Origin of the sequence: Pseudomonas sp. IT-P44, from assembly GCF_949768225.1 — a bacterium.
Classification (GTDB): domain Bacteria; phylum Pseudomonadota; class Gammaproteobacteria; order Pseudomonadales; family Pseudomonadaceae; genus Aquipseudomonas; species Aquipseudomonas migulae.
On record NZ_CATKQM010000013.1, the window covers coordinates 1 to 56,488 of the forward strand.

At 60.3% G+C, this 56,488-nt stretch carries 54 protein-coding genes (1 of these 54 cut by a window edge); 24 read left to right on the forward strand and 30 right to left on the reverse strand.

Annotated elements, in window-relative coordinates; all coding sequences use genetic code 11:
- Positions 1-85: 85 nt before the first annotated feature.
- The 7 genes from ACM6IO_RS06980 to zur form a co-directional block, all read right to left on the reverse strand.
- Positions 86-856 carry a MetQ/NlpA family ABC transporter substrate-binding protein gene (locus tag ACM6IO_RS06980; RefSeq protein ID WP_008027681.1) on the reverse strand — a complete coding sequence of 257 codons (771 nt, stop codon included), beginning with the start codon at positions 854-856 and terminating at the stop codon, positions 86-88.
- A 74-nt stretch (positions 857-930) separates the two neighbouring features.
- Positions 931-1,605: a methionine ABC transporter permease gene (locus tag ACM6IO_RS06985; RefSeq protein WP_008027679.1), complete on the reverse strand. Its 675-nt coding sequence runs from the start codon at positions 1,603-1,605 to the stop codon at positions 931-933.
- Positions 1,605-2,612, reverse strand: coding sequence for a methionine ABC transporter ATP-binding protein (locus ACM6IO_RS06990; RefSeq protein ID WP_008027677.1), 1,008 nt, complete (start codon positions 2,610-2,612; stop codon positions 1,605-1,607). Before ACM6IO_RS06990 ends, ACM6IO_RS06985 begins: the two co-directional genes overlap by 1 nt.
- A gap of 210 nt (positions 2,613-2,822) precedes the next feature.
- Positions 2,823-3,539 carry a PA5502 family lipoprotein gene (locus tag ACM6IO_RS06995; protein ID WP_008027675.1) on the reverse strand — a complete coding sequence of 239 codons (717 nt, stop codon included), beginning with the start codon at positions 3,537-3,539 and terminating at the stop codon, positions 2,823-2,825.
- Positions 3,540-3,576: 37 nt separating this feature from the next.
- Positions 3,577-4,365: a zinc ABC transporter permease subunit ZnuB gene (gene znuB / locus ACM6IO_RS07000; RefSeq protein ID WP_008027673.1), complete on the reverse strand. Its 789-nt coding sequence runs from the start codon at positions 4,363-4,365 to the stop codon at positions 3,577-3,579.
- A complete protein-coding gene (gene znuC, locus ACM6IO_RS07005; protein ID WP_008027671.1) occupies positions 4,358-5,143 on the reverse strand; it encodes a zinc ABC transporter ATP-binding protein ZnuC in 786 nt (261 codons plus the stop codon). The genes znuB and znuC overlap by 8 nt, the downstream gene beginning before the upstream one ends.
- Positions 5,143-5,625, reverse strand: a complete 483-nt coding sequence (zur, locus tag ACM6IO_RS07010) for a zinc uptake transcriptional repressor Zur (protein WP_008027669.1) — start codon at positions 5,623-5,625, stop codon at positions 5,143-5,145. Before zur ends, znuC begins: the two co-directional genes overlap by 1 nt.
- A gap of 66 nt (positions 5,626-5,691) precedes the next feature.
- Here zur and ACM6IO_RS07015 point away from each other — a divergent pair, with 66 nt between their 5' ends.
- Entirely contained in the window at positions 5,692-6,612 is a 921-nt protein-coding gene (locus ACM6IO_RS07015; RefSeq protein ID WP_008044699.1) for a zinc ABC transporter substrate-binding protein ZnuA, read from the forward strand.
- Between the two features lie 111 nt (positions 6,613-6,723).
- On the opposite strand, the gene ACM6IO_RS07020 is transcribed toward ACM6IO_RS07015, so the two are convergent.
- Together ACM6IO_RS07020 and ACM6IO_RS07025 are read right to left on the reverse strand one after the other, a co-directional pair.
- Positions 6,724-7,674 (reverse strand): homoserine kinase, encoded by a 951-nt coding sequence (locus ACM6IO_RS07020; RefSeq protein WP_192228118.1) that lies wholly within the window; start codon positions 7,672-7,674, stop codon positions 6,724-6,726.
- 58 nt (positions 7,675-7,732) lie between these two features.
- Positions 7,733-8,020: a DUF2782 domain-containing protein gene (locus ACM6IO_RS07025; RefSeq protein ID WP_008027663.1), complete on the reverse strand. Its 288-nt coding sequence runs from the start codon at positions 8,018-8,020 to the stop codon at positions 7,733-7,735.
- 74 nt (positions 8,021-8,094) lie between these two features.
- Between ACM6IO_RS07025 and polA the strand changes: the two genes are divergently transcribed.
- A complete protein-coding gene (polA, locus tag ACM6IO_RS07030) occupies positions 8,095-10,866 on the forward strand; it encodes a DNA polymerase I (protein WP_223553902.1) in 2,772 nt (923 codons plus the stop codon).
- A 368-nt stretch (positions 10,867-11,234) separates the two neighbouring features.
- Here the strand turns inward: polA and yihA are convergent, their stop codons facing one another.
- Entirely contained in the window at positions 11,235-11,879 is a 645-nt protein-coding gene (yihA, locus tag ACM6IO_RS07035; RefSeq protein ID WP_008044703.1) for a ribosome biogenesis GTP-binding protein YihA/YsxC, read from the reverse strand.
- A gap of 191 nt (positions 11,880-12,070) precedes the next feature.
- Here yihA and ACM6IO_RS07040 point away from each other — a divergent pair, with 191 nt between their 5' ends.
- The 7 genes from ACM6IO_RS07040 to ACM6IO_RS07070 all read left to right on the forward strand — a co-directional run bounded on the left by ACM6IO_RS07040 (position 12,071) and on the right by ACM6IO_RS07070 (position 19,406).
- On the forward strand, positions 12,071-12,361 hold the full coding sequence (locus ACM6IO_RS07040; protein WP_008027657.1) for a c-type cytochrome: 291 nt from the start codon (positions 12,071-12,073) through the stop codon (positions 12,359-12,361).
- Between the two features lie 46 nt (positions 12,362-12,407).
- Positions 12,408-13,037, forward strand: coding sequence for a c-type cytochrome (locus ACM6IO_RS07045; protein ID WP_008044706.1), 630 nt, complete (start codon positions 12,408-12,410; stop codon positions 13,035-13,037).
- A 199-nt stretch (positions 13,038-13,236) separates the two neighbouring features.
- A complete protein-coding gene (dsbA, locus tag ACM6IO_RS07050) occupies positions 13,237-13,878 on the forward strand; it encodes a thiol:disulfide interchange protein DsbA (RefSeq protein WP_008044707.1) in 642 nt (213 codons plus the stop codon).
- 14 nt (positions 13,879-13,892) lie between these two features.
- Positions 13,893-14,771: an endonuclease/exonuclease/phosphatase family protein gene (locus ACM6IO_RS07055; RefSeq protein ID WP_008027651.1), complete on the forward strand. Its 879-nt coding sequence runs from the start codon at positions 13,893-13,895 to the stop codon at positions 14,769-14,771.
- Positions 14,768-16,831 (forward strand): diguanylate cyclase, encoded by a 2,064-nt coding sequence (locus tag ACM6IO_RS07060; protein WP_414911217.1) that lies wholly within the window; start codon positions 14,768-14,770, stop codon positions 16,829-16,831. Before ACM6IO_RS07055 ends, ACM6IO_RS07060 begins: the two co-directional genes overlap by 4 nt.
- A 102-nt stretch (positions 16,832-16,933) precedes the next feature.
- A complete protein-coding gene (locus ACM6IO_RS07065) occupies positions 16,934-17,716 on the forward strand; it encodes an N-acetylmuramoyl-L-alanine amidase (RefSeq protein WP_223480231.1) in 783 nt (260 codons plus the stop codon).
- A 76-nt stretch (positions 17,717-17,792) separates the two neighbouring features.
- Positions 17,793-19,406: an EAL domain-containing protein gene (locus tag ACM6IO_RS07070; RefSeq protein ID WP_414911218.1), complete on the forward strand. Its 1,614-nt coding sequence runs from the start codon at positions 17,793-17,795 to the stop codon at positions 19,404-19,406.
- A gap of 7 nt (positions 19,407-19,413) precedes the next feature.
- On the opposite strand, the gene ACM6IO_RS07075 is transcribed toward ACM6IO_RS07070, so the two are convergent.
- Positions 19,414-21,204, reverse strand: a complete 1,791-nt coding sequence (locus tag ACM6IO_RS07075) for an ATP-binding protein (RefSeq protein ID WP_192228123.1) — start codon at positions 21,202-21,204, stop codon at positions 19,414-19,416.
- 10 nt (positions 21,205-21,214) lie between these two features.
- Positions 21,215-22,561: a sigma-54-dependent response regulator transcription factor AlgB gene (algB, locus tag ACM6IO_RS07080; protein ID WP_008044712.1), complete on the reverse strand. Its 1,347-nt coding sequence runs from the start codon at positions 22,559-22,561 to the stop codon at positions 21,215-21,217.
- Between the two features lie 437 nt (positions 22,562-22,998).
- On the opposite strand from algB, the gene ACM6IO_RS07085 reads away from it, so the two are divergent.
- The 4 genes from ACM6IO_RS07085 (at position 22,999) to ACM6IO_RS07100 (ending at position 27,113) form a co-directional block, all read left to right on the forward strand.
- Positions 22,999-23,286 carry a hypothetical protein gene (locus tag ACM6IO_RS07085; RefSeq protein WP_008044713.1) on the forward strand — a complete coding sequence of 96 codons (288 nt, stop codon included), beginning with the start codon at positions 22,999-23,001 and terminating at the stop codon, positions 23,284-23,286.
- Positions 23,287-23,367: 81 nt separating this feature from the next.
- Positions 23,368-23,532, forward strand: a complete 165-nt coding sequence (locus tag ACM6IO_RS07090; RefSeq protein ID WP_003177151.1) for a DUF1328 domain-containing protein — start codon at positions 23,368-23,370, stop codon at positions 23,530-23,532.
- 833 nt (positions 23,533-24,365) lie between these two features.
- Complete coding sequence (gltP, locus tag ACM6IO_RS07095) at positions 24,366-25,697, forward strand: glutamate/aspartate:proton symporter GltP (RefSeq protein ID WP_008044718.1); 1,332 nt, start codon at positions 24,366-24,368, stop codon at positions 25,695-25,697.
- A gap of 186 nt (positions 25,698-25,883) precedes the next feature.
- Positions 25,884-27,113: a nucleoside recognition domain-containing protein gene (locus ACM6IO_RS07100; protein ID WP_008027633.1), complete on the forward strand. Its 1,230-nt coding sequence runs from the start codon at positions 25,884-25,886 to the stop codon at positions 27,111-27,113.
- 118 nt (positions 27,114-27,231) lie between these two features.
- Here the strand turns inward: ACM6IO_RS07100 and ACM6IO_RS07105 are convergent, their stop codons facing one another.
- The 9 genes from ACM6IO_RS07105 to ACM6IO_RS07145 form a co-directional block, all read right to left on the reverse strand.
- Positions 27,232-27,858 carry an ABC-type transport auxiliary lipoprotein family protein gene (locus ACM6IO_RS07105; RefSeq protein WP_008027631.1) on the reverse strand — a complete coding sequence of 209 codons (627 nt, stop codon included), beginning with the start codon at positions 27,856-27,858 and terminating at the stop codon, positions 27,232-27,234.
- The gene (locus ACM6IO_RS07110; RefSeq protein ID WP_192228125.1) at positions 27,855-28,793 is read right to left on the reverse strand and encodes an MlaD family protein; all 939 of its coding nucleotides are present in this window, start codon (positions 28,791-28,793) and stop codon (positions 27,855-27,857) included. Before ACM6IO_RS07110 ends, ACM6IO_RS07105 begins: the two co-directional genes overlap by 4 nt.
- Before the next feature lies 1 nt (position 28,794).
- Positions 28,795-29,598: an ABC transporter ATP-binding protein gene (locus ACM6IO_RS07115; RefSeq protein ID WP_008044731.1), complete on the reverse strand. Its 804-nt coding sequence runs from the start codon at positions 29,596-29,598 to the stop codon at positions 28,795-28,797.
- On the reverse strand, positions 29,595-30,743 hold the full coding sequence (locus ACM6IO_RS07120; protein WP_032828683.1) for an ABC transporter permease: 1,149 nt from the start codon (positions 30,741-30,743) through the stop codon (positions 29,595-29,597). The genes ACM6IO_RS07115 and ACM6IO_RS07120 overlap by 4 nt, the downstream gene beginning before the upstream one ends.
- A 54-nt stretch (positions 30,744-30,797) precedes the next feature.
- Positions 30,798-31,826 (reverse strand): DUF5924 family protein, encoded by a 1,029-nt coding sequence (locus tag ACM6IO_RS07125; protein WP_192228126.1) that lies wholly within the window; start codon positions 31,824-31,826, stop codon positions 30,798-30,800.
- Between the two features lie 207 nt (positions 31,827-32,033).
- Complete coding sequence (locus ACM6IO_RS07130; RefSeq protein WP_414911219.1) at positions 32,034-33,410, reverse strand: M16 family metallopeptidase; 1,377 nt, start codon at positions 33,408-33,410, stop codon at positions 32,034-32,036.
- Positions 33,411-33,591: 181 nt separating this feature from the next.
- Positions 33,592-35,250 (reverse strand): Na/Pi cotransporter family protein, encoded by a 1,659-nt coding sequence (locus ACM6IO_RS07135; RefSeq protein WP_008044735.1) that lies wholly within the window; start codon positions 35,248-35,250, stop codon positions 33,592-33,594.
- A 312-nt stretch (positions 35,251-35,562) separates the two neighbouring features.
- Complete coding sequence (locus ACM6IO_RS07140) at positions 35,563-36,330, reverse strand: TerC family protein (protein WP_192228129.1); 768 nt, start codon at positions 36,328-36,330, stop codon at positions 35,563-35,565.
- Positions 36,331-36,415: 85 nt separating this feature from the next.
- Positions 36,416-37,723, reverse strand: coding sequence for a CitMHS family transporter (locus ACM6IO_RS07145; RefSeq protein ID WP_008027613.1), 1,308 nt, complete (start codon positions 37,721-37,723; stop codon positions 36,416-36,418).
- Between the two features lie 408 nt (positions 37,724-38,131).
- On the opposite strand from ACM6IO_RS07145, the gene ACM6IO_RS07150 reads away from it, so the two are divergent.
- Positions 38,132-38,533 (forward strand): GFA family protein, encoded by a 402-nt coding sequence (locus ACM6IO_RS07150; protein WP_192228130.1) that lies wholly within the window; start codon positions 38,132-38,134, stop codon positions 38,531-38,533.
- On the opposite strand, the gene ACM6IO_RS07155 is transcribed toward ACM6IO_RS07150, so the two are convergent.
- Positions 38,534-38,860, reverse strand: a complete 327-nt coding sequence (locus ACM6IO_RS07155; RefSeq protein ID WP_192228131.1) for a DOPA 4,5-dioxygenase family protein — start codon at positions 38,858-38,860, stop codon at positions 38,534-38,536.
- An 81-nt stretch (positions 38,861-38,941) separates the two neighbouring features.
- On the opposite strand from ACM6IO_RS07155, the gene ACM6IO_RS07160 reads away from it, so the two are divergent.
- The gene (locus ACM6IO_RS07160; protein WP_008044034.1) at positions 38,942-39,604 is read left to right on the forward strand and encodes an NAD(P)-dependent oxidoreductase; all 663 of its coding nucleotides are present in this window, start codon (positions 38,942-38,944) and stop codon (positions 39,602-39,604) included.
- A gap of 37 nt (positions 39,605-39,641) precedes the next feature.
- On the opposite strand, the gene ACM6IO_RS07165 is transcribed toward ACM6IO_RS07160, so the two are convergent.
- On the reverse strand, positions 39,642-40,592 hold the full coding sequence (locus ACM6IO_RS07165; protein WP_008027604.1) for a choline sulfate utilization transcriptional regulator: 951 nt from the start codon (positions 40,590-40,592) through the stop codon (positions 39,642-39,644).
- Between the two features lie 114 nt (positions 40,593-40,706).
- Here ACM6IO_RS07165 and betC point away from each other — a divergent pair, with 114 nt between their 5' ends.
- From betC to ACM6IO_RS07180, 3 genes are all read left to right on the forward strand, one after another.
- Complete coding sequence (gene betC, locus ACM6IO_RS07170; RefSeq protein ID WP_414911220.1) at positions 40,707-42,221, forward strand: choline-sulfatase; 1,515 nt, start codon at positions 40,707-40,709, stop codon at positions 42,219-42,221.
- A gap of 16 nt (positions 42,222-42,237) precedes the next feature.
- Positions 42,238-43,158 (forward strand): choline ABC transporter substrate-binding protein, encoded by a 921-nt coding sequence (gene choX, locus ACM6IO_RS07175; protein ID WP_207285006.1) that lies wholly within the window; start codon positions 42,238-42,240, stop codon positions 43,156-43,158.
- 158 nt (positions 43,159-43,316) lie between these two features.
- Positions 43,317-44,885, forward strand: a complete 1,569-nt coding sequence (locus tag ACM6IO_RS07180; RefSeq protein ID WP_414911221.1) for a SulP family inorganic anion transporter — start codon at positions 43,317-43,319, stop codon at positions 44,883-44,885.
- 133 nt (positions 44,886-45,018) lie between these two features.
- Here ACM6IO_RS07180 and aroE read toward each other — a convergent pair whose 3' ends face one another.
- Positions 45,019-45,840: a shikimate dehydrogenase gene (gene aroE, locus ACM6IO_RS07185; protein WP_223450113.1), complete on the reverse strand. Its 822-nt coding sequence runs from the start codon at positions 45,838-45,840 to the stop codon at positions 45,019-45,021.
- A gap of 9 nt (positions 45,841-45,849) precedes the next feature.
- Positions 45,850-46,764 (reverse strand): oxygen-dependent coproporphyrinogen oxidase, encoded by a 915-nt coding sequence (hemF, locus tag ACM6IO_RS07190; protein ID WP_414911222.1) that lies wholly within the window; start codon positions 46,762-46,764, stop codon positions 45,850-45,852.
- Positions 46,765-46,944: 180 nt separating this feature from the next.
- Between hemF and ACM6IO_RS07195 the strand changes: the two genes are divergently transcribed.
- Positions 46,945-47,922, forward strand: a complete 978-nt coding sequence (locus ACM6IO_RS07195) for an NADPH:quinone reductase (protein ID WP_414911223.1) — start codon at positions 46,945-46,947, stop codon at positions 47,920-47,922.
- 103 nt (positions 47,923-48,025) lie between these two features.
- Here the strand turns inward: ACM6IO_RS07195 and ACM6IO_RS07200 are convergent, their stop codons facing one another.
- From ACM6IO_RS07200 to ACM6IO_RS07210, 3 genes are all read right to left on the reverse strand, one after another.
- Positions 48,026-48,583 (reverse strand): L-threonylcarbamoyladenylate synthase, encoded by a 558-nt coding sequence (locus ACM6IO_RS07200; RefSeq protein ID WP_192228136.1) that lies wholly within the window; start codon positions 48,581-48,583, stop codon positions 48,026-48,028.
- A 54-nt stretch (positions 48,584-48,637) separates the two neighbouring features.
- Positions 48,638-49,738 (reverse strand): DNA-processing protein DprA, encoded by a 1,101-nt coding sequence (gene dprA, locus ACM6IO_RS07205; protein WP_008027588.1) that lies wholly within the window; start codon positions 49,736-49,738, stop codon positions 48,638-48,640.
- 80 nt (positions 49,739-49,818) lie between these two features.
- Positions 49,819-50,844: a LysM peptidoglycan-binding domain-containing protein gene (locus ACM6IO_RS07210; protein ID WP_414911224.1), complete on the reverse strand. Its 1,026-nt coding sequence runs from the start codon at positions 50,842-50,844 to the stop codon at positions 49,819-49,821.
- Positions 50,845-51,015: 171 nt separating this feature from the next.
- Between ACM6IO_RS07210 and def the strand changes: the two genes are divergently transcribed.
- The 5 genes from def (at position 51,016) to ACM6IO_RS07235 (ending at position 55,687) form a co-directional block, all read left to right on the forward strand.
- The gene (gene def, locus ACM6IO_RS07215) at positions 51,016-51,522 is read left to right on the forward strand and encodes a peptide deformylase (RefSeq protein WP_008027583.1); all 507 of its coding nucleotides are present in this window, start codon (positions 51,016-51,018) and stop codon (positions 51,520-51,522) included.
- A gap of 71 nt (positions 51,523-51,593) precedes the next feature.
- Positions 51,594-52,553, forward strand: coding sequence for a methionyl-tRNA formyltransferase (fmt, locus tag ACM6IO_RS07220; RefSeq protein ID WP_414911225.1), 960 nt, complete (start codon positions 51,594-51,596; stop codon positions 52,551-52,553).
- Positions 52,550-53,860 (forward strand): 16S rRNA (cytosine(967)-C(5))-methyltransferase RsmB, encoded by a 1,311-nt coding sequence (gene rsmB / locus ACM6IO_RS07225; protein WP_414911226.1) that lies wholly within the window; start codon positions 52,550-52,552, stop codon positions 53,858-53,860. Before fmt ends, rsmB begins: the two co-directional genes overlap by 4 nt.
- A 22-nt stretch (positions 53,861-53,882) precedes the next feature.
- The gene (trkA, locus tag ACM6IO_RS07230) at positions 53,883-55,256 is read left to right on the forward strand and encodes a Trk system potassium transporter TrkA (RefSeq protein ID WP_008027578.1); all 1,374 of its coding nucleotides are present in this window, start codon (positions 53,883-53,885) and stop codon (positions 55,254-55,256) included.
- Between the two features lie 116 nt (positions 55,257-55,372).
- Entirely contained in the window at positions 55,373-55,687 is a 315-nt protein-coding gene (locus ACM6IO_RS07235) for a tetratricopeptide repeat protein (RefSeq protein ID WP_414911227.1), read from the forward strand.
- Here the strand turns inward: ACM6IO_RS07235 and ACM6IO_RS07240 are convergent, their stop codons facing one another.
- Both ACM6IO_RS07240 and ACM6IO_RS07245 read right to left on the reverse strand, forming a co-directional pair.
- Positions 55,688-55,927 (reverse strand): PilZ domain-containing protein, encoded by a 240-nt coding sequence (locus ACM6IO_RS07240; RefSeq protein ID WP_008027574.1) that lies wholly within the window; start codon positions 55,925-55,927, stop codon positions 55,688-55,690.
- A gap of 168 nt (positions 55,928-56,095) precedes the next feature.
- Positions 56,096-56,488 carry the 3' portion of a lysophospholipid acyltransferase gene (locus tag ACM6IO_RS07245; RefSeq protein WP_192228140.1) on the reverse strand. 495 nt of this gene lie beyond the right edge of the window, so only the last 393 of its 888 coding nucleotides appear in the window; its start codon lies off the right edge, out of view; its stop codon occupies positions 56,096-56,098.

Sequence of the window (56,488 nt, forward strand, 5' to 3'; positions counted from 1 at the left end):
AGCCTGGCTCCTACAGGGGGCGTGTGTTTCGGGCAAAAAAAATGGGGCGCATTGAATGCGCCCCATTTTTCGTTACAGCGTCAGATCAGAACGCCGGCACCACAGCGCCTTTGTACTTCTCGAGAATGAAGGCTTTCACTTCCGGGCTGTGCAGCGCGGCAACCAGTTTCTTCATGTCTTCGCTGTCCTTGTCGTCCGGGCGGGCAACGAGGATGTTCACGTACGGCGAGTCGCTGCCTTCAATGACCAGAGCATCCTTGGCCGGATCGAGCTTGGCTTCCAGCGCGTAGTTGGTGTTGATCAGCGCCAGGTCGACCTGGGTCAGCACGCGCGGGATGGTCGCGGCTTCCAGTTCGCGGAATTTCAGGTCCTTGGCGTTCTCGGTGATGTCCTTGACGGTCGACAGGATGTTATTCGAATCCTTCAACTTGATCAGGCCAGCCTTGGCCAGCAGCAGCAAAGCGCGGCCGCCGTTGGTGGCATCGTTCGGGATCACCACGGTGGCGCCGCCCGGCAGCTCGGTCAGTGCCTTGTACTTGCTGGAATAAGCACCCAGCGGTTCCAGGTGCACACCGGCTACGGAAACCAGATTAGTGCCCTTGGCCTTGTTGAACTCATCGAGGTATGGCTGGTGCTGGAAGAAGTTGGCGTCCAGACGCTTTTCCGCCACTTGCACGTTCGGCTGAATGTAATCGGTGAAGACTTTGACCTTCAGGTCCACGCCTTCTTTGGCCAGGGCCGGTTTCACGAATTCGAGGATTTCTGCGTGCGGGACCGGGGTGGCCGCAACGGTCAGGGTGTCGGCGTGGGCAGAAAAGGCTGCAACGGCAGCGAACGCGACGAGTAGTTTTTTCATTCAGCTAACTCCTTGTGAATATCCGCTTGCGGCGCCTGTTTGCGGCGCCCGCCAGCGAAGGGCCTGCTCATAAATTATTTGCGCGAGAAGTGTACGACCAACTTGTCGCCAACCGTTTGCAGCACTTGAACCAACACCAGCAGCAACACCACCGTGACGACCATCACGTCAGTCTGGAAACGCTGGTATCCGAAACGGATCGCCAAGTCACCCAGACCACCGGCGCCCACCACACCGGCCATCGCCGTGTAGGACACCAGTGTAATAGCTGTCACCGTAATCGCCGCGAAGATGCCCGGGCGGGCTTCCGGCAGCAAGGCGTTGGTGATGATCTGACGTGTCGTCGCGCCCATGGCCTGGGTCGCTTCGATGATGCCGCGATCCACTTCACGCAAGGCGGTTTCCACCAGACGCGCGAAGAACGGCGTGGCACCGACCACCAGCGGCGGAATCGCACCGGCGACACCCAGCGAAGTGCCGGTGATCAACACGGTGAACGGGATCATCACAATCAGCAAAATGATGAAGGGCAATGAACGCAGGATGTTCACCACCAGCGACAACATCGCGTATACGCCTTTGGCTTCCAGCAACTGACGCGGGCTGCAGAGAAACAACAGCACGCCCAGCGGCAGGCCCAGCAAAACGGTGAACAGCAGCGAACCGCCGAGCATCAGCAGGGTGTCGCCGGTGGCCAGCCAGATTTCGAACCAATCGATGTTGGCGAAAAACGTTGTCAGAGCTTCCATTAACGAAGCACCTCCATATGAACGTCAGCCGCGGTGAAGCGGGCAAACGCCGCCTCCATGTCGCCGCCGGTGACCGCCAGGGTCAGTTGCCCATAGGGGATGTCTTTGATGCGGTCGATACGACCGGCCAGAATGCTGTAGTCCACGCCCGTTTCCCGCGCGACGGTTCCCAGCAATGGCGCGTAGGTCGCTTCGCCCTGGAAGGTCAGACGCACGATTCGGCCCGGCACGTGAGCAAAGTCGTCGCGCTGTTCGCTTTCGTCGATCTGCTCGTCTTCTTGCACGAAGCGTTTAGTGGTCGGGTGTTTCGGGTGCAGGAACACCTCAGCGACCGAACCTTGCTCGACGATCACGCCAGCGTCCATCACGGCCACCTGGTCGCACACGCGACGGATCACGTCCATCTCGTGGGTGATCAGGACAATGGTCAGTTTCAGTTCGCGGTTGATCTCGGCCAGCAGTTGCAGGACCGACGCCGTGGTCTGCGGGTCCAGTGCACTGGTGGCTTCATCGCACAGCAGGATTTTCGGTTTGGTCGCCAGTGCGCGGGCAATGCCGACACGCTGCTTCTGGCCGCCCGACAACTGCGCCGGGTACTTTTTGGCGTGGTCGGACAAACCTACCCGCGCCAGCAACTCGGCGACACGCTGGTCGATCTCGCCACGCGACAGTTCACCGGCGAGGGTCAGCGGCAGTGCGACGTTGTCGGCCACGGTCTTGGAAGCCAGCAAGTTGAAGTGCTGGAAAATCATCCCGACCTGCTGACGGAAGCGCCGCAAGCCGCTGGCGTCGAGCGCGGTGACTTCTTCGCCGTCGACGATGATCTTGCCGCCACTGGAGTTCTCCAGGCGATTGATCAGACGCAGCAGGGTACTTTTTCCCGCACCGGAATGACCGATCAGGCCGAAAACCTGACCGTTCTCAATCGACAGACTGGTCGGGTGCAGGGCGGGAATATCCTTACCGGCGACGCGGTAGGTTTTGTGGACGTTTTGAAACTCGATCACGTAGCGAACCTTGTGGGGCGCGTTGAATAAGGATCAGCGGTTAGCCGGGCGCGCATTTTAGCCTGTCCGTATAGAGGTTATTAGCATTTATTCCGCATTCAACCTTTCATTTGGCAATAACGAACGCGTGACGGACGCCTTCGCCGGCAAGCCGGTCTCGCTCCCACAGGGACAGCAACTCTGTGGGAGCGAGCCTGCTCGCGATGCTTTTTAAGGTTTACGCGGACTCAAGACCATCTGCGCCGGAACATTGCGCAGGATCTGCTTCTCCAGATTCAGGTCAAACCCCGAATCCAGCTTCTTTACCCGCTTGGTCAATAACGTCGCCAGCCACGGGTAGTCCTGCGTGCGTGGCGCCTGAATGCTCACGTCACATTGGTAATTCACCACATCGGCCGCGATCGCATCCAGTTGCCGGCGAAGTTTGCTCATATCGGTGAGGTTCAACGCGACGGTGGTGCTTTCAGCGGTCGGATCAATCACTTTTGCCTGAGGTTTAGCCTCGGCAGCCAACAGCGCCGCTTCAGCTTTGTCGAGCTCTGCCTTGCGTGCGTTGACGATGGCGTTGTTGACCCCACCGGTCAGCGCCGGCGCCTTGGGCATCAACGCCCGCGCACGGCTCAGTGCGGTTGCCGCAGCATTCACATCGCCTTTTTGCAGCACGATCTGGCTGCGTTGCAGATAGGCCTCGGCGAGTTGCCGTTGGTATTGCACAAGGGACGGGTCGTTTGGCGACTCAGCCTGCAAGGCAGCCAATTGATCTTCGGCAGTGGCCAGTTCGCTGCTGGCGAGGCTTTGCTCGAGCTGTGCGATGGCCGTGGCCCGCGCATCAGTGGCCTCGGTGGCCGCCGGTGGCGTGCTTTGGCATGCACCCAGTAGCAGCGAAAATGCGACAAGGAGCAGATAACGGGAGGCGAACGGCTTCATTCCTGCGACTCTCTATTTGCGCAAAAAACGAGCAAGTCTACACCCCTCGACGGGGCAGGACAAAACTCAGCAGAAACAGTGCGGCGGCCGTCACAACAATCGATGGGCCCGCCGGGGTGTCCTTGAACCAGGACAACGCCAACCCGCCACACACGGCGAGCATGCCCAGTAGGCTCGCGCCCAGCGCCATCTGTTCCGGCGACTTGGCGTGACGTTGTGCCGCAGCCGCAGGGATGATCAACAGCGACGTAATCAGCAACACACCGACGATTTTCATCGCCACCGCGATCACCACGGCGATCAGCAACATCAGGGTCAGGCGCAGCGCCGGCACGGGCAGACCTTCCACCCTCGCCAGCTCTTCATGCACCGTGATCGCCAGCAATGGCCGCCACAATGTCACCAGCAAGGCCATGACAGCGGCGCTGCCACCGAGAATCCAGGCCAGATCGGTCGGGCTGATCGCCAGCAAGTCGCCGAACAGATAGGCCATCAGGTCGATCCGCACTTCGTGCATGAAGCTTAGTACGACAAGGCCCAAAGAGAGCGTGCTCGGTGCGAGAATTCCCAAAAGCGTGTCGGACGCCAGCGGCTGACGCTGTTGCAAAGTCACCAGCAACACGGCCAACAGCAAACAGCCGACGGTGACCGCCACCGTCGGACTGACATCCAGCAGGAAGCCCAACGCCACGCCGAGCAAGGCGGCGTGGGACAGGGTGTCGCCGAAATAGGCCATGCGCCGCCAGACCACGAACGAACCCAACGGGCCCGCCACCAGCGCCAGAGCCAGACCTGCAAGCAGGGCGTAGAGCAGAAAATCAGCCATGCTTGCAGCTATCTCCGTGAACGTGAGGTTGGGCCGACGGGGCCGCGCTGACGACCGAACCATGCAGATCATGGGCGTGGTCGTGATGGTGGTGATAAATCGCCAGGCTTTGTGCGTTCTTTCCGAACAGCTCGACGAAAGCGGGATCGCCGCTGACTTGCTCGGGATGGCCGGAACAGCAGACGTGACGGTTGAGGCAGACCACTTGATCGGTGGTGCTCATGACCAGATGCAAATCGTGGGAAACCATCAACACGCCGCAGCCGTGACGATCACGCAGACGGGTGATCAGGCTATAGAGTTCGGCCTGCCCCGCTACGTCGACGCCTTGCACCGGCTCATCAAGCACCAGCAGTTCCGGCTCGCGCAATAGCGCCCGAGCCAGCAGCACGCGCTGCATTTCACCGCCGGAAACACTTTGCACCGGGCTGTCGATCACCTGTTCGGCGCCGACCTCCTTGAGGGCCGCCAAGGCACGAGCACGGTCCACGCCGGGCACCAGACGCAGAAAGCGCAGCACCGACAGCGGCAGCGTCGGATCGACGTGAAGTTTTTGCGGCATGTAGCCAACGCGCAGTTTCGGCTTGCGCCACACGCTGCCGCTGTCCGGCTTCAACAGGCCGAGCACCGCCCGCACAAGGGTGGTCTTGCCGGCGCCATTGGGGCCGATCAGGGTGACGATCTGCCCCGGCTCGACGCTCAGTTCAATGTTATCCAGCACGCTTTGCCCGGCAAATGTGACGGCAACCTGCTCGAGGCGGATCAACGCGTTGCTCATCAAGCCCCCTGGCAACCCGAGCAGAGGCCGACCACTTCGACCGTCTGACCTTCGACAACGAACCCGACATCCTTGGCGCTGGTGATAATCGCGTCGCTGATAGATTTTTGTTCAAGCTCGATGGCGGCATGGCATTCGCGGCAGATCAGGAACTGGCCCTGGTGCGCGTGTTCCGGGTGATTGCAGCCGACGAAGGCGTTCAGCGAGGAGATGCGGTGCACGAGGCCGTTTTCCAGCAGGAAATCCAGCGCGCGGTACACGGTCGGCGGCGCAGCGCGGCGGCCGTCCTGCTCGCTGAGTACCGCAAGAATGTCGTAGGCACCCAGCGGCTTATGGCTTTGCCACACCAGTTCCAGCACCCGCCGACGCAAGGCAGTCAGGCGCAGGCCTTGCCGAGCGCACAGGGCATCGGCCTCAGACAGTGCGCTATGCACGCAATGAGAGTGGTCGTGGGGACGGCTGGCAATCGGTGTTTTAGGCATGAGCGGCGACGAGTTTTGTGAGAGACGTTATTATGTTACCCGTTCTCGCCTCTTTGAGTGGTCATCGTGTCCCGACTTTTTTCTATCTTTGTCGCATTTGTCGCCAGTTTTCTGTTGATCAGTTCTGCCCAGGCCGAAGTCAAAGTCCTCACCAGCATCAAGCCGCTGCAGCTGATTGCCGCTGCGGTGCAGGACGGTGTGGCGATTCCGGAAGTGCTGCTGCCACCGGGGGCTTCGCCGCATAACTATGCGTTGCGCCCGTCCGACGTACGGAAGGTGCAATCGGTGGACCTGGTTTACTGGATCGGACCGGACATGGAAGGTTTCCTGCCTCGCGTGCTGAACGGTCGTACGCTGCCGAGCGTTGCCGTGCAGGATCTGCCGGGGTTGAAATTGCGTCGTTTCGCCGAAGACAGTCACTCCCACGCTGAAGAAGCCGACGAGCATGATCACGATCACCGTCCGGGCAGCCTGGATGCGCATTTGTGGTTATCGCCGATCAACGCTCGCGTGATCGCGACGAAAATGGCCGCTGATTTGAGCGCTGCCGATCCGGCCAACGCAGCGCGCTATCAGAGCAATCTGAAGGCGTTCGATGAACGTCTCGACGCGCTGGACCTGCGCTTGAAGGCACGACTGGCGGGCATCGCGGGCAAACCGTACTTTGTGTTCCATGAAGCGTTCGACTACTTCGAAGAGGCTTACGGCCTGAAGCACGCGGGCGTATTCAGCGTCGCCGCCGAAGTCCAGCCGGGTGCCCAGCACGTGTCGGCAATGCGCACGCGGTTGCAGGAAGTGGGCAAGACTTGTGTGTTCAGCGAGCCGCCGTTGCGGCCGCGACTGGCGGAAACACTGGTGGCGGGTTTGCCGGTGAAACTGGCGGAGCTGGATGCTTTGGGTGGGTACACGCCGGCGACTGCTCAGGGGTATGAGCAGGTGCTGGAGAAGTTGGGGAATGATTTGGCGGGGTGTCTGGAGTCGTTGTAATTCCAGAATTGCGGCGCCCCATTCGCGGGCAAGTCGGATCGCCGCACCGCTCGCTCCTACAATTTTGTGTACGACGCCAACTTGTAGGAGCGAGGCTTGCCCGCGAAGCTTTTAGAGGGCGAAAGGTAGCGGTGTATTGACCTTCTGCCGCTGCGCCAACCGCAACTGAAACTCCATCGGGTCGTGAATCAACACGTCCTGCCCGGCGAAAGACTCCGCGGCAATCAACCGTGACAGCCAGAACCGCACACACGCCACGCGCAGCATGGTCGGCCACAACTCCGCCTCGGCAGCAGTGAATGGCCGCAACGCTGCATACGCCCCCAGCAACGCCCGCGCCCGCGGTCCGTCAATCAGACCGTCGTCATCCGAACACCAGTCATTCAAGGCAATCGCTACGTCGTAGAGCATCGGCCCCGAGCACGCGTTGTAGAAGTCGATCAACCCGGTCAGGTGCGTGCCTTCGAACATCGCGTTATCGCGGAACAGATCCGCGTGGATGTTGGCCCGTGGCAACGCCAGAATTTTCTCTTTTTGCTGCGTGATTTCATCCAGCGCCCGTTGCAGCAGATCACTCTGCTCGGCATTCAGGTGCGACAGCAGTTGCGTGCCCTCTTCCAGCATCCAGTCCAGGCCGCGATCGGTTTTGCGCTTGATCATGTTGGCCTGGGTCGCCAGGTGCAGATGGCCGAGCAACTCGCCCACCTGAGCGCAATGTTGCGCGTTGGCTTCCTTGATGTGCTTGCCCGCCAGACGCGGTTGCAGCAGCGCAGGCTTGCCGGCCAGCTCGCGCAGGGCGACACCATCGGTGGTGCGCAAGGCGTAAGGCACCGGCAGGTCGGCTTCATGCAGCACGTCCAGCAGCTCGATGAAGAACGGCATCTCCTGAACCGGACCGCGCTCGACCAGGGTCAGGACAAATTCGCCCTGCTCCAGGCTGATAAAGAAGTTGGTGTTTTCGCTACCGGCAGCAATCCCCTGAAAATCAAGCAGGCGGCCGAGCCCGTAAGGGGCGAGAAAGGTTTCCAGCTCAGGCCGAGCCAGCGGGGTGAACACAGACATGTTTTAACTGCCAGTACGGGCGCCGCAAATGGCGGCACCGATTAAAATTAAGGACGACTTACCACTTAAATATTTCCCACGCCGGAATCAGCATATCCGGGTAGTCCGAGCGAATGAAGTTACCTTCCGAGCCATCCGCGCGCACCAGGAAATAAGGTTTGCCACCTTTCGGCGTGACCTTGATGGCATACAGAAAACCATTTTGCCGATATTCCTGAATGGTTTTATCCCCTTCCGTGCGGATCGTGACATCCGGGTCTGGCGAAGGTGCGTCATCCGCCGCCATCACGGCCAATGGTGCAATTGCAAACAAGCCAGCCAGCAACAGGCGATTTAGTGTGCGCATGATAACCTTGTCCCTTTGTCGTCAACGGTCCCGCTATTCTAGCGCCGGACCCGCCGAAAAGGTTGATCCTGCTCATGAGCCAAGCCCCCCTCGTCCTGGTGGACGGTTCTTCTTACCTATACCGCGCCTTTCACGCCCTGCCGCCGCTGACCACTTCCAAGGGGCTGCCGACCGGAGCGGTCAAAGGCGTGCTGAACATGCTCAAGAGTCTGCGCAAGCAGTACCCGGACAGTCCGTTCGCCGTGGTGTTCGACGCCAAGGGTGGGACGTTTCGCGATGACATGTACGCCGAATACAAGGCCAATCGCCCGAGCATGCCCGACGACATGCGCGTACAGATCGAGCCGCTGCACCAAAGCGTGATCGCGCTGGGCTTCCCGCTGCTGTGCGTCGAAGGCGTCGAGGCCGATGACGTGATCGGCACCCTGGCCCGCAGCAGCGCGGCGGCCGACCGACCGGTGATCATCTCCACCGGCGACAAGGACATGGCGCAACTGGTCGACGGCCACATTACCTTGGTCAACACCATGACCGGTAGCAGCATGGACGTGGAGGGCGTGAAGGAGAAATTCGGCGTCGCTCCCGAGCAGATCATCGATTATCTGGCACTGATGGGCGATTCTTCCGACAACATTCCGGGCGTTCCGGGCATTGGTCCGAAGACGGCTTCCGGCCTGCTCGTAGGCGTAAACGGCGGCCTGACCGAGCTGTATGCACAGCTCGACATCGTCCCGACCCTGCCGATTCGCGGTGCGAAAACCCTGCCGGCCAAGCTCGAAGAGCACAAGGAGATGGCCTTCCTCTCCTATCAGTTGGCGACGATCAAGATCGACGTGCCGCTGGACATCGGCCTTGATGACCTGCAAATGGGCAAGCCGGATCACGACAAGCTCGCCGAGCTCTACACCCTGCTCGAGTTCAAAAGCTGGTTTGAAGAAAACCAGCGCGACGCCAAGCGCTCCGGTCAGGAAGTCACCGCGCCGGTGGCTGAGGAAGCCGCCGTCGAGAGCGAACTCAAATACACCACGATCCTCACCCAGGCCGATTTCGACCTGTGGCTGAAGAAGCTCAACGACGCCAAGCTGATCGCCTTCGATACCGAAACCACCGGCATCGATGCGCAGCAGGCGCAACTGGTCGGCCTGTCGTTCGCCGTACAGGCCAACGAAGCGGCCTACATTCCACTGACCCATTCCTACATGGGCGTACCGGATCAGCTGGATCGCGACACCGTGCTGCGCGCGCTGAAACCGATCCTGGAAGACCCGAAAAAACTCAAGGTCGGCCAGCACGCCAAGTTCGACATGAACATCCTGGCCAACTGCGCCATCGGTGGCGATCAGAGCTGCGGCATCACCGTGCAAGGCATCGCCTTCGACACCATGCTCGAATCCTACGTACTGGACTCGACCGCGACCCGCCACGACATGGACAGCCTGGCGCTCAAGTACCTGAATCACACCACCACCAGCTTCCAGGACATCGCCGGCAAAGGCGCCAAGCAGCTGACCTTTGACCAGATCTCCCTGGAACTGGCCGGACCGTACGCCGCCGAAGACGCCGACGTAACGCTGCGCCTGCATCAAACCCTGCAGGAAAAGCTCAACGCGATTCCGAGCCTGAGCAAAGTCCTGAGCGACATCGAAATGCCGCTGGTGCCGGTGCTCGCACGGATCGAGCGTCAGGGCGCGCTGGTCGACGCCAACCTGCTGGGCATCCAGAGCGTGGAGCTGGGCGAGAAGATGGTCGCACTGGAGCGTGAGGCATTTGCCATCGCCGGCGAGGAATTCAACCTCGGTTCGCCGAAGCAATTGGGCGTGATCCTGTACGAAAAACTCGGCTTGCCGATCCTCAGCAAAACCGCCAAGGGGCAGGCGTCCACTGCCGAAGCGGTGCTGGCGGAACTGGCCGAGCAGGATTACCCGCTGCCCAAAGTGCTGATGCAGTACCGCTCGATGAGCAAACTGAAAAGCACCTACACCGACCGCCTGCCGGAGCAAATCAACCCGCGCACCGGGCGGATTCACACGTCTTATCATCAGGCCGTCGCGGCGACCGGCCGCTTGTCGTCCAGCGATCCGAACCTGCAGAACATTCCGATCCGCACCGCCGAAGGTCGGCGGATCCGTCAGGCGTTCGTGGCGCCTAAAGGCTACAAGCTGCTGGCCGCCGACTACTCGCAAATCGAACTGCGCATCATGGCTCACCTGGCCAAGGACGAAGGTTTGCTGCACGCCTTCCGCAATGACCTGGACGTGCACAAAGCCACGGCCGCCGAAGTGTTCGGCGTCGAGTTGGCAGAGGTCACTACCGATCAGCGTCGTAGCGCCAAAGCCATCAACTTCGGTTTGATCTACGGCATGAGCGCGTTTGGCCTGGCCAAGCAAATCGGCGTGGACCGCAAACAGTCCCAGGCGTACATCGACCGTTATTTCGCCCGCTACCCAGGCGTCCTGGAATACATGGAGCGCACCCGCGCCCAGGCGGCCGAGCAAGGTTTTGTCGAGACCATCTTCGGTCGTCGTCTGTACCTGCCGGAAATCAACGCGAAAAACCCGGCCCTGCGCAAAGGCGCCGAACGCACCGCGATCAACGCACCGATGCAAGGCACTGCGGCAGACATCATCAAGAAAGCCATGGTGGCTGTGGATAACTGGCTGACGTCGTCAGGCCTCGACGCCAAAGTCATCCTGCAGGTGCACGATGAATTGGTGCTTGAGGTGCGTGAAGACCTGGTCGACCAGGTTCGTGAGGAAATTCGCGTGCACATGAGCGACGCTGCGAAGCTGGATGTACCGCTTCTGGTCGAGGTGGGCGTGGGAAACAACTGGGATGAGGCTCACTGATCTACTGTAGGAGCGAGCCTGCTCGCGATGAGCTGACAAGCAACGCGTTCATTCAGGATGAACGCGTTATCGTTAACGACCATCGCGAGCAGGCTCGCTCCTACAGGGTATTTCGCTGCGGCATAGTGTCGCGATGAAGGGGCTTATTTCTGATAGCGAGCCAGCTTATTTCAAATGGTTTTGGAAACACCGGAACTAAACCTGTGAAGCGCCACTCAGAGTTACTGAATGGCTGGTGAAGCCCTTCGATGCTCCTATGTTGTGTTAAGTGTTGGCAGATAATCTGGACCCCGCCCTAGCGGTCCGGAACTTGAACCCCGGAACTTCCCCCTCCCCATAAGAAGTCCGGGGTTTTTTTTGCCTGCGATTTATTGCTCGACGGGTTCAGCGCCCTTGTCCGCCAGCTCCATCCAGCCTGCCAGTACTGTGTAGGCCTCTTCCAGACCGAGGCGTTTTGGCGCCGAGAACAGCTGAATGGTGATCGCATCGCCCCAGCCTTTGCGGATATCCGACTGCACCTTGAGCAGGACGTTCTTCGCTGCGCCGTAGGTCAATTTGTCCGCTTTGGTCAGCAGAATGTGCATCGGCATGCCGCTGGCCACGGCCCAATCGAGCATCAACAGGTCGAAGTCGGTCATTGGATGACGGATGTCCATCATCAGAATCAGACCTTTCAAACTCTCGCGACCACCCAGATAAGCTTCCAGGTGACGCTGCCAGTGCAGCTTCAACGGGATAGGTACTTTCGCGTAACCGTACCCCGGCAGGTCGACCAGACGCCGATCATCGTCTAGCTTGAAGAAGTTCAAGAGTTGCGTGCGACCCGGGGTTTTCGAGGTCCGCGCCAGGCTGGCATGCGTCAGGGTGTTCAAAGCGCTGGATTTACCGGCGTTGGAACGCCCGGCGAAGGCCACTTCGAAGCCTTCGTCGTCGGGACATTGGTCGACTTTGGCAGCGCTGAGCATGAAGGTGGACTGTTGGCACAGGCCGAGGATGGGGTTCTTGAGTTGCATGGGATTTCCGATGTGGGCGGCGCCGGGAATGGACGCGGCAAGCGGTGTCGTTTCCGTTTCAGTGACGCCAGTATATAATGCCGCAGATTTTGTGTGCGCTTTGTCCCAGCGTAGGATGAAGTTCACGAGAGCGATTGACCTTGATTGCGCATTAGAACGCAGAACGCTCTCAACCCTGAAAAGGTCGTTTTATGACGAAATGGCTGCTAGCTGCCGGTGTCTTGATACCGCTTTACAGCGCTCAGGCTACACAGGATCCGGAAGCTGTGTACAACCGTGTTTGTGGTGCCTGTCATTCCGGCCAACTACCCATGGCGCCCAAAAAGGGCGATCAGGAAGCTTGGACGCCGAGGTTGGCGAAAGGTATGGAGACGCTGGTGCAACACGTGACCCAGGGTTTCAAGGCGATGCCGCCGCGTGGTTTGTGCATGGACTGCAGTGCCGAGGATTACCAAGTCATCATCCAGTGGATGAGCGAGTGATCCCGGTCCATAACTCTTTAACCCTTAGCCGTAGTTGGATTAGCTGATGAACAAATTGATCGTGAGTCTGCTGTTGACCGTGGGCATCTCCGGCATGGCCCATGCTGCAGGTGAGGCAGTACAACCGGGTGATGCAAAAGCCGGTCAGGCCAAAGCCGCCGTATGTGGCGCCTGCCACGGCCCGGATGGCAACAGCATGGCGCCAAACTTTCCAAAACTGGCGGGGCAAGGTGAACGCTACCTGACCAAGCAATTGCACGACATCAAGTCGGGCAAGCGCACCGTTCTGGAAATGACTGGCCTGCTGACCAACCTGAGCGATCAGGACCTGGCTGATATCTCCGCCTACTTCGCCAGTCAGAAAGGCAGCGTTGGCGCCGCCGACCCGAAAGTCGTGGCTCGCGGTGAAGCACTGTTCCGTGGTGGCGACCTGGCCAAGGGCCTTCCATCCTGCACCGGTTGCCACTCGCCAAATGGCGCGGGCAATGCCGCCGCCGGTTTCCCGCACCTGGGTGGCCAGCACGCTCAATACGTCGCCAAGCAACTGACCGATTTCCGCAAGGAAGAAGGCGGTCGCAACAACGACGGCGACACCAAAACCATGCAGACCATTGCCAAAAAGCTGAGCGACGAAGACATCGCAGCGGTGTCCAGCTACATTCAAGGCCTGCACTAAGACGGCGAAGCGGGCGCCGCGCGGGATGTACATCTCCTGCAACGTTAACGCTCTATTAATCCGTCGCAGCAAGTATAAAAAGGGTGGCTCAGGCCGCCCTTTTTTGTGCCTGCTGCCGTTACACTACAGAACTCAAGCCCGCCATGACCTGTCTGAAAACAGGTCGCGCGAGGCGACCCAAATTGTCCAGGAGTAAAGCATGCGTAATCTGATCATCAGCGCCGCACTCGTCGCTGCCAGCCTGTTCGGCATGACTGCCCAAGCCGCCGAAGCCCCCGCCGCCCCTTATGTCGAACTGAGCAATCCGGTTCCGGTTGCAGTGCCTGGCAAGATCGAAGTGGTGGAGCTGTTCTGGTACGGCTGCCCGCATTGCTACGCGTTCGAGCCAGTGATCAATCCCTGGGTCGAGAAGCTGCCGTCCGACGTGAATTTCGTGCGTATTCCTGCAATGTTCGGCGGCCCGTGGGATGCACACGGCCAGATGTTCCTGACCCTGGAAGCCATGGGCGTCGAGAGCAAGGTTCACGCTGCGGTGTTCAACGCGATTCAGAAAGAACACAAAAAGCTGACCGATAAAAACGAAATGGCCGACTTCCTGGCGACTCAAGGCGTAGATAAGGACAAGTTCCTGGCGACCTTCGATTCCTTCGCCATTAAAGGCCAAATCAACAAAGCCAAAGAACTGGCCAAGAAATATGAAATCTCCGGCGTTCCAACCATGATCGTCAACGGCAAGTATCGCTTTGACGTGGGCTCTGCCGGCGGCGCCGAGCAAGCGCTGCAACTGGCCGACAAGCTGGTTGACCAAGAGCGAGCGACTATCAAGGCTGTTGCCCACTAAGCGCGAGGCCTGCCATGCGCCGCTGGGGTACTGAACGCGTCGTTGGCCTGCATGATCCGCAGGTCAACGAGCATCACCTGGAATCGACGGGCCTGCCCGCAGACAGCCGTCTGCGCTTGCTCAGCTTCAATATCCAGGTCGGTATCAGTACCGAGCGGTATCGGCACTACCTGACCCGGGGCTGGCAACACCTGTTGCCGCACACCGGGCGTGCCGACAATCTGCAAAAGATCGGCAATCTGCTGGGCGACTTCGATCTGGTTGCACTGCAGGAAGCCGATGGCGGCAGCCTGCGATCCGGCTACGTCAATCAAGTGGAACACCTGGCGCAACTCGGCGCCTTCCCCTACTGGTATCAACAACTCAATCGCAACCTCGGTCGTCTCGGCCAGCACAGCAATGGCGTGCTCAGCCGCCTGCGCCCGTGGGCGATTGAAGATCACCCGCTGCCGGGGCCCAAGGGTCGCGGGGCGATCCTGGTGCGCTTCGGCGAAGGTCCGGAATCGCTGGTGGTGGTCATGATGCATCTGGCGCTGGGCGCACGCACCCGCAGCATGCAACTGGCTTACATCCGCGAGTTGATTGGCGGCTATAAACACCAGGTGCTGATGGGTGACATGAACACTCATGCCAGTGATCTGCTGCAAAACTCCCCGTTGCGCGACCTCGGCCTGCTGGCACCGCAACTGGAAGCGACCTTCCCCAGCTGGCGCCCGCAGCGCTGCCTGGACCACATTCTGCTGAGCCCGACCCTGACGCTGGAAAAGGTCGAAGTGCTGGCTCAACCCATTTCCGATCACCTGCCGGTCGCGGTAGAAATTCGTCTGCCGGGTTCGCTCACGGCCGATGCATTCCCCGCGTTGAGTCCTGCCCCTCGCGGAACCCCTGAATGAGCGACGAAGCACAGCGCTGGAAAGAGAAATACCTCAAAAGCATCGAACAACAGGAAAAACTCGAGCGTCGCTGGGACGCCCGGCTCGACTTGCTGCGTCGGGGGTTGGTGCGCAGTACGCTGGCGGCCGAGGGCACCGACCGCGCTGTTGACCAGTGCATGAAAGAAATGCGCGAGGTCATCCGCACCAATGACATGGATGCGGGCCTGGCGGCGCTGCTTCCGCGACTGGAAAAAGCCGTACTCGACTCCGAACAGCGTCGCGAAACCCGAGTCAATCAGACCAGTGCCGCGCTGACCTCGCTGGTAACGCAACTGCAAACGTTGCCGCTGCCCCGGGAAGTGAGCCGGCCACTCAAGAACTTTGCCAAAACACTGGACGGACGCGTCAGCCAGGCGCGCGAGATCCCGTTGCTGCTCAGCGAACTGAGCGGCCTGCAAGGCAAAGCCTTGAATCAGCTGGAGACCCCGACAGAACCCGGTCGTCCGGGTTTGCTGCAACGACTGTTCGGCAGTCGTGAAGCGGATGAAGCCACTCCGGAAGCTGCGGCTCTGCAGGCCCAGGCGTCCGCTCCAGCGCCTGTAGAAGCCATTGCTGCTTTGCCTGCCGAGTCGCCGCAAGTCACCGTCGAATCCGCGCCAATCGCCGCTGAGCCACCGGTGACAGTGTCTGACACGCCCGTGGCCGCACCCGAGCCGCCGGTGATCGAGACACCGACAGACGCCCCGCCGCCTGCCGTCGTGGCATTTGTCCCGCCAGTTGTTGAGCCTCAGCCAGTGCCCGACGTGGAAACACCGGCCCAGCCGCAGGTTCAACAACCGGAGCAACCGGCACCCGCCGCGATGACACCGGTTGTCGAGGCTCAACCGCTTGGCAATCCCGACGAACTCACCCCGGTGGTGCCTCTCGACAGCCTGCCCCTGCCCTCGGCCGTGGCCCAGGCGCTGGCCGCCATCGATCCGGAACAACCTGAACACGATATTCTCTACGCCCTTCCGGACTCGCCCGAGCCGTCCTACAGCTCAGTGGCCAAGCACATCGAAGACACGCTACTGGGCCTGCTCGACGACCTGTCGCTCCCCGAACGTCATCGCCCACAAGCCGAAGCGATGCGTGATCGCCTGCAAAACGGTTTGAATTGGTACGAACTGCTGCCGATCCTCGACGATCTGGCAACTTTGATGCTGGCGATCAACAACAGCGGACAGCACGAGTTCGAAGTTTATTTGCAGCAACTCAACGAACGCCTCGAGTCGTTCCAGAGCAACTTGCAAGCCGCCAGCGATGGCCATGCCGACAACCAATCTGCGGCACGGCAAATGGACACGCAGATCCGCGAACAAGTCGATGGCTTGCAGAGCAGCATGCAGGAAGCCGCCGACCTGGACGACCTCAAGCATGTGCTGGAGAACCACCTCGAAGGCCTGTTGGGCACCATGGACCAACACCAGAAGCAGCGCGACGAACGCGAACAGGAAGTGGCCGCCCGCCTGAAAGGCCTGGCCGAACGGGTGGCGCACATGGAGCAGGAAGCCCAGGGTTATCGCGAACATCTTGAAGAGCAGCGCCAGAAAGCCTTGATCGACCCGCTGACCGGGCTGCCGAACCGGGCGGCCTGGAGCGAGCGGCTCGACCACGAAATCCATCAGTGGCAGCAGCACGGCAACACCCTTCTGCTGGCCATGCTCGACCTCGACCATTTCAAACGCATCAACGATAACTATGGTCATCTGGCGGGCGACAAAGTGCTGAAAATCATCGCCACGGTGCTGCGCAAGCGCCTGCGCGGGACAGATTTCATCGCGCGTTTTGGCGGAGAAGAATTTGTCCTGTTAATGCCCGGCACAGTGCCGGCCGTCGGCGCAAAGCTGTTGGAAAGCTTGCGAGCGGCGGTCGAAGCCTGCCCGTTCCATTTCAAAAGCGAGCCGGTGACCATCACCATTTCCATGGGACTGACCGCGTTCAAACCCGGCGAACACAGCGATCTGGTGCTTAAAAGAGCCGATCAGGCGCTGTATCGCGCAAAACATGCCGGGCGTAACCGAGTGGAACTGGGCTGACAGCCAATTGTTCCATTTTGTTTAAAAGCTCGCGCCGACCATTCTCGCGCAAGGCAGTACGTTACACTGTTGCATTACTGTCTTGCGCGTACTGCCTCTACCATGAAATTTCTCACCCTCTTCGTGTCGCTGATCCTGTTGGCCGGCTGTGCCAGCGAACCTCGGTTCGACACCAGCCATCCTTCGGCCAATCACGACAGCCGCGTTCAATTCGTGGTGGTGCATTACACCTCGGCATCGCTGGAACGCTCGTTGCAACTGCTGACCCACGGCGAAGTCAGCAGCCATTACCTGATCGGCGACGACACAAACGCCACTATCTATAAGTTGATGGACGAAAACCAACGGGCATGGCACGCCGGAGAGAGTGAGTGGCAGGGTCGGACCTGGTTGAATTCCAGCTCCATCGGCATTGAAATCGTCAACCCAGGATTCAAGGAACTCCCGACCGGAGGGCGTTACTGGTATCCCTACAGCGAAGCTCAGGTCCAGTCCTTGATCGTCTTGCTAAAAGACATCAGCAAACGTCACGCCATCAACCCTCACAGCATTATCGGCCATAGCGACATCGCGCCGTTTCGCAAGCTGGACCCGGGGCCGCTTTTTCCCTGGAAGCGCCTGGCCGCCGAAGGCCTTGGTGTTTGGCCAGACGAGCAGGCCGTGGCGCGGCAACAAGTGCAGTTCGACTCGAAACTGCCGAGCGTCAGCTGGTTTCAGGCGCAGTTGGCCCGCCTCGGTTACGCCACGCCGCAAACCGGCGAGCTGGACGTTGCGACGCGTCACGTGATCGGCGCCTTTCAAATGCATTTCCGGCCGTCGCGCTTCGACGGCATGCCGGATGCGCAGACAGCTGCGCTTCTCCAGGTGTTGAATCAGACAAAATAATGACGCCCGCCCGACGGTGCGGGCTTTTTCCCAATCAGCAGCTATAACTCATTGGTAATTCTTCGGATATTCCCATATGCCTGCTGCTCGAGAGACGCTTCGTAGCTGGTTCTATCGCCCATGGTTTTTGGCGATGCTGGCGGCCGCCCTGAGCAGCGTGTTGCTATTGGCGCTCAGCCTGTTCGTGGCCATTCATCAGATTGAGCAAAACGAAAGTCTGGAAATGAACGCGCAAGGCGAACGATTTCTTTCGCGCCTGGAGCAGTTGTTCGGGCAACTGCGCGAAGGCCTTGTTGATCTGGAGGCCCAACCGCTGCGAACCTGCGACAAAGACATGATCGCCACTTTGCAGCAGGTCACCTTCAATTACCGCTTCGTTTACGAGGCCGCGTATATGGATGCCTCGAAGATCTGCTCCAACCGACCGAGCCAGGAAGGACTGTCGCTGACACGAGCACCGGACATTCAAGACCCCACTTACAGTTATTGGCTGAACACCACCACCGAACCTGATGAAAACCGCGCCGCGCTCATGCTCGGACGGGGCAACTTCCGAGTCGCGACCTCTCGCGGACATTTGACCGACATGGTCGACCTGTCGCCGGGCAGCAGTCTTTTGGTGATACTCGACAATGGCACCCGCGCGATTCCGGTGTTGGGCTCCCCGCAAGCCTGGCCACCGACCGTGCCTTGGCCACCGAAGAGCAGCGAAGCCTTGCAAGTCACCCCGACTCGCTTGATTTACCTCATGCCGACCAAAAGCCCCGAATACCAATTGGTGCTGATCACCCCGCGCACCGCCGTGAATGTGCCCACCGCCTGGTGGTGGCTGGTGCCGGCCAGCCTGGCATTGGGAATACTGGTGGGCTTCATGGTGTTTCTGCTGGTGCGTCAGCGGCAGTCGCTGGACGCCGAATTGACCGGTGCGATACGACGTGGCGAGTTGCAGGTGTTGTATCAACCGATCTTCGACCTCGACAGCCGCAACTGCGTCGGAGCCGAAGCCTTGCTGCGCTGGCGCCGGCCGGATGGCACCCTGACCAGCCCCGACCTGTTTATTCCGATGGCGGAGAACACCGGGCAGATCCGTCAGATGACCGACTTCGTCCTGCAACGCCTGCTGGAGCAATTGGGGCAGTTGTTGCGGGCCAATCCGCAGCTGTACATCTCGGTCAACCTCGCAGCGTGCGATGTCATGGTGCCGCGAATCGGTCAGGTGATGGCGCGCCTGCTGACCTTGCACCGGGTCGCGGCCAAGCAGATTGCCTTTGAGGTGACCGAGCGGGGATTGATTGACGTGGTGGTGGCCCGGGAAAACCTGCAGGCCTTGCGCGATGTCGGGCATCAGGTGTTGATCGATGACTTTGGCACCGGCTATTGCAGCCTCGCCTATCTGCAAACCCTGCCGGTGGACTGCCTGAAAATCGACAAGGCGTTCATCGATGCGCTGGGGCATGACGCCGCCAGCAGTGGCGTGGCGCCGCATATCATTCACATGGCCCAGTCGCTGCACCTGAAGGTGATTGCCGAAGGCATCGAACATGAAGCCCAGGCCGCATTCTTGAGCAGTGAAGGGGTGAAGTTCGGTCAGGGCTGGTTGTTCGCCCATGCATTGAGCGCCGTACAGTTCATCGAGCTGATTACCCGGGGTCGGCGACTGGCCGGCCGACGCCTGGACGACGAAGCGTAAACGCGCGTTAAACCGCCAACGCCATGTAGAACTGCGTGCCCTGCCCCGGTCGCGAATAAACCCCCATCCGCCCACCGTGCAACTGCACGATTTCCTTGCACAACGCCAAGCCAAGCCCCGCGCCACCCTTCTTGCGCCCGACCTGCACAAAAGGCTCGAAGATTCGCCCCTGCTGGCCGTAGGCGATGCCCTCGCCATTGTCCTCGACGCTGATGATCACCCGCTCCCCATGACGCCGCGCCTGCAAGCGTATCTGGCCGTCAGGGCCGGTATGGCGCAAGGCGTTGTCGATCAGGTTGTCGAGCACACGGTCCAGTTGCGGTTGATCGGCCTGCAACCACGGTAACGGACCTTGCACCTCCACCAGCAGGTTGATGCCCTTCTCTTGCGCTGTATCAGCGAACCGCGACCGGGCCCGCTCAAGCAGCTCCTCGATGGAACACGGCGCCAGCGAGAGTTTCTGCAGACCGTTCTGGTAGCGGGAGAAGTTCAGCAAGTCGTTGATCAGTTGCATCAAACGCTGCATCTCTTCATTGACGGTGTCCAGCAGGTCCGCTTCTCGCGAGTCCTGCGCAAAGTGCGTGCGCTCCCGAAACAGGCCGAATGCCATGTGCATCCCGGTGACCGGCGTTCGCAGCTCATGAGACGCACGCAACACAAACTCGCTGCGCACTCGCTCGAAAGCACGCTGCTCGGTGACGTCATGCAACACCATTACCGCGCCCAGAATCTGGGCCTGGGTATGACTGACCGGCGTCAGGCTGTACGTGAGCAACCGCGACTCGCCATCGACCTCGATACTCAGGTCCTCCGGCGCCCGCTCCAACGTGCCGCCACGCAGCACCAGTTGCAGCTGTTGATCCAGCTCGGGGCGTTCGAGCGCGGCACCCAGCCCCTGACCAAGACGATCGGTGTCCCAACCCAATTGACGCTGCGCCACCGGGTTGAGGTGTTCCAGATGGCCGTCGCGGTCGATCATCAGCAGCCCGTCATCAATGCTGTCGAGCACCGCCTGCAAACGCTGCTGGCCGGCGAGCAATTCGTCGATATTAGTGGCCTGATGCTGACGCAGAGCCTCGGCCATGATCCCGAAACGCTTGGTCAGCAGATTCATTTCCACTGCCGAGGAAATCGGCAGGGTTACCTCGAAATTGCCTTGGCCGATGTTATCGGCGGCCTGGGCCAACGCCTCGATCGGTTCGCCGAAACGACGTGCGATCGCATGAGCGGTGACGAAACCGATGATCAGCACCGCCAACCCGACCAGACCGAGCAGGCCGGCAATCAGCAGCGCTCGTTCCCGCGCCTGACGTTGCGTTTCATTGATGGTATCCAGCGCTCGCTTTTGCTCGGTAATCAGCCCGTTGCGCAACACGTTGAGTTTTTCGGCGAGGTCTTCGTTGCCACTCAGTACATGGGACGGATCGTGTGCCTGGTCCAGCGCCTGAAGAAACCGCAGGTAATCGTCCTTGGCCTGCCTGAAACCGTGTTGGCCGCTCTCTTGATTCTGCTCATGGGCGATGCCTTCATCCACCAACTGAAGATAATGCAGTCTGGACGTTTCAAACGCCGCTGGATCCGATTTTTCGCCCAGCATGAGGATCAGTTGATCGCCCAGGGTCTGGCGCATCTTCAGGCCCAGGTCCAGGGTGACGAAATTGTTGCGAATCAGCGCTTCCTGGGTTCCCGCCATCTGCATCACGCTGACCAGACCGAGCAAAAGCCCCAGCAGCGCCACGGTGATCAAGGCGGAAATACTCAGAAAAAGCCGAGTACGCAACTTCATCGCCAGTTTCATCGCGCAGGGCTCACAAGTTGTACTGCTTGCGTTTGCGGTAGAGCGTCGAAGCGTCGATGCCGAGCGTCTTGGCGGCCTGATCCAGGGTGTCGGCGGTGGCGAGGACCGCGCCGATGTGGGCCTTCTCCAGTTCATCCAGGCTCAGCGCAGCGCCGATGCGTGGCGCATTGTTGACCGGGGTTTCGGCCATGCCCAAGTGGCTGATTTCAACCCGCTCCTGTGGACAAATAATGCTCGCCCGCTCGACCACGTTGCGCAGCTCGCGGATGTTCCCGGGCCAGCGATAGCTGAGCAGCGCTTCACGGGCTTCTTCACTGAAAACCCGCGCCGGACGCGCGTATTCCTTGACGAACCGGGCCAGAAAACGCTCAGCCAGGTTCAGAATATCTTCCCGCCGTTCGCGCAGCGGCGGCAGGTGCAAGGTGATGACGTTCAGGCGATAGAGCAAATCTTCACGGAAACGGCCGTCGCGGACCATGTCTTCAAGATTGAGGTTGGTGGCCGCGAGGATGCGCACATCGGCGCGGCGGGTGACCGGATCGCCGACGCGTTCATATTCCTTGTCCTGGATGAAACGCAGTAATTTAGGCTGCAACGTCAGGGGAAAATCGCCGATCTCGTCGAGAAACAGCGTTCCGCCGTCAGCCTGGTTCACTCGCCCGAGCGTGCTTTCACTGGCGCCGGTGAACGCGCCACGGCTGTGACCAAACAACTCGCTTTCCATCAGTTCGGCGGTCAGCGATGGGCAGTTGATGGTGACGCAGGATTTTTTCGCACGCTTGCTCCAGCCGTGAATGGCTTGGGACAGTTCACCCTTACCGGTACCGGACTCGCCTAGGATCAGGATGTTGGCATCCGTGCTGGCCACCTGGCGGGCGGTTTCAAGCACCACTTTCATCGCCGGGCTGTGGGAATCCAGACCGTCCTTGGGTTTGCGCACTTCACCTTCCAGCGCCTCCAGACGGGCCGACAGTTGCCGCACTTCCAGTTGCTTGGCGGTGGCAAGGCGCAATTGATCGGGGCTGCACGGCTTGACCAGATAATCAGCGGCGCCGGCCTGAATGGCATCCACCGCGGTGTCCACAGCCGAATGTGCGGTGACAATCACCACGCGCATCCACGGCGCCTGAATGCGCATCTGCGCCAACACGTCGAGGCCATTGTCCTCGCCGAGGCGCAAATCGAGGAAGCACAGGTCGAACACCTGGCGTTGCAGCAGCGCATCGGCCTGCGCCGCGCTGGTGGCGGTGGCGACGCTGTAGCCTTCATCTTCGAGGCAGTATCGGAACGTTCGCAGGATGGCGGATTCGTCGTCCACCAGCAGAATGCGGCCTTGATGCTCAGTGGCTGACTCCATTTTCCTACGCTCCTTAAAGAATGATCTTGGTTTAGTCCCGGAATAATCGGGCAAGTTGCATGGTTGATTCTGGTCGATTCCGGCTACAGCAGGGTAGCTCGCCCCTCACCCTACGGTTAATCACCTGATTTTGTTGTTTTTTTATCAGATAGCCGGTTTTCAGTTGATTCCCCATCTTTCCTTGTGACATCCGCGCCCTCCCCGCAATTCAAAAAAAATGAAAGTTCCTACAAATCCATCGTGCATTACGCACGACTGCGGAAGAGCCATCGTGCAGGATGCGTCCGGCATGATTTTCATGAAAATCATAACCAGCTGATTTTATTGATATTTATCGTCGTTAAAAGCTGGCATGCAGGCTGCAACAACCTGATTAACCAGGGCATTCAGAAACGAGGCCCATAACAAGATCACTACAGAGAGGGAGGAGCTTCAGGATGAATCGCCAACGTGCCGCCCAATTGCGTATCTCGCCACTGCATATCCAGCAAGGCCTGTTTGCTGTTCTGGCGCTTTTGATCACCTTGATCGGCGGCCAGCAGTTTCAGCGTTGGGAGCAGAGCCAGCAGCAAGAAGCGCCACGCGTGTCGATTCAGCATCCGACCCAAACCCACTTCAGCGCCGTCAGCAGCAGCTTCGCTGACAGCGCCCCGACGCGAATGATGGATGTCGACCAGGCTCAGCCTGCGGACGAGCTGACACGTCAGGAGCGTTGGGTGTTCTAGACACACAAACTTGGCGCGCTCGCGGCGCCGGGAAACGCACCACAAGTAGCCTCTCTAAATAGAAGCGTAAGGAGAATCACCATGTTGAGCTGGGCAATCACATTCTTGATCATTGCCATCATCGCTGCAGTACTGGGCTTCGGTGGTATCGCGGGCACCGCCACGGGTATCGCCAAGATTCTCTTTGTCGTGTTCCTGGTGATGTTCATTGCTTCGTTCTTCTTTGGCCGTCGCGGTCGAGGTTGAAGATGAGCGTTTCACCCAAAACGTTGGCAGCCGCCCTGCTCCGGGGCGGCAGTGCCATCGCGATGGCAGCCAGGCGCGGTGAAGAAAACAACTGAAGAAAGATCCGGGCTGGTACCGAATTTGTCACACGAAAGAAGCAGCATTGCTTCTCTCCAATGCGCTACCTGAGGAAGGTAGACGCATGACCAAGGGGTCGGGACGTTCTGCCTGTTTCAGGGGCGGAGTGACCTACGGGTACAGGGAGTACCTGCGAAAGGGCCGGGTCAGGAAAAAGCTGCGACGCAAGCTCGTCTTCCCTCCATGGCTCGACGGGCTTGCGAAGAGCTTGCGCGCAACGCTTTGAAATAGAGCGATCCATCCGGTTTCGCTGTTCCAACCTCTCATTCGCACGACTAATCACCGGAAAATACTTTTCCCGGTGTTTCTTTCGTGACCGTACATCGAGAAAAAACTGCCTTATTTTGCAGCGATTTCTCACCTCTGATTGTCGGATTTTTCTGAAATCCCCCTCCCGCACCACTGATCAAAAAACACCCAGCCTGCCCGGAGATGGCCGGTTCACGGCACATATGCCTGCCGAAATGTCATATTCGAACCGTTTGCGACGTCGCTTTCAGTGAAAAAACCTCATGCCGATTCGGCATAGGGTAGGCGTTTACGGCATTAGACGTCGCATCCTTGCATCGGAATAGTTGCGCCTTTTTTCGCCTGCCAGAGAGCCATAAATACTCGCTCCGGGGCACCTTATACGGGGGCAGATGCACAAGACTTTTTCGCCAAAAGCGTTCCAGTTCCCGCATCTGCCTGAGTCAAACGCAAGTAAGGGTAAAGATATGAAGAAGGCAAAGCTTAGCCTCGCCTGGCAGATCCTAATCGGTCTGGTATTGGGGATTGCAATCGGTGCGCTGCTCAACCATTTCAGTGCCGAGAAGGCTTGGTGGATCAGCAACGTTCTGCAACCAGCAGGCGATATCTTTATCCGTCTGATCAAGATGATCGTGATCCCGATCGTGATCTCGTCGTTGATCGTCGGTATTGCGGGCGTCGGTGACGCGAAGAAACTCGGCAGCATCGGCCTCAAGACGATCATCTACTTTGAAGTCGTCACCACCATCGCCATCGTCGTTGGCCTGCTGCTCGCCAACCTGTTCCACCCGGGTGCCGGCATCGACATGAGCACCCTGGGTACCGTGGATATTTCCAAGTACCAGGCGACCGCCGCCGAGGTACAGCATGAACACGCGTTCATCGAAACCATCCTCAACCTGATCCCATCCAACATCTTCGCGGCCATGGCCCGCGGCGAAATGCTGCCGATCATCTTCTTCTCGGTGCTGTTCGGTCTCGGTTTGTCGAGCCTGAAGCCCGAGTTGCGCGACCCGCTGGTAACGATGTTCCAAGGCGTGTCGGAAAGCATGTTCAAGGTCACCCACATGATCATGAACTACGCCCCGATCGGCGTGTTCGCACTGATCGCGGTGACCGTGGCCAACTTCGGCTTCGCGTCCCTGCTGCCGCTGGCCAAACTGGTGATCCTGGTTTACGTCGCCATCGCCTTCTTCGCCTTCGTGGTGCTGGGCCTGATCGCTCGCCTGTTCGGTTTCTCGGTGATCAAGCTGATGCGCATCTTCAAGGATGAGCTGGTACTGGCCTACTCCACCGCCTCCTCCGAAACCGTGCTGCCGCGCGTGATCGAGAAGATGGAAGCCTACGGCGCACCGAAAGCCATTTGCAGTTTCGTGGTACCGACTGGTTACTCGTTCAACCTCGACGGTTCGACCTTGTATCAAAGCATCGCGGCAATCTTCATTGCCCAGCTCTACGGCATCGACCTGTCGATCAGCCAGCAATTGCTGCTGGTACTGACCCTGATGGTCACCTCCAAAGGCATCGCCGGCGTTCCGGGCGTGTCCTTCGTGGTGCTGCTGGCAACCTTGGGCAGCGTGGGTATCCCGCTGGAAGGCCTGGCGTTCATCGCCGGTGTCGACCGCATCATGGACATGGCGCGTACCGCGCTGAACGTGATCGGCAATGCCCTGGCCGTGTTGGTCATCGCCCGTTGGGAAGGCATGTACGACGACGCCAAGGGCCAGCGCTACTGGAACTCCCTGCCGCACTGGCGCAGCAAGGAAAAGCTGCCGGTCGGCGAAGTGTCCAACAACTAAACCTGTAGGAGCCGGCTTGCTGGCGATCTGGACACCGCGGTTTATCAGACATACCGCGTTATCGTTCATCGCCAGCAAGCCGGCTCCTACAAAGATGTGGCGCTTATATGAACCCCGGAGAAATCCGGGGTTTGTCGTTTCTGGCTACCCCGCTATCATTCGCCGCATTCTTCGGGGGATTTACTGATGCTCAATGGCCTTTGGCTTGGCTTCTTCATTGTGGCGGCCGTGTCGGCGCTGGCGCAGTGGCTGATCGGCGGGAATGCCGGGATCTTCGCGGCGATGGTGGAAAGCATTTTCGCCATGGCCAAGTTGTCGGTCGAGGTCATGGTCCTGCTGTTCGGCACCCTCACCCTCTGGCTCGGTTTTCTGCGGATCGCCGAAAAAGCCGGGATCGTCGAGTGGCTGGCCAGAGCGCTGGGCCCGCTGTTCCTGCGCCTGATGCCAGAAGTGCCGGCCGGTCACCCCGCCATCGGCCTGATCACCCTGAACTTCGCCGCCAACGGCCTGGGCCTGGACAACGCCGCCACGCCAATCGGCCTTAAAGCCATGAAGGCGCTGCAAGAGCTCAACCCCAGCGACACCATTGCCAGCAACGCGCAAATCCTGTTCCTGGTGCTCAACGCCTCCTCCCTGACCCTGTTGCCGGTGACGATCTTCATGTACCGCGCGCAGCAAGGCGCGCCGGATCCGACGCTGGTGTTCCTGCCGATCCTGCTGGCCACCAGTTGCTCGACCATCGTCGGTTTCCTGGCTGTAGCCTTCATGCAACGCCTTCGCGTCTGGGACCCGGTGGTGCTGGCCTATATGATTCCCGGTGCCCTGATCCTTGGTAGTTTCATGGCGTTGCTGGCAACGCTCTCGGCCACCGCGCTAGCCAGTTTGTCGTCGATCCTCGGCAATCTGACGCTCTTCGGGATAATCATGCTGTTCCTGGTGATCGGCGCGCTGCGCAAAGTGAAGGTCTACGAGGCCTTCGTGGAAGGTGCGAAAGAAGGCTTCGACGTGGCGAAGAATCTGCTGCCGTATCTGGTAGCGATGCTCTGTGCCGTCGGTGTACTACGGGCGTCCGGGGCGCTGGATTTCGGCCTCGACGGGATTCGGCACCTGGTGGAATGGGCCGGTTGGGACACGCGTTTCGTCGACGCGCTGCCGACAGCAATGGTCAAACCGTTCTCCGGCAGCGCCGCGCGGGCGATGCTGATCGAAACCATGAAGACGTCCGGGGTAGACAGCTTCCCTGCCTTGGTAGCGGCGACGATTCAGGGCAGTACCGAGACGACGTTCTATGTGCTGGCCGTGTACTTCGGTGCGGTGGGGATTCAGCGGGCACGGCATGCGGTGGGGTGTGCGTTGCTGGCAGAGCTGGCCGGGGTGCTCGGCGCCATTGGCGTCTGCTACTGGTTCTTCGGCTAACCACAAACCCTGTGGGAGCGGGCTTGCTCGCGAAGGCGTCCTGTCAGTCAACATCAATACTGAATGACATACTGCTTTCGCGAGCAAGCCCGCTCCCACATTAGGTCCGTGCAAGGCTTCACGGTCGCGGTGGCGGCGCGACTTTCTGTCCTTGCTCAACCGCCCAATCCACCACCTGCGCCGTCAGCTGATCGCTCGCCAGACCAAACCCGGCCACCACCGCCGGCACCTTCACATCGCTCAGCGGCTGACGCACTTCGAAGCGCCGGCTGGCGAGAATGCGCTGGTCGTAACCACGCACCAGCAACGCATCCAGACGCACAACGACACTCGCCGCGGTGCCTTGGTATTCAGTCTGGAACGCTTGCAAACTCCCGCCCAACTCCAGATCCGCCTGGAAATTGCTGTCATCGGTGCTCAACAACGGCACCCGTCCATCGCGCTGGAAACCATCGAGCAGACGATTGCGCAGCAGCACCGGCGCCGGATCGCTCCAGCGTGAAGCCTTGTAGCTGCTGATCAGGTCGCCTTGCGGTATCACGGCGATTTGCGGACTGTTCAACGCCTCGCTGGCCTGCGGTTTGGTGAGGCGCAGTGACCAGCGTTGCGCCGTGCCATAACTGCCCGAAACGCTGCCCTGGACCGAGGGCAACCGATAGACGTCGGACGGTTCGGACTTGGGCAGGATCGAGCAGGCGCTGGTCAGCGTAAAAACGCCGAGGAGGGCGATGTGAGTCAGCTTCATGGCGTGAACTCCTTGTTCTTGTCATTGCCCAGCAAGTAACCGCTCGGGTTGGCTTCCAGGCGCTGGGAGATGGCGCGCAACGAGGTCAGGGTGTCGCGCAACTCACGTACAGCCGGGGCCAGGCCATTGAGGCCTTGCATGCCGCTGTTGAGCGAATCCTGGTTGTTGGTGAGCAATTTGTTGATGGTTGCGCTGCTTTGTTCCAGCGACTTCATGGCTTGCTCGGCGCTGCCGAACATCTGCGTGCCCTGATCGGTGAGCAGGCCGTTGGCGTTGCGCATCAGGGCGGCGGTCTGTTCCAGCGTCGCCGTCGCTTGTTTACCGATGGCAGAGAGTTGCTGCATCGCCTGACGGATGTCACCGCGCTGATCGGCGATGGTGCCGGTGGTTTGTTCCAGGTGTTCGAGGGTCTTGCTGATGCGCTCGACGTTTTCCGACGAAAACATCTGATTGGCGTTGTGCATCAACACGTTCACGCCGGCCATCAAGTCGTTGCTGTCGTTGAGCAAACGGGCGATGGGCGAGGGCGAGGCCACAATCGTCGGCAAGTTGCCGTCGTGGCCCTTGAGCGTCGGGCTCTGCGGCGTGCCGCCACTGAGCTGGATGATCGAGGTGCCGGTGATCCCAGTCAGCGCCAGTTTGGCCTGGGTGTCTTCCTTGATCGGCGTGTCGCCGCCGAGGCGAATCCGCGCCAGCACGCGACGCGGGTCTTTCGGGTCCAGGCGCAAACTCACCACATCGCCGACCTTGATCCCGCTGTACTGCACGGCGCTGCCCTTGGACAGGCCGCTGACCGCCTCGTTGAAGACGATCTCGTAATCCTTGAACTCGGTGTCGACACTGGACTTGGCCAGCCACAGGCCGAAGAGCAGGGCGCTTGCCACCACAATCACAGTGAACAGGCCGATCAATATGTGATGGGCTCGGGTTTCCATGTCAGACCTCGTTAAGCTGTTGAGCGGCTGACAGCGCCGCGCGGCCGCGAGGGCCATGGAAGTATTCGTGAATCCACGCGTCGTCGGTTTCCGACACCTTGTCGATGGCGTCCGCCACCAGCACTTTCTTCTGCGCCAGCACCGCCACGCGGTCGGTGATGGTGTAGAGCGTGTCGAGGTCGTGGGTCACCAGAAACACACTCAGCCCCAACGCGTCGCGCAGGGTCAGGATCAATTGATCGAAGGCTGCCGCGCCAATCGGATCGAGGCCGGCGGTGGGCTCGTCGAGGAACAGGATGTCCGGGTCCAGCGCCAGCGCCCGGGCCAGTGCCGCGCGCTTGATCATGCCGCCGGACAGCGAAGCGGGGTACTTGTCCGCTGCCGACAGCGGCAACCCGGCCAACGCCAGTTTCACCGCCGCCAGGTGTTCGGCATCGTTGCGGCTCAGCCCGGCGTGTTCGATCAGGGGCAGGGCGACGTTCTCGGTCACTGTCAGCGAAGAGAACAGCGCGCCTTTCTGAAACAGCACACCGAAGCGCCGTTCGACCATCGAGCGCTCGTGCTCGGACAGGGTCGGCAGGTTTTTACCAAACACTTTCACCACACCTTCGCTGGGCTGGCGCAGGCCGACAATGCTGCGCAACAGCACCGACTTGCCACTGCCGGAACCGCCGACCACCGCGAGGATTTCACCCTTGTACAAATCCAGGTCGAGGTTCTCGTGCACGCTCTGACGACCGAAGCGATTGCATAGCCCACGGACCTCAATCACCGCCTCGGAGGGCGCTCGGGGTAGACGACTCACCAGCCCATCTCCATGAAAAACAGCGCGGCCACGGCGTCGAGCACGATCACCACGAAGATCGACTGCACCACGCTCGACGTGGTGTGCGCCCCGACGGACTCGGCGCTGCCGCTGACCTTGAAGCCTTCAAGGCAACCAATGGCGGCGATCAGGAAGGCAAAGATCGGCGCTTTGACGATGCCGACCAGAAAGTGCTGAACGCCGATGTCGGTTTGCAGCAACGACAAGAACATCGCCGGCGAGATATCCAGCGCCACGGCGCAGACCACGCCACCGCCGACAATCCCAGAGAGCATCGCCACAAAGGTCAGCATCGGCAGCGCCACCAGCAGCGCCAGCACGCGTGGCACCACCAGCAACTCCATCGGGTCGAGACCCAAGGTGCGGATGGCGTCGATTTCTTCGTTGGCCTTCATCGAGCCGATTTGCGCGGTAAACGCACTGGCGGTGCGCCCGGCCATCAGGATTGCGGTCAGCAACACGCCGAATTCACGCAGGAAGGAGAACGCCACCAGGTCCACGGTGAAGATGCTCGCACCGAAACTCGCCAGCACCGTTGCGCCGAGAAACGCCACCACGGCGCCTACCAGGAAGGTCAGCAGGGCAACGATGGGGGCAGCGTCGAGGCCGGTCTGTTCGATGTGCGCGACCATAGGCGTGATGCGCCAGCGCTTCGGGCGGAACAGCCCACGGGCGATGGTTTCGAGAATCAGACCGACGAAGCCCAGCAGTTGCAGGGTGTCTTGCCAGACGGCATCCACTGCGCGGCCGATACGGGTCAGCAACTGAATGCCGACGCTGATTTCCGCTTCCTTGATCGGTACGCAGAAGTCGGTCATCGAGCAATAAACGGTCTGCAACAACGCACGATCGGCGACAGACAAGGTGCAATCAGGATGTTCAGCGGATTTGCCGAGACGGTCCGAACCGAGCAATTCCACCAACAGCGATGCGCCGGCGGTGTCGAGCGCGCCGAGGCCATTGAGGTCAATGTGGGTTTTGTCGTCGTATTGGCCGCGAAGCTTTTCGCTCAGGTCCTTGAGTTCGGCGTAATGGGCAAGCGTCCAGTCACCCGTCACCCGCAACTGAGCGGGGGAGTGAGCGGCGTCCAGTTGGGCATTGCCGGCCATTGTGCTGCTGGTCATAAGCTCCGTGCTTGTTCGGCTGTTACGCAGAGCTACGTAATAGCACGAACCGCATTACTTTTCTTTGGTCGGTGTGCTGTCCGTGATCGTGAAGCGCAACACGCCGATCAACTGGCCGTCCTCGGTCAGCACCCGAACCTGCCACTTGCCCGCCGGGTTACCGGGGAAGTTCTGCTTGTGGGTCCAGGCGCGATAGCCTTCCTTGCGCCCGCCGTGGATGTCCAGGGCGATGCGGTCGACCTCTTTGCCGTTGAACTGCCACACATGGTAAATGCGCTCGTCGAGACCGCGCGGGGCGTTGATCGCGGTGTAGGCGTACAGGCCATCGCCACGGATCTGCTCGGCACTGACTTCTTCCAGACTCTTGCCCGGCGTGCGGTCCTGCATCTGGGTGCTGATTGCCACATCGGTCATCCACAGCGTGGCTGGCGGCACCCACGAGCGCAACACCCAACCCACGCCGCCGATGCCGACGGTGATGCTCAGGATTGCCAGCGCATTTCGCACGGTGCGAATAGGGAAGATCGACGCCAGGCTCGGGAACGACAGCACGACGGCGGTGCCCAGCGCCAGTTTGAAACTCTGGGAGGTGGTCAGGTGCAGGATGACGGGCAGGGCGGTCAGCAGCGCGGCAAACAGCGTCAGCGTATGCAATGCCAGGAACGCCCAGCGCCGGGGCGCCAGCCACTTGTAGTAAAGCGGATCAGTGATGGAAATCAGCGCGGCGATGCCCAGCAGCCCGGTGAAGAACAACTGGCCGCTGTTCCAGGTGGTGGTGATGAAAAAGAACGGCAGGACGAAAAACAGGCTTTCCTGGTGAATCATCTGCGTCGCATAACGCAGCAACGGCTGGGGAATTTCCCGTTTGAAGATTCGGGTGAAGAGCTTGGTGAGGCTGTTTTCCAGCATCAGCCAGATCCAGCTCAACACCATGATGATGGTGATCCACGTCGCCAGGCCTTGCTGACGATCCACCAGCATGAAGCTGCCGACCCCGGAAATGAAACCACCGAGCGCAATGACCCCGGGATAGCGCTTCATCAGTTCGAGGATGCGCTGTACGAACAAGGTCAGGGTAGGCATTCGGCGGTTCACAATAGTCGTAGGAAAAAACCCCGACAGGGTACCGCCCGGGGGGCGGTGTGGCGAGGGTGAAGTAGCGTTCGCTGGCCTACGCAAAACTGTAGGAGCCGGCTTGCTGGCGATGGACTCAAAGGCACCGCGTTTATTCAGAAAATACGCGTTATCGTTGACGACCATCGCCGGCAAGCCGGCTCCTACAGTGATTTGTTACCGTCGACGATGGATGCGCCAGGCCAACAGGCACAGCACCATCAAAGCGAACACCCCGGCAATTGCCCACAGCACCTGGTCATAACTCATCAACGGTTTCTCGATCCGCAGATAACCCGGCTGCAAGAGCAATTCACGCATGGCCTTGTTGGCTTTTTCCAGCGTAACCCCCTGGAGCTCCTTGGCCGGGTCGGCGAAGCGGCCGTCTTCGTAGTCACTCAACGCGCTCCAGTAGTAATCGGCCAACGCGCTGTTGCCTTGCACGGCCCAGGCCTGGCGCGCGATGGCAGCCTGCTTGAGGCGGTTGAAGGTGGCGGCGTCCAGGCCGTCCTTGAGCAACCCAGCCTTCAACTCATCCAGCACCTGTTCCGCCGCTGTCACATCGTCGCGCTCAAGGTCGGCGTTGAGGCTCATGAAACCCACGCCGCCAAACACTTCGCGCTCGGCGGAGGGGCCGTAGGACAGACCATGGGCGAGGCGCATCTGGCGATAGAGCGCCCAGTCCAGATAATCCTTGAGCAGGTCGAAGGTTTCGTCGTGCTGATCCGCCAGCACGGGCTCCGGCACCAACCAGTGCAACTTGGCACCCGCGCCGACAATACCGTGGCTCAGCGTGCGTTCATGGGCTGCGCTGGCGTTGATCTCCGGCAGCGGCGGGTGATCGGTAGGGTCAACCGCATCAAGCTCGCCCCAGGCCCGCTCCAGATAACCCGGCAGCAAGCGATCGAGGTCGCCGACCACGATCAGAGTCATGTTGTTGGGCGCGTACCAGGCCTTGCGTACCTTCTCCAGTTGTTCGCGTGTCAGGTAATCGACCTCGGCCCGCTCCGGGCATTTAAGGCCCAGTTCCACGGCCAGTTGATTGCTCGCGGTGTGGCCCAGGTCCTGACGATCCAGCCACCGTTGCAGGTGCGAGTAATGGCCGCCGTCTTCGCGCTCGACCACTTTCTTGGCAGCGTTGATCGCGTTGTCGTCGATTCGGGTCTGGGTCAACAGCGCCAACAGCAAGTCGAGGACCTTGCGCTGGTTTTTCGCCGGGGCTTCGATGACGAACGTGGTGTCGGCGTTGCTGGTGTAGGCGTTCCACTCGCCGCCCAGCGCCTGCATGCGCTCTTCCAGACCACCTTCACCGGTGGCGTCGATGCCACTGAACAGCAAGTGTTCGAGCAGGTGCGGCAGCTCCTTGTCGGCGCAGTTGAAATCATCGATGCCGACGCCGACCACCAGGCGAATCGCCACATGCCCGCGCTCGGTGCCGGGCTTGAGCAGCAATTGCAGGCCGTTGGGCAGCGTATAGCCCTCGACCTGGAAGCGGTCCAGGGCAAACGAGGGGAATGAACCGAGCAACAGGCAGGCGAACAACAAACAACGCATAGCGAGTTTCCATACGGCTGGTTTGGAGATCCGTGTCGTCAGTCAGGGCCTCTTCGCGAGCAAGTCGAACCGTCGCACCGCCGCTCCCACAGAGGAATGCATTTCAAATGTGGGAGCGGGCTTGCTCGCGAATGGCCATCAAGCTGAATACATATAACTGACTGACCACACTGCCAGACGTTCAAGGCGAATGTGTGATGTCAGCCAAATCATCTACAGCGAGCGCACCGGTGTCAGACGTTTCCAGCACCACGTAAGCACTGCTGCAAAACAGAGAATTCAGACGCTTCATGTCGGCGATCAGCTCCAGGTGCAGCGAGCTGGTCTCGATACTCTGCACAATCTTACGTTGCAACCGGCTGACGTGAGCATGGGCCAGGCGGCGTTCCTGTGCACGGAAGCGACGCTTCTCCCGCAGCAACTGGCGGGCACTTTCCTTGTCGGCGCTGAGGAACACCGACAACCCCAGGCGCAAATTGGAAATCAGCTGGCTGTGCAGCCCCGCCAATTCGTCCAGGCCGACCTCGGAAAAAGACCGGCGCTGCGAGGTTTTCTGTTGCTGCACCTTGCGCAACATGCGCTCGATCAGGTCGCTGGCGAGTTTGAGGTTGATCGCCAGTTCAATGATTTCCGCCCAACGCCGACTATCCTGCTCGCTGAGGTCTTCACGGGGCATTTGCGCCAGATAGAGCTTGATCGAGTTGTAGAGCGCATCCACATCATCGGTCAGGCGACGCATTTCCTGGGTGACGGCAGTTTGCTTGCCGCGCAGCACGTCGAGCATGGCTTCGAGCATGCTGTCGATCAGATCGCCGATGCGCAGGGTTTCCCGGACAGCGTTGGCCAGCGCCAGGCTGGGGGTGACCAGCGCCGTCGGATCAAGGTGCCGCGGTTTGGCCGTGCCGTTGATTTCCGGGCGTTCCGGCAAGAGCCATGCGCACAGCCTGGCCATTATCCCGACCGTCGGCAGCAAGATCAGGCAGCGAGCCGTGTTGTAGAGCAGGTGGAAGCCGATGACCATTTCCTGGGGGCTGAAGTCGAGGCTGTCGATCCAGTGCACCAACGGGTCGAGCACCGGAATGATCAGCAACAGGCCGATCAGCTTGTACAGCAGGCTCCCGAGCGCCACCTGACGGCCCGCGGCGTTCTGCATGCTGGTGCTCATGAACGCCAGAATGCCGCTGCCGATGTTCGCGCCGATCACCAGGCCGATGGCCACCGGCAAGCTGATCACGCTGGCGCCGGCCAGGGTCGCGGTCAGCAGGACGGCGGCCAGGCTGGAGTAGGAAACCATCGCGAACAGGGCGCCGACCAAGGCATCGAGCAGGATGTCGCCGGTCAGCGAGGCGAAGATGACCTTGACCCCTTGCGCCTGGGTGATCGGCGCCGCCGCTTCGACGATCAGTTGCAGGGCCAGAATGATCAGGCCCAGACCGATGGCCACCCGGCCCATCTGGCCGAGCCGCGTCTGTTTGCGCGACAGGAAGAAAATCACCCCGAGAAAAATCAGCAGCGGTGACAGCCATGACAAATCGAACGTCAGCACCCGCGCCATCAACGCCGTACCCACGTCGGCGCCGAGCATGGTCGCCAGCGCAGGCATCAGCGCCATCAGGCCCTGGCCGACAAAGGAGGTGACGAGCATGGCGGTGGCGTTGCTGCTCTGGACCATGGCGGTCACGACTATGCCGGCGATGAACGCCAGCCAGCGCTTGGACATGTTCTGGCCGATCACATGACGCAGGTTGGAACCGTAGACCCGCAGGATGCCGGTTCGGACGATGTGCGTGCCCCAGATCAACAAGGCCACGGCAGATAACAAATTGAGCAGGGTGAGCATAAGGGCCCCCTGTGGTGGTAGCGCCCCAAAGGAGCAAGTTGACGGTGCCGCGCGACTTTCTACGTTGTGTACTTAAGCTGTAGTTGGCTAACGGTCTGCGCGCCAGCATCGCATAGCTAAAGAGGTGATTGAAACAAAACTGTCATGAAAACAGCTTGATGCAGACGTGAAAAAGGGGCCCGAAGGCCCCCGATTCATGTAGGAGCGAGCCTGCTCGCGATGGTCGTTAACGAAGACGCTCGCTTACAGGATAAACGCGGCGCCCCTGAGTCCATCGCGAGCAGGCTCGCTCCCACAGGTTTTACGTGTGGCTTACTGCCCAGGAATATCCTTGCGCAGTTTCACCGGATCCTGCTGTTTCTTCTTCTTCGCAATCGCGGTGCGCATCTTGATGTTGATCGCTTCCACCGCCAGCGAGAACGCCATGGCGAAGTAGACGTAGCCTTTTGGCACGTGCACGTCGAAGGATTCGGCAATCAGCACGGTACCGACGATCAACAGGAACGCCAGCGCCAGCATCTTCAGCGACGGGTGCTTGTCGATGAACGAGCTGATGGTGCCGGAAGCCAGCATCATCACCAGCACAGCCACAACGATTGCAGCGACCATGACCGGTACGTGGGAGACCATGCCGACGGCGGTGATCACCGAGTCCAGCGAGAACACGATGTCGATGATCGCGATCTGGATGATGGTGTAGAGGAAGTTGCCGCCTTTGCCGCCCGGCTCTTCATTGGTTTCGTCTTCACCTTCCAGCGCGTGGTACATCTCCTGCGAGCTCTTCCACAGCAGGAACAGACCACCGAAGAACAGGATCAGGTCTCGCCCGGAAATGCCCTGGCCGAACACTTCGAACAAGTCAGCGGTGAGGCGCATGACCCAGGTGATCGACAGCAGCAACAGAATCCGCGTGACCATGGCCAGCGCCAGGCCGAAGATTCGGGTGCGCGCCTGCATGTGCTTGGGCATGCGGCTGACCAGGATCGAAATCATGATGATGTTATCGATACCCAGGACGATTTCCAGGGCGGTCAGGGTAAAGAAGGCAACCCAGATTTCAGGGTTGGTCAGCCATTCCATGTGTATTCCTTTGAGCGAGTGTTAAACCACAAAGGGCCCAGGCTTCAAAAAACGAAGCCTGGACCCCCAGTGGTGAGTCTTGGGCTTATAGAGTGCTGAACAGCGGAAAAATCCCCATCAGCAATGCTGCAACCAGTATGCACATGCACACCAGCACTGCCCATTTCAGGGTAAAGCGCTGATGGTCACCGAAGTCGATACCGGCCAGGGCCACCAACAAATAGGTCGATGGTACCAGCGGGCTCAGCAAGTGGACGGGCTGACCGACGATCGAGGCACGTGCCATTTCAACCGCGGTTATACCGTAATGACTGGCCGCTTCGGCAAGTACTGGTAACACGCCGTAATAAAATGCGTCGTTCGACATGAAGAACGTGAACGGCATGCTCACCAGCGCGGTGATCACGGCCAGGTACGGGCCGAGGAAATCCGGGATGACCGCCAACAGGCTCTTCGACATCGCATCGACCATGCCGGTGCCCGACAGGATACCGGTGAAGATGCCTGCCGCGAAGATCAAACCGACCACTGCCAGCACGCTGCCGGCGTGGGCCGCAACGCGATCCTTCTGCTGTTGCAGGCAAGGGTAGTTGACGATCATGGCAATACTGAACGCCACCATGAACAGCACCGGCAGCGGCAGCAGGCCTGCGATCAGGGTGCACATCAGTGCGAATGTCAGGGCACCGTTGAACCAGATCAGCTTTGGACGACGGGCGTCCGGGAACTGCGAAACGCTGATTTCGCTGTGGTCGATTTCGTCGCCCACCAGGTGCAGCTCACCCAGACGCGCACGTTCACGTTTGCCGTAGAAGTAAGCGATGGCCAGGATGGCCAGGACACCGGCACCCATCGCCGGAATCATCGGTACGAAGATCGCCGACGGGTCCACATGCAACGCACTGGCCGCACGGGCAGTCGGACCGCCCCATGGGGTCATGTTCATCACGCCACCGGCGAGGATGATCAGGCCAGCCATGATCCGCGGGCTCATGCCGATGCGGCTGTAGAGCGGCAGCATGGCGGCCACGCAGATCATATAAGTGGTCGCGCCGTCACCATCGAGGGAGACGACGAGCGCCAGTACGGCGGTGCCGACCGAAACTTTCAACGGGTCGCCCTTGACCAGTTTGAGGATCTTGCGCACGGCCGGGTCGAACAGGCCGGAGTCGATCATCAGGGCGAAGTAGAGGATGGCGAACATCAGCATCACGCCGGTCGGCGCAAGCTTGGTGATGCCTTCGAGCATCATCGGGCCGATCTTCGGCGCAAAACCGCCGAACAGGGCGAAGACGATTGGAATGATGATCAGGGCGATCAGCGCAGACAGGCGCTTGGTCATGATCAGGAACATGAACGTGATGACCATGGCGAAGCCAAGGAAAGTCAGCATGGGAATACTCCAGGCGTAGCGCGGCTAGGGAATGGGCGAACCGGGTGGGTCAGCGCAGAACGGGAAGCACGAGGCGTACGGGCGGAGTTGCGGCGAAGCGGCGGGTATCAAAGGACATCAGGGTCACCATTGTTGTTGTTAAATGGGCTGTGCGAGCGATAAAACACTGGCATTGGCCGACCGGTCTGTTGCCGGTAGTGGGGGCGATCCTAATCGGGGAAGCTTTCACCCAGCTTTCGCTGATGAAAGCATTGACCGGATGTGCGACCGGTCGTCGGACGGGGGCAGGGAGTCAGACCGTGTTGAGGCCTTCGCGAGCAAGCCCGCTCCCACATTGAAATGCGTACCCACTGTGGGAGCGGGCTTGCTCGCGATGGCGTCGGAACATACGCAACAGGAGGAAATGTGATGAACGAACTTCACACAGGCGGCTGCCACTGCGGACAACTGCGCTATCAATTCAGCGGACCTTTGAGAGACATCGCCCACTGTCACTGCTCAATTTGCCGACGAGTCAGCGGCGGGATCGTGACCACCTGGATCACCGTGCCCGCATCGACCTTTGAATGGCTGAAAGGCACACCGGCGCAGTACGCCTCGTCATCCAGTTGCGTACGATATTTCTGCCCGAACTGTGGGGCGCAACTCGCGCTGGTGACACACCTCAGTCCCGAGAGCATCGACCTGACCATCGCCACCCTCGATCATCCCGAGCAGGCTCCGGCCGAGCGGCACATCTGGACCGACAGCCGTCTGCCCTGGCTGCACCTGGACGAACACCTGCCGGGCGAAGCCGAAGAAACACTCTGATCAAAAAATAGACAGGTCCAGTGGCCGGATCGCCCCCATCCAGATGGCATGTTCGGTGTGGTCGAGCAGATCGTCGCCGGTGTCCGGGTGCAGGAACACCACCAAACCCTTGCGGTTGAGCGCCAGCCACGGCAACACGTCGCCGATGAGTTCCGGCCCGAATGCCAGTTGGCAACTCCAGTCCGGGTGCGGGCCGACCGGACGTTCGTGCACCCGACCCATTTTCAGCGGGAACAGCTGTGCCGCCCGCTCACACAAGGTTCGCGCCTGGTCGATGGTGCTGGCGTCGAAATACACGTGGGCGTGGTAACCCTTGATCTGTTGCATCTGAAACCCTCTGAATCCCTGTCGAACCCTCACCGTCTCCCACAGGTCAAATGCTATACACCCAGGAAACGGAGCCCAGCCATGAAAAATGCCGAAACCCCGGTGGTAAAAGTGGTGCTTTATGGTGCCATGAGTAGCCTGGGCAGTGCGCTGATGGCTGAGATGCTGCGGCGGCAACACGAAGTGATCGCCATCCTCGATGACTTGACGGCACTCGCGCCACGTCCGGGTTTGCGCACCAAGACGGGCGACCTGTTTGAGGCCGAGCGCGTCAAACAAAGCGTCGCGGGCTGTTCGGCCGTCATCTGTCTATTAGACGCACCAGGCTTGCCGTTCAACAGCGAACACGTTGAAAAAACCATTGTTCCGGGCCCGGTCGAACAGGTGCTCGCGGTCGATGCGCTGATAGCCGGCATGCAGGCTGCCGGCATTGCCCGACTGTTTCTGGTGGGGGATTTCGAGGTGTTGGACGATCCGGAGATTGAGGATCAACTGCAACGCCACGCCGCCGAAGAAATCCGCGAATCCCTGCAAAGCAGTAAGTTGCACTGGACGCTGGTGAATGCACCGCGTGGCATCCCGGGGCTGACGATCGAGCATTTCAGCCACGCCAGCAGCAGCCTGGAACCGGGGCTGGCCGAACCGCTGGATCGCTTGAAACGTGTCGCGATAGGGATCGCCGATGAATTGCACTTCAATCTTCACGTGGGCGAACACGTGAATTTCGTGGCGACTTCAGAGTAGTGAACGCTCGGGCCGCGCCCGGACGACCTTCTTGCTTTCACACCGCAATCGAAGGCAAAGGCAGGCCATTCAGCGATTGCGCACTGCTGGCCTGCTCGGCCATCAACCAATCCACAAACTGTTGAATCAACACCCCACGCCGTTTGCGTTGGGGCAGGACCACGTAATAGCCCTGCCGGGACATCACCGTTTCAGCAATTGGCCGACACAACAAACCTTGCGCCAGCAAGTTATCCACAAGGTGCCGCCAGCCAATCGCCACGCCCTGGCCGCCAATCGCCGCTTGAATCAACAGCGTGTAATTGTCGAATCGCAACTGCCCGGGCGCCGGCGCCGAAGTAATCCCCAATTCGCGGAACACGCCACTCCAGTCGAACCAGTTGCTGCTGTTTTCGCCACGCAGGTGCAGCAGCGGAAATTCCAGTAGCCCCTGGGGCGGCAAGGGCAGGGGACGGTCCTTCAATAGCAGCGGACTGCACACCGGGAACACTTCTTCGCTGAACAGCCAATGGCTTTCACCCTGTTTAAAACGCCCGTCACCAAACAGCACGGCAACATCGATATCGGTGCGCAGCATATTGAGGCTGCGTTCGCTGGTGACCAGGCTAACGTCCACGTGAGGATTGGCCGCGTGAAAGCGATGCAACCGGGGCATCAGCCAGTAAGCGGCAAAGGCAAAATCGGTGGCGACCTGCAACACTTCATGCTGTTGCTGTGCACTGATCGCACTTAATCCTGCGTCGATATTCTGCAAACCGAGCTGAACCTGCTCGAAAAGAATAGCCCCGGCCTCGGTCAATTCGATCCCGCGATAAATGCGATCGAACAGCCGTGTGGCGAGTTGATCTTCCAGCCGCTTGATCTGCTGACTGATGGCCGGTTGCGTGGTGCCGAGCTCTACCGCAGCGGCGGTGAAGCTGTGATGGCGGGCGGCTGCTTCGAAGGCGCGGAGCAGATCCAGAGACAAATCACCGAGGGCGTCATACATAAGCTGTGCTTATCCTAGTCATTGCCTGGCATGGGCTTTACCACAAATCACATGGACTCCATGCTCGATTGCAGCACTCTCGCATAAATATTCACTATGGAATGCCGCGATCACATGAAGCGCAAGAATATTCTTTTCATCATGGCCGATCAGATGGCCGCGCCAATGTTGCCGTTCTACGGCCCTTCGCCGATCAAATTGCCCAATCTCAGCCGCCTCGCCGCCGAAGGCGTGGTGTTCGACGCCGCTTATTGCAACAGCCCACTCTGCGCGCCGTCGCGTTTTACTCTGGTCAGCGGTCAGTTGCCGAGCAAAATCGGCGCCTACGACAACGCGGCCGATTTTCCTGCCGACGTGCCCACCTACGCCCACTACCTGCGGCGCCTCGGCTATCGCACCGCGCTGTCCGGGAAAATGCACTTTTGCGGCCCGGACCAACTGCACGGTTACGAAGAACGCCTGACCAGCGACATTTACCCGGCCGACTACGGTTGGGCAGTGAACTGGGACGAACCGGACGTGCGTCCGACCTGGTATCACAACATGTCGTCGGTACTGCAGGCCGGGCCTTGCGTGCGTACCAATCAGCTGGATTTCGATGAAGAGGTGGTGTTCAAGGCCCAGCAATACCTGTTCGACCACATTCGTGAGGATGGCGACCAGCCGTTCTGCCTGACCGTGTCGATGACTCACCCACACGACCCGTACACCATTCCCAAGGCTTTCTGGGATCTTTACGACGACGCCGACATCCCATTGCCCGAAACCCCGGCACAAACCGAGCTCGATCCGCACGCCCAGCGTTTGCTCAAGGTCTACGACCTGTGGGACAAGCCGCTGCCTGTGGATAAGATCCGCGATGCACGCCGGGCTTATTTCGGTGCTTGCAGTTATATCGACAGCAACGTCGGCAAACTTCTGCAAACGCTCGAAGAAACAGGGCTGATTAACGACACGATCATCGTATTCTCCGGCGACCACGGCGACATGCTCGGCGAGCGCGGCCTCTGGTACAAAATGCATTGGTACGAAATGGCCGCGCGCGTGCCGATGTTGATCAGTTCACCCGGCCAGTTTGGCGCCGGACGGGTCAGCGCAGCGGTTTCCACCGCCGACCTGCTGCCGACGTTTGTCGAGTTGGCCGGCGGCGCTCTGGAACCGGGCTTGCCGCTGGATGGCCGTTCGCTGGTTCCGCACCTGCAAGGGCAGGGCGGTCATGACGAAGTCTTCGGCGAATACATGGCCGAAGGCACCATCAGTCCGCTGATGATGATTCGCCGCGGTGCCTATAAATTCATCTACAGCGAAGACGATCCGTGCCTGCTCTTCGACGTACACAACGACCCGCGTGAACAGGAAGAACTCAGCCAGTCGCCGCAACATCGGCTCCTGTTCGAGGAATTTCTCGCCGAAGCACGGGCCAAATGGAACATCCCGGCGATACACCAACAGGTGCTCGCGAGCCAGCGTCGTCGGCGTTTCGTCGCCGAGGCACTGACCATCGGCAAGCTGAAGAGCTGGGATCACCAGCCACTGGTGGACGCCAGTCAGCAGTACATGCGCAACCACATCGACCTCGACGATCTGGAGCGTAAAGCACGTTATCCACAACCCTGCCAAAACCAATAATGTTAAGGGGAAGTCCATGCAAAAGTTATCCACAGTACTGACGGTCGGACTGCTGGCTCTGGGCAGTGCGTCGGCGTATGCCGATCAGAGCTGCGAGACGGTGAAAATGGCCGACCCTGGCTGGAGCGACATCGCCGCAACCAACGCCATCACCGGGTTTCTGCTGGACGGCATGGGCTACAAGCCCAAAGTCGACACCCTCGCGGTGCCGATTACCTTTGGCGGGTTGAAGGATGGCCAGGTCGACGTGTTTCTCGGCAACTGGATGCCGGCGCAGCAGGGTTTCTATGACAAGTTCGTCGCCACCGGCGACGTCACGCAACTGGCGAAGAACCTTGATGGCACCGAGTTCACCCTGGCTGTGCCGGATTACGTGTGGGACGCGGGTGTGCATAACTTTGCCGACCTGAACAAATTCGCCGACAAGTTCGACAAGAAGATCTACGGCATCGGCTCCGGCGCCCCGGCGAACATCTCGCTGCAAGAAATCATCAAGAAGAACGACTTCGACATGGGCCAGTGGAAACTGGTCGAGTCCAGCGAACAGGCGATGCTGGCCGAAGTGTCTCGTGCGGTGAAGAAACAGAAATTCGTGACCTTCCTCGGCTGGACGCCGCACCCGATGAACGTGCAGCTGAAAATGCATTATCTGAAGGGCGGCGAGAAATACTTCGGCGACACCGGCAGCGTCCATACCCTGACCCGCAAGGGCTACGCCGAGGCCTGCCCGAATGTGGGCAAGTTGCTGACCAACCTGAGTTTCACCCAGGAGATGGAAAACAGCATCATGGCGGATGTGGTGAACAAGAAGGTCAGCAATGCGGATGCGGCCAAGGCGTGGATCAAGGCCAATCCGGCGGTGCTGGACAAATGGCTGGAAGGCGTGAAGACCGCGGACGGCAAGGATGCGTTGCCGGCGGTAAAAGCCAAGCTCTAACCCCTCGGGCCTGGATGCCGATCTGTAGGAGCCGGCTTGCTGGCGATTCAACGATAACGCGGTGTACCTGATACACCGCGGTGCCATTATCGCCAGCAAGCCGGCTCCTACAGGTCTGTGCTGATACCCTTGCGCAAAATTTTCAACCGAGAGGACCCATGGCCTTCCCCAGCCGCCATTCACTCTTCCCCTTCCTCACGTGGTTGCCCCGGCAGACCCGCGCCAGCGTCGGCCGTGACCTGATCGTCGGTCTCAGCGGCGCCATTCTCGCGTTGCCGCAATCCATTGCCTACGCGCTGATCGCCGGTCTCCCACCGGAATACGGCTTGTACGCCGCCATCATCCCGGTGCTGATCGCCTGCCTCTGGGGTTCATCGTGGCATTTGATCTGTGGGCCTACGGCAGCGATCTCCATCGTCCTGTTCGCCAGTGTCAGTCCTCTGGCCGTCCCTGCGTCCAAGGACTACATCACGCTGATCCTGCTTCTGACGCTGCTCGCCGGCATTTTCCAGTGGCTACTGGGTTTGCTGCGGTTCGGCGCGCTGGTGAATTTTGTCTCGCACTCGGTGGTATTGGGCTTCACCCTCGGCGCCGCCGTGGTGATTGCCATCGGTCAAATGCCCAACCTGCTGGGGCTGGACTTGCCCAGCCAGGCCACCGCTCTGGACAGCTTATTGATGCTGCTGCAGCACCTCGATGCGGTGGATAAACCCTCGCTCGTGCTGGGGCTGGCAACAGTCGTCGTCGGCATAATCCTGAAAGGGTTGCTGCCTCGCTGGCCGACGCTGCTGATCACCCTGATCCTCGCCGGGCTGCTGGTTTGGCTGTGGCCATCGATGTTCGGCCACGTGAACCTGGTGAGCGCGTTTGTCGGGCGGTTGCCGCCCTTCAGACCGTTGCCACTGGATCTGGACATGATTTTGCGATTGCTGCCCAGCGCAGTAGCGGTGGGGATGCTCGGGCTGGTGACAAGCCTGTCGATTGCCCGTTCCTTGTCGGCGCGCTCGCAGCAATTGCTCGATGCCAATCAGGAGGTCCGCGCGCAGGGTTTATCGAACATGGTCGGTGCGTTTTTTTCCGGTTCGCTGTCAGCCGGTTCCTTCACCCGTTCCGGCCTCAGCTACGAAGCGGGTGCCTGTTCGCCAATGGCGGGGGTGTTTTCCGCGTTGTGGGTGGCGCTGTTTGCGATCTTCGGCGCCAACCTGATTGCGCATATTCCGATTCCGGCCATGGCCGGCAGCATCCTGTTGATCGCCTGGGGGTTGGTCGATCATCGCGGCATTCGCGCGTTGTTAAGGGTCAGCCGCGCCGAGTTCATGGTGATGGCGCTGACCTGTGTCGCCACGCTGCTGCTGGAATTGCAGACAGCGATCTACGCCGGCGTGCTCGCGTCGTTGTTTTTCTACCTCAAGCGCACCTCGCAACCACGGGTGCAGCATTGGCGCGACGGCGATGAAGACATTCTGCGGGTCGGCGGTTCGATCTTTTTCGGCGCCAGCCATTACCTGCAAGTGCGCCTGCAACGCATGCACGGGGCGCGGGTGGTGATCGAGGCGCAGCAGATCAACTTCATCGACTATTCGGGGGTGGAAATGCTGCACCAGGAAGCGCGGCGACTACGCAAGCAGGACCGTAGCCTGACCTTGCGCGGGGCGCGGCCACCGGTGGTGGAGGAGTTGCGAAAGCTGGAAGGTGCGGAGAAATGCCCGATTCATTTCGAGGATTGAAGCACACCCATCTCCGGACAATAACCGCGATCACGGCATACCAACCGACTGTAGGAGCCGGCTTGCTGGCGATTCAACGATAACGCGGTTTGCCTGATACACCGCGGCGCGCCCATCGCCAGCAAGCCGGCTCCTACAAGGCCAATTGGCGGCGCAGTTCGGCCAGCACCGGCGCGGTGTCCGGGCGTACGCCGCGCCACAGCAAGAAGGCTTCTGCCGCTTGTTCGGCGAGCATCCCCAAACCATCCATCGACACGGCAGCGCCATGCGCCGTAGCCCAACGGCAGAACGAGGTCGGTTCCTTGCCGTACATCATGTCGTAGCAAACCGTCTTGCCCGGCTCGATCAGACTGCCCGCAATCGGCGGTACATCGCCCGACAAACTGGCCGATGTCGCGTTGATGATCAGGTCCACCGATTCCCGCAACCAGTCGAAACCACTGGCCGACACCGGCCCCAGATCCGCGAACAATTCCGCCAGCAGCTCGGCTTTTTCCACCGTGCGGTTGGCGATGATCACCGAGGCGGGTTGCTCGGCCAGCAGTGGCTCCAGCGCACCGCGCACTGCGCCGCCGGCGCCGAGCAGCAGGATGCGTTTGCCCTTGAGGCTGAAACCGGCGTTGACCGTCAGGTCCCGCACCAGCCCGGCACCATCGGTGTTGTCGCCCAGCAGCGTGCCATCGGCGAGCTTGCTCAGGGTGTTCACCGCGCCAGCCCGCTGCGCTCGCGCCGTCAAACTGTCGGCCAGACGGAACGCCTCTTCCTTGAACGGCACCGTCACGTTCGCCCCGCGACCTTCCAGGAAAAACTCCCGGGCAAAGTCGGAAAAATCGTCGAGCGGTGCCAGCGAAGTGCTGTAGTCCAGTTGCTGAGCAGTCTGTTCGGCGAACAGACGATGGATCAACGGCGACTTGCTGTGGCCGATCGGGTTACCGAAAACGACGTAACGATCCATCAGAAATCCTCAGGCCTGGGCCAGCCAGTCGCGGTCTTGCAGGAAGTACTCGGTCAGGCGTGCTTCTTCGCTGCCGGGCTCGGCTTTCCAGTCATAACTCCAGCGAACTTGCGGCGGCAACGACATGAGGATCGACTCGGTACGCCCACCCGATTGCAGGCCGAAGAGCGTGCCACGGTCGTAAACCAGGTTGAACTCGACGTATCGGCCACGGCGGAACTCCTGGAATTCGCGCTGTTTTGCAGTGAACGCATCATTTTTGCGGCGTTGCACGATCGGCAGGTAGGCGTCGATGTAAGCGTCACCGATGGCACGCATGAAAGCGAAGCTGGTGTCGAAATCCCACTCGTTCAAATCATCGAAGAACAGGCCGCCGATGCCGCGCGGTTCGTGGCGATGCTTGATGTGGAAATAGCTGTCGCACCAGGCTTTGTAACGTGGATAGACATCCGGACCGAACGGCGCGCAGGCCTGCTCGGCGACGCGGTGCCAGTGCACGCAGTCATCGATGTTGCCGTAATAAGGGGTCAGGTCGAATCCGCCGCCGAACCACCAGACCGGTTCTTCGCCTTCTTTTTCGGCGATGAAAAAGCGCACGTTGGCGTGGGAAGTCGGCACATGTGGATTGTGCGGGTGAATCACCAGCGACACGCCCAGGGCTTCAAAGCCACGGCCGGCCAGTTCCGGTCGATGGGCGCTGGCGGACGGTGGGAGACCGCTGCCAAACACGTGGGAAAAGTTGACGCCGCCCTTTTCGATGACCGCGCCGTTCTCGATCACGCGGGTACGACCGCCACCGCCGGCAGGCCGGGTCCAGGCGTCTTCGACGAATTGCGTGCCGCCGTCTTCGGCTTCCAGGGCAGCGCAAATGCGGTCTTGCAGGTCGAGCAGGTAGGCTTTTACGGCCTCGGTGCGGGTCGTCATGTCTTCACCTTGAATCGGGCAAAACTACGCGGCGCTCCATGGGAGCGGGGGCCGGCGCAAATGGGCGCGTAGCATAACATTGCAGATGGACTCGCCACAGTTGACGGGGATCAAGCTTGGGAGTTCGATAGGGCGCTTGGCACTACACCTCTAGTAGCTGAAGACCTAAGGAGAGTTCTGATGGCAAAGCGTATCCAGTTCCGCGCCCATGGCGGCCCCGAAGTGCTCGAGTATGTGGATTACCAACCGGCCGAGCCCGGCCCGCAGCAAGTGCGCGTGACCAACAAGGCCATCGGCCTGAACTTCATCGACACCTATTTCCGCAGCGGCCTCTATGCGCCGCCCGCCTTGCCGTCGGGCGTGGGTTCGGAAGGTGCAGGCGTGGTCGAGGCGGTGGGCAGCGAAGTCACCCGCTTCAAGGTCGGTGATCGCGTGGCGTACGGCAGCGGCCCGTTGGGCGCCTACAGCGAAGTTCACGTATTGCCGGAAGCCAATCTGGTGCACCTGCCGGACGCGATCAGCTTTGAACAGGCCGCCGGGGTAATGCTCAAGGGCCTCACCGTGCAGTACCTGTTGCGTCAGACCTATGAACTCAAGGGTGGCGAAACCATTCTGTTTCACGCCGCTGCCGGGGGTGTCGGTTCACTGGCCTGCCAATGGGCGAAGGCGCTGGGCGTGAAGTTGATCGGCACGGTCAGCTCGCCGGAGAAAGCCGCGTTGGCAAAGGCCAATGGTGCGTGGGCGACCATCGACTACAGCCACGAAAACGTCGCACAACGCGTACTGGAATTGACCGACGGCAAAAAAGTCCCGGTGGTGTACGACGGTGTCGGCAAAGACACCTGGCTGACTTCGCTGGATAGCACAGCGCCTCGGGGCCTGGTGGTGAGTTTTGGCAACGCTTCGGGCGCGGTGGACGGGGTAAACCTGGGGATTTTGTCGGCGAAGGGATCGTTGTACGTGACCCGGCCAACACTGGCGACTTATGCCAACAACGCTGAAAACCTGCAGCGGATGGCGGATGAGTTGTTTGAGATGATCATCAGCGGGAAGCTGAATGTGGAGATCAGCCAGAAGTATTCACTGGCTGACGCGGCGAAGGCGCAGACCGAGTTGTCGGCACGGCGGACAACAGGTTCGACTGTTCTTTTGCCTTGAGGGCCTCTTCGCGGGCAAGTCGGATCGCCGCCCGCTCGCTCCTACAGTTTGTATGCGATCCCTGTAGGAGCGAGGCTTGCCCGCGAAGAACGATGACGCGGTCTCAACCCGGGCGAATGACGTTCCCGGTCGCCAGATCGCGAATCACGCTCGGATTCTTGCGCCCACCGAGGTTGCCGCCAAGAATCAAATCAAGCTGCCCGCGGAAATACTGCTCCACGCGAATCCGCGTCCGCGCCGCCGGCCGGCCCTGCGGGTTGGCCGAGGTCGACACCAACGGCCCGACCAATGCGCACAAATCCCGCACCAACGGGTGATTGCTGACCCGCAACGCCACCGTTTCGTGCACGCCGGTAATCCACTGCGGCAACTGATTCCGATGCGGCACCAGCCAGGTATTCGGCCCCGGCCAAGTGCTGGCCATGCGGTCCATCCACAGCTCAGGGAAGTCTTCGAACAGGAAGTCGAACTGGCGGATGTTGTCGGCAACCAGAATCAGGCCCTTGTCCACCGACCGGCCCTTTAGCATCAGCAGACGTTCGACCGCTTCTTCGTCCCACGGGTCGCAACCCAGGCCCCAGACCGCCTCGGTTGGATAGGCAATCACCGCCCCTGCGCGAATGGCTTGCGCGGCTTGTTGCACACGCCAACTGTTGACCATGAAAAACTCTCCGGAATAAGGCTCTGCGCAGTTTACCGATGTTCCTTATAAAACCTAGCTCACCCGCGCAAACCAGCGCCCGCTTTCGCAGACCGCCCGGCCGTCCATTTCCAGTTCCGTCAACGCCGCCAGCACTTTGGGCAACGCCCAGCCGCTGGAGACGGACAACGCTTCACTGGTGTGCGGCGCCGCGTGCAGCAGCATCAACAGCGGATGTGCCACCGACGGTGCCTGCATGGCTAACGGCAACTGCTGCCAGCCGCGCAATGCTTCGAGGATATGTTCGATGGTTTCCACCAGCATCGCACCGTCGCGAATCAGCTGATGACACCCCTTGGCGCCGGGATGATGGATCGATCCCGGAATCGCATACACCTCACGACCTTGTTCCGCCGCCAGCCTCGCGGTGATCAAGGAACCGCTGGCGACACTGGCCTCGACCACCAGCACGCCGAGGGACAAACCACTGATGATTCGATTGCGTCGCGGGAAGTTGCTGGCCGTAGGCCCGGCGTCCAGCGGGAACTCGGAAAGCACCGCGCTGCCCGACGCAATCATGGCATCGGCAAGCCTGCGGTTGCGCTGTGGATAAAACTTTTCAAGTCCCGTGCCAAGTACGCCGACCGTTTGCCCGCCCACGTCCAGAGCGGCTTGATGCGCGGCGGCATCAATCCCCAGCGCCAGACCGCTGGTGATGACAAAACCGGCGCCAGCCAGACTGCGCGAAAACGCGGCGGCCGTGTCCATCCCCGGACGGGAAGCGCGACGACTGCCGACCATCGCCAATTGCGGTTTTTCCAGTATGCCCGGATCGCCCGCGACGAATAGCAGTGGCGGCGCGTCGCTGATTTCCGCCAGCAATGCCGGGTAGTCAGGCTGGTCCCACATCAGTAAATGCTGGCCGGGACGGTCTAGCCAGGCCAATGCGTGGCTGGCGCCGTCCCGGACATCATCGGCCCGGCGAGCCTCGGCGCAAGCAAACGGCAAGCCCAGCGAACGCCAGGCACTGGCCGGCGCGCTGATGGCTTTGGACGCCGAGCCGAAGGCTTCGAGCAGTTTCCTGAAACGCGCAGGACCGAGCTCCGGCAAACGATGCAGACGTAAACGGGCTTCCAGTTCCGCAGGGGAAACCGGTGTAACAGCAGGCAGCGACATGGATCATCCTTGATCGTTATGAGCCCCGTTCAAACGGGAATAAGCTGTGGATAACTCTGTTGGTAACTTGTGGAGCCTGCTTACGGATTTCGCACCTTGTCCATCACCGCCAAGGAGCGCGATGCGGTGAGCACCAATCCGTAACTGAGTTTGTCGTAGGTGCGGAACACCATCAGCAAACCGGCGCGTTCATCGGGAATTTTCAGAGGCTGGCCGGAGACCCGGTCGCGCACGGTTTCGCCGGTCTTCATCACCACCAACACGTTGCCTTCGGCGAGGCCGTCGCGTTGGCCCCGGTTCAGCGTCACGACATCCATCGCGCCGATCTGGGTAACCCCGCGCGGTACGTCGATGATCAGGCCGTTGATCGGTTTTTTTGGTGCACTGGGCATGAAGGTCGAGTTGATCGATCGTTCCTCGCCGCTGAACAAGCGATCGCCGAGGCGCACTTCCTGAGTGGTGCGTTGCAGTGAAAGCGTCGCGACATCACCCTCGGTAGCGACGATTTCACCACCGCCGATGTCGTCGGCATTGATCCCCAGGAACTCCTTGCTCTCGGGGTCGGTATAAACCTTGCCTTGGCGGAAGATGCCGTAGACCGGCTGGTTCGGATCGAAATGGCCGCGGGCGAAAATCCGGTCGCCGGTGCCGCTGAGCACCCGTTCGGCATCGCCGGCGACGATGTAAGGCGCCTTGTCGAAATCCTCGACCTTGTCGACGATGCGGTTGCTCAGCAGAAAACTGTTGATCGACTGCAACGGAATGCTCGGGATGGCGTCGGCCACCGGCGAACTGTGCACCCGTGGCGAGAGCTTGATGGTGCCCCGGGAAGCCCCGCGATTGAGGGTCAGACGCGGCTGACCGTCAACGTAGACCAGCGACAGCAAATCGCCGGGGTAGATCAGATTGGGGTTCTGGATCTGCGGATTGGCCTGCCAGAGCTCAGGCCACTTCCACGGCTCACGGAGGAATTTCCCGGAGATGTCCCAGAGTGTGTCACCCGCCGCCACTGTGTATTGCTGTGGAAAACCTTCCTTGAGTTGCACTTGCCCATGCGCCAAACCGGCCGAGGCCAGAAGGAGCAAGGCGAGTAGTGATTTCCTCATGCGGTGAATCCCTTTATTATGTGCGTTCGCGTGAAACGCCAGAGCCCTCGTGGCTCGCTCCCGACTCTTTGCCAAAAAGAAAAGGAGCTACGCTTCACAACGGTAGCCTGCATCTTCGGACCTGCCAGGCCATCGACCCGACTTTACCTCACACGTGCAGCAATCAAGCTTATGGCCATTTTAGACATCCTCGAATTCCCCGACTCGCGCCTGCGCACTATCGCCAAACCTGTGGCCGTAGTGGACGACGAAGTGCGTCAGTTGGTCGATGATATGTTTGAAACAATGTATGAAGCGCCAGGCATCGGCCTCGCCGCGACCCAGGTCAACGTGCACAAACGTATCGTCGTGATGGACCTCTCCGAAGACCGCACCGAACCGCGGGTGTTCATCAACCCCGAGTTCGAGCCCCTGACCGACGAGATGGAGCAATACCAGGAAGGCTGCCTCTCGGTGCCGGGTTTCTACGAAAACGTCGATCGCCCGCAGAAGGTCAAGGTCAAGGCCCTGGACCGCGACGGCCAGCCTTACGAACTGATCGCCGAAGGCCTGCTCGCCGTGTGCATCCAGCATGAATGCGACCACCTCAACGGCAAATTGTTCGTCGACTACCTGTCGAATCTCAAACGTGATCGAATCAAGAAGAAACTGGAAAAGCTCCATCGCCAGAACGCTTGATGCCCTCCTTTCAAAGGCTTGCTGCGGCAAGCCTTTTTCTTTTGCGACTGCTTTGTAAATGAGAGCTTCCCATGACTGAGCCACTGCGCATCGTCTTTGCCGGCACCCCGGAATTCGCCGCCGAACACCTCAAGGCCCTGCTCGACAGCCCTTACGAGATCGTCGCGGTCTACACCCAACCGGACCGTCCGGCGGGTCGCGGGCAAAAGCTGATGCCGAGCCCGGTCAAGCAGTTGGCCCTGGAAAACAACATCCCGGTGCTGCAACCGCCAACCCTGCGCAATGAAGACGCTCAAGCCGAACTGGCCGCGCTTAAACCGGATTTGCTGGTGGTGGTCGCCTACGGCCTGATCCTGCCGCAAGTGGTGCTGGATATTCCGCGCCTGGGTTGCATCAACAGCCACGCGTCATTGCTGCCACGCTGGCGCGGTGCGGCGCCGATCCAGCGCGCCGTCGAAGCCGGCGACAGCGAAAGCGGCGTGACCATCATGCGCATGGAACTGGGCCTCGACACCGGGCCGATGCTGCTCAAGGTCACCACGCCGATCAGCGCTGAAGACACCGGCGGCAGCCTCCACGACCGCTTGGCGGAACTCGGCCCACCGGCAGTGATTCAAGCCATCGCCGGCCTCGCCGCCGGCACGCTGGAAGGCGAAGTGCAGGACGACAGCCTCGCCACCTACGCACACAAATTGAACAAGGACGAAGCGCGCATCGACTGGAGCCGCCCGGCCATTGAGCTGGAACGTCTGGTCCGCGCCTTCAATCCATGGCCGATCACCCACAGCACGTTGAATGGCGAAGCGCTGAAAGTGCTGACCGCGAGCCTCGCGGAAGGCAAGGGCGCACCAGGTGAAATCCTCAGCGCCAGCAAAGACGGCCTGATCGTCGCCTGCGGTGAGCAGGCTCTGTGCCTGACCCGTCTGCAATTGCCCGGCGGCAAGGCGCTGAACTTCAGCGATTTGTTCAACAGCCGTCGTGAGAAATTCGCCGTCGGCACCGTGCTCGGTCAAACGGCGGACGCTCAATGAATCCACGTCTGTCCGCCGCCAAGGCACTTGCTGCAGTTCTAAACGGAAAAGCCTCACTCAACAGTTCGTTGCCGACACAAATGGACAAGGTTGAAGACCGCGATCGCGGCTTCACCCAGGACCTGGCGTTCGGCACCGCGCGCTGGCAGCCGCGTTTGTCGGCGCTCGCGGCCAAGTTGCTGCAGAAGCCGTTCAAGGCTGCCGACGCCGATGTCGAGGCGTTGCTGCTGGTCGGTCTCTATCAACTGCTTTACACCCGCGTCCCGGCTCACGCCGCCATCGGCGAAACCGTCGGTTGCGCCGACAAGCTGAAGAAGCCGTGGGCCAAAGCCTTGCTCAACGCCGTGTTGCGCCGCGCCCAACGTGAAAGCGAAGCGCTGCTGGCCGAGCTGGAACACGACCCGGTGGTGCGTACCGCCCACCCACGCTGGCTGCAAAAATCCCTGAAAGCGTTTTGGCCTGAGCAGTGGGAAGCCATTTGTGCGGCAAACAACGCGCATCCGCCGATGATTTTGCGGGTCAACCGTCGCCATCACAGCCGCGATGCCTATCTTGGCTTGCTGACCGACGCAGGCATTGCCGCCACACCGTGTGTTTACAGCCGGGACGGCATCATTCTCGACGCCGCCGCCGACGTACGCAGCCTGCCGGGCTTCGCCGAAGGCTGGATCAGCGTGCAGGACGAAGCGGCGCAACTGGCCGCCGACCTGCTCGACCTCGCGCCGGGCCAGCGAGTGCTCGACGCCTGCTGCGCACCGGGCGGCAAGACCTGCCACATCCTCGAAGCCGAACCCGCACTGGCGGGCGTCGTCGCCGTGGATCTGGAAGCCAAGCGTCTGGTGCGTGTGCGAGAAAACCTCGCACGTCTGGGCCTGAGCGCCGAACTGATCGCCGCCGACGGCCGCGACACGGTCACCTGGTGGGATGGCAAACCTTTCCAACGCATCCTGCTCGATGCGCCATGCTCGGCCACCGGCGTGATCCGTCGTCACCCGGACATCAAGCTGACTCGCCAACCGGATGACATCGCCGCGCTGGCAGTGCTGCAAGGCGAGTTGCTGGATGCCATGTGGATAACTCTGGAGGTGGGCGGGATTCTGCTTTACGCCACCTGTTCCACGTTGCCGACCGAGAACACCGAAGTCATCGAAGCCTTCCTCGCCCGCACGCCGGGCGCCCGTGAGCTGGACCTCGCCACCACGGCCGGCATCAAGCAGCCCCACGGTCGCCAGCTGCTGGCACAGGAAGGCGGCCACGACGGGTTCTATTACGCCAAGCTGATCAAGATCGCCGCCGCGCGCGGTTAACCGGTTTTAAGGGAGTGACTGGATGAAAATCATCATCCTCGGCGCAGGGCAGGTCGGCGGTTCGCTGGCGGAACACTTGGCCAGCGAGGCCAACGACATCACCGTGGTCGACACCGATGGCGAACGCCTGCGCGACCTCGGCGATCGCCTGGACATCCGCACCGTGCAAGGCCGCGGCTCGCTGCCGACGGTGCTGCGCCAGGCCGGCGCGGACGATGCCGACATGCTGGTGGCGGTGACCAACAGTGACGAAACCAACATGGTCGCCTGCCAGGTCGCCCACACCCTGTTCCACACCCCGACGAAAATCGCCCGCGTCCGCGAAGCCGCGTACCTCACGCGCTCCGAGCTGTTCGATAACGAAGCGATTCCGGTGGATGTGCTGATCAGCCCGGAACAAGTGGTCACCAACTACATCAAGCGCCTGATCCAGCATCCGGGTGCGTTGCAGGTGATCGATTTCGCCGAAGGCAAAGCGCAGCTGGTCGCGGTGAAGGCGTACTACGGCGGACCGCTGGTGGGTCAGCAACTGCGTCAGTTGCGTGAACACATGCCGAATGTCGAAACCCGCGTAGCGGCAATTTTCCGCCGTGACCGGCCGATCCTGCCTCAGGGCGATACGGTGATCGAGGCGGACGACGAAGTATTTTTCATCGCCGCCAAGGCGAATATTCGCGCAGTGATGAGCGAAATGCGCCGCCTCGATGAGAGCTACAAGCGCATCGTCATCGCCGGGGGCGGGCAGATCGGTGAGCGTCTGGCCGAGGCCATCGAAAGCCGTTATCAGGTGAAGATCATCGAGATGAACCCGGCCCGCTGCCGTCATCTCTCGGACACCCTCGACAGCACCGTGGTCCTGCAAGGCAGTGCCTCCGACCGCGATTTGCTGATGGAAGAGAACATCGCCGACGCCGACATCTTCCTGGCGCTGACCAACGATGACGAAGCCAACATCATGTCGTCGCTGCTGGCCAAGCGTCTGGGCGCGAAGAAGGTGATGACGATCATCAACAACCCGGCTTACGTCGACTTGATCCAGGGTGGCGACATCGACATCGCCATCAGCCCGCAACTGGCGACCATCGGCACCTTGCTGGCCCACGTGCGGCGCGGCGACATCGTCAGCGTGCATTCATTGCGCCGTGGTGCGGCGGAGGCCATCGAGGCCATTGCCCATGGTGATGCGAAGTCGAGCAAAGTGATTGGCAAGGCCATCGAGAACATCGGTCTGCCGCCAGGCACCACGATTGGCGCGATCATTCGTGATGAAGAGGTGATCATTGCCCACGATGACACGGTGATCGCGGCGGGTGACCATGTGATTCTGTTCCTTGTGGACAAGAAGCATATTCGGGATGTGGAGAAGCTGTTCCATGTCGGCCTGAGTTTTTTCTGATCCGAAGGCCTCTTCGCGGGCAAGCCTCGCTCCTACAGGTAACATGCATATCCCTGTAGGAGCGAGGCTTGCCCGCGAAGGCGATTCCGAAGCTCCCCCATAAACCGAGGTGCACCATGATCGAATCCCTGGAAAAAATGCTCGCCAAGGGTGTGGATAACTCATTGCTGCGCTTCGGCCTGGGCAAGGGTTATCTGGATCTTGGGGAAAACGCCAAGGCCGCCGAGCATTTCCAGCGTTGCGTCGAATTCGACCCTAAGTATTCAGCGGCGTGGAAGCTGTTGGGCAAGGCTCATCTGGCGCTGGCGGACTATCCGGCCGCGCGTCAGGCGTGGGTGCAGGGTCTGGAAGCTGCTCGTGCTCACGGCGACAAGCAGGCGGAGAAGGAGATGACGGTGTTCCTGAAGAAACTTGAGCGCCAGGCGCACTGATCAGAGGTAGCGCAGGCCGATGCCGTCAGCGTCTACCAGCACCACTTCCATGCGAACCCGCGGCGCGCCTGTGGGTAAATCCTGTACCTGACCATAGACCACCGCCCCCTTGGGCAACGCCGACAAGCCCGGATGCTTGACGTAGACACCCGTGGTCGAGAGATTTCGGGTCTGGCCAAGGCATTCGCCGAAGCTTTCGTGACTGATCTTGATGCGAAACGATTTGCGGTGTTCGGACATCTTCTGCGCCCTTTTTATGAACAGTTGTGGATAACCCTGAACCTGTAGGAGCGAAGCTTGCTCGCGAAGGCGATATCACATCCAACATCAATGTTGAATGTAATGGCCTCTTCGCGAGCAAGCTTCGCTCCTACAAGTTCAAGTTATCCACAGATCATGCCAATCAACTCAATACCAGCGCTCTTCACCCGGAGGCCGCTTCTTGAAGCGTTTCATGCTCCACATGTACTGGCTCGGATAAGCACGCACATAGCGCTCGACCACCTTGCTCATGGCTGCGCAGGACGTCTCGGTATCAGTGCTGTACATGGCCTCTGGCGCCGCTTCGAGAATCACTTTGTAGCCCGAACCGTCCGGCAGCCGCAGGGCGTGCAGGAACACGCCAACCGCCTTGCCGCCAGCCAACATGTTCGGCACAAACTTGCTGGTCAGTGCCTGAGTAGCGAAGAACGGCACGAAGATCCCGGCGGATTCGGCCGGTTCCGGGTCAGCGGGAATGCCCACTGCACCACCTTTGCGCACTTCCTTGATGACGCTGAGGATGCCTTCCTTGGTAGAGGC

Coding starts and splice junctions, on each gene's coding strand:
- znuB (WP_008027673.1), bottom strand. CDS start 4,365: ATGGCTGATTTTCTGCTCTACGCCCTGCTTGCAGGTCTGGCTCTGGCG.
- ACM6IO_RS07130 (WP_414911219.1), bottom strand. CDS start 33,410: ATGCGTTGTTTGTTGTTCGCCTGCCTGTTGCTCGGTTCATTCCCCTCG.
- ACM6IO_RS07040 (WP_008027657.1), top strand. CDS start 12,071: ATGACGAAATGGCTGCTAGCTGCCGGTGTCTTGATACCGCTTTACAGC.
- betC (WP_414911220.1), top strand. CDS start 40,707: ATGAAGCGCAAGAATATTCTTTTCATCATGGCCGATCAGATGGCCGCG.
- ACM6IO_RS07110 (WP_192228125.1), bottom strand. CDS start 28,793: ATGGAAACCCGAGCCCATCACATATTGATCGGCCTGTTCACTGTGATT.
- trkA (WP_008027578.1), top strand. CDS start 53,883: ATGAAAATCATCATCCTCGGCGCAGGGCAGGTCGGCGGTTCGCTGGCG.
- dprA (WP_008027588.1), bottom strand. CDS start 49,738: ATGTCGCTGCCTGCTGTTACACCGGTTTCCCCTGCGGAACTGGAAGCC.
- ACM6IO_RS07120 (WP_032828683.1), bottom strand. CDS start 30,743: ATGACCAGCAGCACAATGGCCGGCAATGCCCAACTGGACGCCGCTCAC.
- znuC (WP_008027671.1), bottom strand. CDS start 5,143: ATGAGCAACGCGTTGATCCGCCTCGAGCAGGTTGCCGTCACATTTGCC.
- ACM6IO_RS07085 (WP_008044713.1), top strand. CDS start 22,999: ATGAATCGCCAACGTGCCGCCCAATTGCGTATCTCGCCACTGCATATC.
- ACM6IO_RS07160 (WP_008044034.1), top strand. CDS start 38,942: ATGAAAAATGCCGAAACCCCGGTGGTAAAAGTGGTGCTTTATGGTGCC.
- ACM6IO_RS07210 (WP_414911224.1), bottom strand. CDS start 50,844: ATGAGGAAATCACTACTCGCCTTGCTCCTTCTGGCCTCGGCCGGTTTG.
- rsmB (WP_414911226.1), top strand. CDS start 52,550: ATGAATCCACGTCTGTCCGCCGCCAAGGCACTTGCTGCAGTTCTAAAC.
- ACM6IO_RS07165 (WP_008027604.1), bottom strand. CDS start 40,592: ATGTATGACGCCCTCGGTGATTTGTCTCTGGATCTGCTCCGCGCCTTC.
- algB (WP_008044712.1), bottom strand. CDS start 22,561: ATGGAGTCAGCCACTGAGCATCAAGGCCGCATTCTGCTGGTGGACGAC.
- ACM6IO_RS07045 (WP_008044706.1), top strand. CDS start 12,408: ATGAACAAATTGATCGTGAGTCTGCTGTTGACCGTGGGCATCTCCGGC.
- ACM6IO_RS06995 (WP_008027675.1), bottom strand. CDS start 3,539: ATGAAGCCGTTCGCCTCCCGTTATCTGCTCCTTGTCGCATTTTCGCTG.
- ACM6IO_RS07140 (WP_192228129.1), bottom strand. CDS start 36,330: ATGGAATGGCTGACCAACCCTGAAATCTGGGTTGCCTTCTTTACCCTG.
- ACM6IO_RS07020 (WP_192228118.1), bottom strand. CDS start 7,674: ATGTCTGTGTTCACCCCGCTGGCTCGGCCTGAGCTGGAAACCTTTCTC.
- aroE (WP_223450113.1), bottom strand. CDS start 45,840: ATGGATCGTTACGTCGTTTTCGGTAACCCGATCGGCCACAGCAAGTCG.
- ACM6IO_RS07125 (WP_192228126.1), bottom strand. CDS start 31,826: ATGCCTACCCTGACCTTGTTCGTACAGCGCATCCTCGAACTGATGAAG.
- ACM6IO_RS07065 (WP_223480231.1), top strand. CDS start 16,934: ATGAAATTTCTCACCCTCTTCGTGTCGCTGATCCTGTTGGCCGGCTGT.
- ACM6IO_RS07240 (WP_008027574.1), bottom strand. CDS start 55,927: ATGTCCGAACACCGCAAATCGTTTCGCATCAAGATCAGTCACGAAAGC.
- ACM6IO_RS07235 (WP_414911227.1), top strand. CDS start 55,373: ATGATCGAATCCCTGGAAAAAATGCTCGCCAAGGGTGTGGATAACTCA.
- ACM6IO_RS06980 (WP_008027681.1), bottom strand. CDS start 856: ATGAAAAAACTACTCGTCGCGTTCGCTGCCGTTGCAGCCTTTTCTGCC.
- ACM6IO_RS06985 (WP_008027679.1), bottom strand. CDS start 1,605: ATGGAAGCTCTGACAACGTTTTTCGCCAACATCGATTGGTTCGAAATC.
- choX (WP_207285006.1), top strand. CDS start 42,238: ATGCAAAAGTTATCCACAGTACTGACGGTCGGACTGCTGGCTCTGGGC.
- polA (WP_223553902.1), top strand. CDS start 8,095: ATGAGCCAAGCCCCCCTCGTCCTGGTGGACGGTTCTTCTTACCTATAC.
- ACM6IO_RS07145 (WP_008027613.1), bottom strand. CDS start 37,723: ATGCTGACTTTCCTTGGCTTCGCCATGGTCATCACGTTCATGTTCCTG.
- ACM6IO_RS07100 (WP_008027633.1), top strand. CDS start 25,884: ATGCTCAATGGCCTTTGGCTTGGCTTCTTCATTGTGGCGGCCGTGTCG.
- fmt (WP_414911225.1), top strand. CDS start 51,594: ATGACTGAGCCACTGCGCATCGTCTTTGCCGGCACCCCGGAATTCGCC.
- ACM6IO_RS07155 (WP_192228131.1), bottom strand. CDS start 38,860: ATGCAACAGATCAAGGGTTACCACGCCCACGTGTATTTCGACGCCAGC.
- ACM6IO_RS07180 (WP_414911221.1), top strand. CDS start 43,317: ATGGCCTTCCCCAGCCGCCATTCACTCTTCCCCTTCCTCACGTGGTTG.
- gltP (WP_008044718.1), top strand. CDS start 24,366: ATGAAGAAGGCAAAGCTTAGCCTCGCCTGGCAGATCCTAATCGGTCTG.
- hemF (WP_414911222.1), bottom strand. CDS start 46,764: ATGACGACCCGCACCGAGGCCGTAAAAGCCTACCTGCTCGACCTGCAA.
- def (WP_008027583.1), top strand. CDS start 51,016: ATGGCCATTTTAGACATCCTCGAATTCCCCGACTCGCGCCTGCGCACT.
- ACM6IO_RS07150 (WP_192228130.1), top strand. CDS start 38,132: ATGAACGAACTTCACACAGGCGGCTGCCACTGCGGACAACTGCGCTAT.
- ACM6IO_RS07200 (WP_192228136.1), bottom strand. CDS start 48,583: ATGGTCAACAGTTGGCGTGTGCAACAAGCCGCGCAAGCCATTCGCGCA.
- ACM6IO_RS07135 (WP_008044735.1), bottom strand. CDS start 35,250: ATGCTCACCCTGCTCAATTTGTTATCTGCCGTGGCCTTGTTGATCTGG.
- ACM6IO_RS07025 (WP_008027663.1), bottom strand. CDS start 8,020: ATGCGCACACTAAATCGCCTGTTGCTGGCTGGCTTGTTTGCAATTGCA.
- ACM6IO_RS07060 (WP_414911217.1), top strand. CDS start 14,768: ATGAGCGACGAAGCACAGCGCTGGAAAGAGAAATACCTCAAAAGCATC.
- ACM6IO_RS07105 (WP_008027631.1), bottom strand. CDS start 27,858: ATGAAGCTGACTCACATCGCCCTCCTCGGCGTTTTTACGCTGACCAGC.
- ACM6IO_RS07070 (WP_414911218.1), top strand. CDS start 17,793: ATGCCTGCTGCTCGAGAGACGCTTCGTAGCTGGTTCTATCGCCCATGG.
- ACM6IO_RS07055 (WP_008027651.1), top strand. CDS start 13,893: ATGCGCCGCTGGGGTACTGAACGCGTCGTTGGCCTGCATGATCCGCAG.
- ACM6IO_RS07195 (WP_414911223.1), top strand. CDS start 46,945: ATGGCAAAGCGTATCCAGTTCCGCGCCCATGGCGGCCCCGAAGTGCTC.
- yihA (WP_008044703.1), bottom strand. CDS start 11,879: ATGCAACTCAAGAACCCCATCCTCGGCCTGTGCCAACAGTCCACCTTC.
- dsbA (WP_008044707.1), top strand. CDS start 13,237: ATGCGTAATCTGATCATCAGCGCCGCACTCGTCGCTGCCAGCCTGTTC.
- ACM6IO_RS07090 (WP_003177151.1), top strand. CDS start 23,368: ATGTTGAGCTGGGCAATCACATTCTTGATCATTGCCATCATCGCTGCA.
- zur (WP_008027669.1), bottom strand. CDS start 5,625: ATGCCTAAAACACCGATTGCCAGCCGTCCCCACGACCACTCTCATTGC.
- ACM6IO_RS07075 (WP_192228123.1), bottom strand. CDS start 21,204: ATGAAACTGGCGATGAAGTTGCGTACTCGGCTTTTTCTGAGTATTTCC.